General features: G+C 54.8%; 43 protein-coding genes and 1 riboswitch (1 of these 44 running past the window's edge). Of the genes, 14 read left to right on the forward strand and 29 right to left on the reverse strand.

Features of this window, described 5'->3' with window-relative positions:
* A partial coding sequence (locus C8R31_RS00005; protein WP_146164510.1) for a non-ribosomal peptide synthetase occupies positions 1-4,299 on the forward strand: 4,299 nt, incomplete at its 5' end.
* 121 nt (positions 4,300-4,420) lie between these two features.
* Here C8R31_RS00005 and C8R31_RS00010 read toward each other — a convergent pair.
* From C8R31_RS00010 to C8R31_RS00025, 4 genes are all read right to left on the reverse strand, one after another.
* The gene (locus tag C8R31_RS00010) at positions 4,421-5,380 is read right to left on the reverse strand and encodes an alpha/beta hydrolase (RefSeq protein WP_107692058.1); all 960 of its coding nucleotides are present in this window, start codon (positions 5,378-5,380) and stop codon (positions 4,421-4,423) included.
* A 33-nt stretch (positions 5,381-5,413) separates the two neighbouring features.
* Positions 5,414-7,684 carry a TonB-dependent siderophore receptor gene (locus C8R31_RS00015; protein ID WP_107692059.1) on the reverse strand — a complete coding sequence of 757 codons (2,271 nt, stop codon included), beginning with the start codon at positions 7,682-7,684 and terminating at the stop codon, positions 5,414-5,416.
* Positions 7,685-7,761: 77 nt separating this feature from the next.
* Positions 7,762-9,066 (reverse strand): lysine N(6)-hydroxylase/L-ornithine N(5)-oxygenase family protein, encoded by a 1,305-nt coding sequence (locus tag C8R31_RS00020; protein WP_107692060.1) that lies wholly within the window; start codon positions 9,064-9,066, stop codon positions 7,762-7,764.
* An 8-nt stretch (positions 9,067-9,074) separates the two neighbouring features.
* Positions 9,075-10,199 carry a GNAT family N-acetyltransferase gene (locus C8R31_RS00025; RefSeq protein ID WP_258192460.1) on the reverse strand — a complete coding sequence of 375 codons (1,125 nt, stop codon included), beginning with the start codon at positions 10,197-10,199 and terminating at the stop codon, positions 9,075-9,077.
* Between the two features lie 221 nt (positions 10,200-10,420).
* Between C8R31_RS00025 and C8R31_RS00030 the strand changes: the two genes are divergently transcribed.
* The 3 genes from C8R31_RS00030 (at position 10,421) to C8R31_RS00040 (ending at position 16,024) form a co-directional block, all read left to right on the forward strand.
* Complete coding sequence (locus tag C8R31_RS00030; RefSeq protein WP_107692758.1) at positions 10,421-12,127, forward strand: cyclic peptide export ABC transporter; 1,707 nt, start codon at positions 10,421-10,423, stop codon at positions 12,125-12,127.
* Between the two features lie 15 nt (positions 12,128-12,142).
* Entirely contained in the window at positions 12,143-13,393 is a 1,251-nt protein-coding gene (locus C8R31_RS00035) for a PepSY domain-containing protein (protein WP_107692062.1), read from the forward strand.
* A 1,536-nt stretch (positions 13,394-14,929) separates the two neighbouring features.
* Positions 14,930-16,024 (forward strand): ADP-ribosylglycohydrolase family protein, encoded by a 1,095-nt coding sequence (locus tag C8R31_RS00040; protein WP_107692063.1) that lies wholly within the window; start codon positions 14,930-14,932, stop codon positions 16,022-16,024.
* A gap of 96 nt (positions 16,025-16,120) precedes the next feature.
* On the opposite strand, the gene C8R31_RS00045 is transcribed toward C8R31_RS00040, so the two are convergent.
* The 11 genes from C8R31_RS00045 to C8R31_RS00100 form a co-directional block, all read right to left on the reverse strand.
* Complete coding sequence (locus tag C8R31_RS00045) at positions 16,121-16,462, reverse strand: DUF5335 domain-containing protein (protein ID WP_107692064.1); 342 nt, start codon at positions 16,460-16,462, stop codon at positions 16,121-16,123.
* Positions 16,463-17,254: 792 nt separating this feature from the next.
* A complete protein-coding gene (locus tag C8R31_RS00055) occupies positions 17,255-17,446 on the reverse strand; it encodes a hypothetical protein (RefSeq protein ID WP_107692066.1) in 192 nt (63 codons plus the stop codon).
* Positions 17,447-17,761: 315 nt separating this feature from the next.
* Positions 17,762-18,157, reverse strand: coding sequence for a hypothetical protein (locus tag C8R31_RS00060; protein ID WP_107692067.1), 396 nt, complete (start codon positions 18,155-18,157; stop codon positions 17,762-17,764).
* A gap of 372 nt (positions 18,158-18,529) precedes the next feature.
* Positions 18,530-18,832, reverse strand: coding sequence for a YchJ family protein (locus C8R31_RS00065; RefSeq protein WP_375136101.1), 303 nt, complete (start codon positions 18,830-18,832; stop codon positions 18,530-18,532).
* Between the two features lie 172 nt (positions 18,833-19,004).
* The gene (locus C8R31_RS00070) at positions 19,005-20,003 is read right to left on the reverse strand and encodes a serine/threonine protein kinase (RefSeq protein WP_107692068.1); all 999 of its coding nucleotides are present in this window, start codon (positions 20,001-20,003) and stop codon (positions 19,005-19,007) included.
* Positions 20,004-20,224: 221 nt separating this feature from the next.
* Positions 20,225-21,319, reverse strand: a complete 1,095-nt coding sequence (locus tag C8R31_RS00075) for a DNA topoisomerase IB (RefSeq protein WP_107692069.1) — start codon at positions 21,317-21,319, stop codon at positions 20,225-20,227.
* A 110-nt stretch (positions 21,320-21,429) separates the two neighbouring features.
* Entirely contained in the window at positions 21,430-21,954 is a 525-nt protein-coding gene (locus C8R31_RS00080; protein WP_107692070.1) for a hypothetical protein, read from the reverse strand.
* 173 nt (positions 21,955-22,127) lie between these two features.
* The gene (glpK, locus tag C8R31_RS00085) at positions 22,128-23,684 is read right to left on the reverse strand and encodes a glycerol kinase GlpK (protein WP_258192461.1); all 1,557 of its coding nucleotides are present in this window, start codon (positions 23,682-23,684) and stop codon (positions 22,128-22,130) included.
* A gap of 558 nt (positions 23,685-24,242) precedes the next feature.
* Complete coding sequence (locus C8R31_RS00090) at positions 24,243-24,830, reverse strand: diguanylate cyclase (RefSeq protein ID WP_107692072.1); 588 nt, start codon at positions 24,828-24,830, stop codon at positions 24,243-24,245.
* Between the two features lie 178 nt (positions 24,831-25,008).
* On the reverse strand, positions 25,009-26,763 hold the full coding sequence (locus tag C8R31_RS00095) for an ATP-dependent DNA helicase RecQ (protein WP_107692073.1): 1,755 nt from the start codon (positions 26,761-26,763) through the stop codon (positions 25,009-25,011).
* Between the two features lie 151 nt (positions 26,764-26,914).
* A complete protein-coding gene (locus tag C8R31_RS00100; RefSeq protein WP_181320305.1) occupies positions 26,915-27,367 on the reverse strand; it encodes a host attachment protein in 453 nt (150 codons plus the stop codon).
* 342 nt (positions 27,368-27,709) lie between these two features.
* Here C8R31_RS00100 and C8R31_RS00105 point away from each other — a divergent pair, with 342 nt between their 5' ends.
* Complete coding sequence (locus C8R31_RS00105; RefSeq protein ID WP_107692075.1) at positions 27,710-29,575, forward strand: S9 family peptidase; 1,866 nt, start codon at positions 27,710-27,712, stop codon at positions 29,573-29,575.
* 21 nt (positions 29,576-29,596) lie between these two features.
* Here the strand turns inward: C8R31_RS00105 and C8R31_RS00110 are convergent, their stop codons facing one another.
* The 3 genes from C8R31_RS00110 to C8R31_RS00120 are packed head-to-tail and all read right to left on the reverse strand — an operon-like array spanning position 29,597 to position 31,461.
* Entirely contained in the window at positions 29,597-30,418 is an 822-nt protein-coding gene (locus tag C8R31_RS00110) for a hypothetical protein (protein WP_107692076.1), read from the reverse strand.
* A gap of 10 nt (positions 30,419-30,428) precedes the next feature.
* Positions 30,429-30,830, reverse strand: a complete 402-nt coding sequence (locus tag C8R31_RS00115) for a biopolymer transporter ExbD (RefSeq protein ID WP_107692077.1) — start codon at positions 30,828-30,830, stop codon at positions 30,429-30,431.
* Entirely contained in the window at positions 30,817-31,461 is a 645-nt protein-coding gene (locus C8R31_RS00120) for a MotA/TolQ/ExbB proton channel family protein (protein ID WP_107692078.1), read from the reverse strand. Before C8R31_RS00120 ends, C8R31_RS00115 begins: the two co-directional genes overlap by 14 nt.
* Before the next feature lie 497 nt (positions 31,462-31,958).
* Between C8R31_RS00120 and C8R31_RS00125 the strand changes: the two genes are divergently transcribed.
* The 4 genes from C8R31_RS00125 (at position 31,959) to pbpG (ending at position 38,551) form a co-directional block, all read left to right on the forward strand.
* Entirely contained in the window at positions 31,959-33,962 is a 2,004-nt protein-coding gene (locus tag C8R31_RS00125) for a PAS domain-containing sensor histidine kinase (RefSeq protein ID WP_107692079.1), read from the forward strand.
* Between the two features lie 20 nt (positions 33,963-33,982).
* Positions 33,983-34,405: a response regulator gene (locus C8R31_RS00130; RefSeq protein ID WP_375136102.1), complete on the forward strand. Its 423-nt coding sequence runs from the start codon at positions 33,983-33,985 to the stop codon at positions 34,403-34,405.
* Positions 34,402-37,485: an EAL domain-containing protein gene (locus tag C8R31_RS00135; protein WP_107692081.1), complete on the forward strand. Its 3,084-nt coding sequence runs from the start codon at positions 34,402-34,404 to the stop codon at positions 37,483-37,485. Before C8R31_RS00130 ends, C8R31_RS00135 begins: the two co-directional genes overlap by 4 nt.
* A 235-nt stretch (positions 37,486-37,720) precedes the next feature.
* Complete coding sequence (pbpG, locus tag C8R31_RS00140; protein WP_107692759.1) at positions 37,721-38,551, forward strand: D-alanyl-D-alanine endopeptidase; 831 nt, start codon at positions 37,721-37,723, stop codon at positions 38,549-38,551.
* A gap of 193 nt (positions 38,552-38,744) precedes the next feature.
* On the opposite strand, the gene C8R31_RS00145 is transcribed toward pbpG, so the two are convergent.
* The 3 genes from C8R31_RS00145 to glnA form a co-directional block, all read right to left on the reverse strand.
* Complete coding sequence (locus C8R31_RS00145) at positions 38,745-40,001, reverse strand: putative Na+/H+ antiporter (RefSeq protein WP_107692082.1); 1,257 nt, start codon at positions 39,999-40,001, stop codon at positions 38,745-38,747.
* Positions 40,002-40,119: 118 nt separating this feature from the next.
* The gene (locus tag C8R31_RS00150) at positions 40,120-40,779 is read right to left on the reverse strand and encodes a tetratricopeptide repeat protein (RefSeq protein WP_107692083.1); all 660 of its coding nucleotides are present in this window, start codon (positions 40,777-40,779) and stop codon (positions 40,120-40,122) included.
* Between the two features lie 63 nt (positions 40,780-40,842).
* Entirely contained in the window at positions 40,843-42,252 is a 1,410-nt protein-coding gene (glnA, locus tag C8R31_RS00155; RefSeq protein WP_107692084.1) for a type I glutamate--ammonia ligase, read from the reverse strand.
* Positions 42,253-42,536: 284 nt separating this feature from the next.
* Between glnA and C8R31_RS00160 the strand changes: the two genes are divergently transcribed.
* Positions 42,537-42,989 carry a rhodanese-like domain-containing protein gene (locus tag C8R31_RS00160; protein WP_107692085.1) on the forward strand — a complete coding sequence of 151 codons (453 nt, stop codon included), beginning with the start codon at positions 42,537-42,539 and terminating at the stop codon, positions 42,987-42,989.
* Between the two features lie 43 nt (positions 42,990-43,032).
* On the opposite strand, the gene C8R31_RS00165 is transcribed toward C8R31_RS00160, so the two are convergent.
* Positions 43,033-43,857 (reverse strand): undecaprenyl-diphosphate phosphatase, encoded by an 825-nt coding sequence (locus C8R31_RS00165; RefSeq protein ID WP_107692086.1) that lies wholly within the window; start codon positions 43,855-43,857, stop codon positions 43,033-43,035.
* 381 nt (positions 43,858-44,238) lie between these two features.
* Positions 44,239-46,146 (reverse strand): phosphomethylpyrimidine synthase ThiC, encoded by a 1,908-nt coding sequence (gene thiC, locus C8R31_RS00170; RefSeq protein ID WP_107692087.1) that lies wholly within the window; start codon positions 46,144-46,146, stop codon positions 44,239-44,241.
* Positions 46,147-46,186: 40 nt separating this feature from the next.
* Positions 46,187-46,288, reverse strand: a riboswitch (TPP riboswitch).
* A gap of 61 nt (positions 46,289-46,349) precedes the next feature.
* On the opposite strand from thiC, the gene C8R31_RS00175 reads away from it, so the two are divergent.
* The 4 genes from C8R31_RS00175 to hpnA all read left to right on the forward strand — a co-directional run bounded on the left by C8R31_RS00175 (position 46,350) and on the right by hpnA (position 51,524).
* On the forward strand, positions 46,350-47,021 hold the full coding sequence (locus C8R31_RS00175; RefSeq protein WP_107692088.1) for a protein-L-isoaspartate O-methyltransferase: 672 nt from the start codon (positions 46,350-46,352) through the stop codon (positions 47,019-47,021).
* A gap of 112 nt (positions 47,022-47,133) precedes the next feature.
* Positions 47,134-48,489 carry a TolC family outer membrane protein gene (locus C8R31_RS00180; RefSeq protein WP_258192463.1) on the forward strand — a complete coding sequence of 452 codons (1,356 nt, stop codon included), beginning with the start codon at positions 47,134-47,136 and terminating at the stop codon, positions 48,487-48,489.
* A gap of 183 nt (positions 48,490-48,672) precedes the next feature.
* Positions 48,673-50,322 carry a DNA mismatch repair protein MutS gene (locus C8R31_RS00185; RefSeq protein WP_107692090.1) on the forward strand — a complete coding sequence of 550 codons (1,650 nt, stop codon included), beginning with the start codon at positions 48,673-48,675 and terminating at the stop codon, positions 50,320-50,322.
* Between the two features lie 212 nt (positions 50,323-50,534).
* A complete protein-coding gene (gene hpnA, locus C8R31_RS00190; protein ID WP_107692091.1) occupies positions 50,535-51,524 on the forward strand; it encodes a hopanoid-associated sugar epimerase in 990 nt (329 codons plus the stop codon).
* Between the two features lie 235 nt (positions 51,525-51,759).
* Here hpnA and C8R31_RS00195 read toward each other — a convergent pair whose 3' ends face one another.
* The 6 genes from C8R31_RS00195 to C8R31_RS00220 all read right to left on the reverse strand — a co-directional run.
* A complete protein-coding gene (locus tag C8R31_RS00195; RefSeq protein ID WP_107692092.1) occupies positions 51,760-53,055 on the reverse strand; it encodes a cytochrome c in 1,296 nt (431 codons plus the stop codon).
* A complete protein-coding gene (locus C8R31_RS00200; protein ID WP_258192464.1) occupies positions 53,052-53,783 on the reverse strand; it encodes a cytochrome c4 in 732 nt (243 codons plus the stop codon). The genes C8R31_RS00195 and C8R31_RS00200 overlap by 4 nt, the downstream gene beginning before the upstream one ends.
* Before the next feature lie 80 nt (positions 53,784-53,863).
* Positions 53,864-54,175 carry a metal-sensitive transcriptional regulator gene (locus C8R31_RS00205; RefSeq protein WP_308811255.1) on the reverse strand — a complete coding sequence of 104 codons (312 nt, stop codon included), beginning with the start codon at positions 54,173-54,175 and terminating at the stop codon, positions 53,864-53,866.
* On the reverse strand, positions 54,159-54,374 hold the full coding sequence (locus tag C8R31_RS00210; RefSeq protein WP_258192465.1) for a heavy-metal-associated domain-containing protein: 216 nt from the start codon (positions 54,372-54,374) through the stop codon (positions 54,159-54,161). Before C8R31_RS00210 ends, C8R31_RS00205 begins: the two co-directional genes overlap by 17 nt.
* Before the next feature lie 18 nt (positions 54,375-54,392).
* Positions 54,393-56,816, reverse strand: a complete 2,424-nt coding sequence (locus C8R31_RS00215; RefSeq protein WP_107692094.1) for a heavy metal translocating P-type ATPase — start codon at positions 56,814-56,816, stop codon at positions 54,393-54,395.
* 67 nt (positions 56,817-56,883) lie between these two features.
* Positions 56,884-57,671, reverse strand: partial view of a sulfite exporter TauE/SafE family protein gene (locus C8R31_RS00220; RefSeq protein WP_219907414.1) — the 3' portion only. The gene runs 331 nt beyond the window's last position; the window shows 788 of its 1,119 coding nt (coding positions 332-1,119); its start codon lies beyond the right edge, outside the window; it ends in the stop codon at positions 56,884-56,886.

The following is a 57,671-nucleotide window of genomic DNA, read 5'->3' on the forward strand; positions in this document are numbered from 1 at the left end:
CAAGTGCTGGGCATCGGGCAGGTGGGGCGAAACGCCAACTTCTTTGAACTGGGCGGCGATTCCATTCTCAGCCTTCAGATTGTGACTAAGGCGCGGCGGGCAGGCTGGAAGATAACGCCCCGTCAATTGTTCGAACGTCAAACTATCGCCGCACTGGCGGAGGTGGTGGAAATTGTGCGCGAGCCTGAGGTCAAGACCGAGAGGCACGGTCGCGGTTATTTGCGCGATTATCTCACCCCCGAGGCGGTTGCCACACTGAAGTTTGGCGACGACGCAATCGCGGATGTCTATCCAATGTCGCCGACGCAGGAAGGAATGTTATTTCATACGCTGGAGGCCCCAGGCACCGGCCTTTATGTGAACCAGTTCAGTGTTGAAGTAACCGGTCTTGTGCCTGTGCGCCTGGCGCATGCATGGCGGGCAATGGTGGCACGTCATCCTGTCCTGCGGACCGGTTTCCTGTGGCAGGGGGGATTGACACGTCCGCTGCAAGTAGTGTTCAGACAAATTGAAGTCCCCGTGGTACACCTTGATTGGCGGGACCTGGATCAGCAGCAATCCCGCATTTCCGCCTACCTCGAAGAAGATCTGAAACAGGAATTTGATTTTCTCGCGGCACCGCTTGTCCGGCTGAGCTTGGTGCGTTTGGACGAAGACCGCTATCAGCTGGTGTGGACGATGCACCATATATTGATGGACGGTTGGAGTGAGTCGATCCTGGTCAACGAATGGCTGCGTAGTTATGCTGGCGAAATGCTTGCAGCGCCAGGACCGGATTATGGGCACTACATCCGCTGGCTTGCCCAACAGGACCGCCAGGCGACCAAAGCGTTTTGGAAAGCTGAGCTTGGTGACGTCGACGGCGCCACCCTACTGTCGTCGCCCGTTTCCAACGTCGCCGTGGCAGAACAGCGTGCGGGCTATGCGCAGATTTATTCCCGCCTGGATCAAGAGGAAACCCGTCAGTTGCGGCTTTTTGCGCAGCAGCAGCGGGTAACGCTTAATACTTTTGTGCAGGCGGCTTGGGCGCTGCTTTTGCAACGGCACACGCGCAGGGATACGGTCGTATTTGGCGCGACCATAGCAGGACGGCCTCCTGGTGTGGAACGGGCGGATGAGATCGTCGGCCTGTTCATCAATACCATTCCCGTGCCTGTGAAGCAGCGGAGTGACCTGACGGTGGCAGAATATCTCAGCTCGCTGCAGGAAACCAATGCCAAGCTGCGCGAATACGAGCATGCATCTCTCGCGGACATTCAGCGCTGGGCGGGATCATCAGGCCGGCCGCTTTTCGACAGTATTGTCGTCTTTGAAAACTTTCCTATTGTCGAGACGCTGCGCAGCAACGAATTTTATGGACTTCGTTTCGGTGAAATGGAAGGCACGGGGCTCACCGGCTACGCCATGGATTTACAGGTCACTATCGGCGACAGGCTGGAAATCGAATATGCGTACGGCCGGAAGGATTTTACGGACGAATTCGTACTCGACCTCCGCAGGCAGATGGAATTCGTGATGCGGGAAATGATGGCAAATCCCCGCCTGCCGGTGGGGGAGTTGGGGTGGATGGATAGGAAAAATCTCGATGACCTGTTTTCGCTGGGGCGCCCTTCCTCAGTCGCGGCACAGCCGCGTCAATGCGTTCATTGCCTGATCGAGCGCAACGCGCGGATACAGCCCAACGCCATCGCGCTGCTGATGGGTGAACAGGAGCTTTCATATGCGGAGCTGAACCTTCGGGCAAATCGTCTTGCTCACTACCTCATCAGTATGGGCGTCGGGCTGGAAGCCCGCGTGGGCATTGCCATGGAGCGTTCGCTCGACCTGATAGTAGCGCTGCTTGCCGTGCTGAAAGCCGGAGCCGCCTATGTGCCGCTCGATCCGGAATATCCGGCTGACCGGCTTTCCTTCATGGCGGAAGACAGCGTACTGGCGCTCGTTATTACCCAACGGAAGTTGCTGCCCAAGCTTGCCGGTATTACCAGGGCGGCGCGAACGTTGGTGCTGGATTCGGTCGATCTCTCGGTTGAGCCTGGTTCGAACCCCGATGTTCCGCTCCATGAACATAGTCTTGCCTACATAATCTACACGTCGGGCTCCACAGGACTTCCGAAAGGAGTAGCGGTAACGCACGGTCCCCTCGCGATGCACTGCCGGGCTACCGCCGACATTTACGGGATGAATACCCAGTCATGCGAGCTGCTTTTCATGTCATTCTCATTTGACGGCGCACATGAGCGCTGGCTGACAGCGCTCACTGTCGGCGCCGGGTTGGCGGTTCGAGACCAGGAACTCTGGACGGCCGAACGGACGTACAAAGCTCTTCATAGCTACGGCATTACCAACGCTGCGTTCCCGCCTGCCTATCTTGGTCAAGTAGCGGAATGGGCGGCGCCACTCAGTGATCCGCCCCCCGTAGAACTTTACGTATTCGGCGGCGAAGCCATGCCCAAGGCCTCGTACGACCTGATCCGCCGCACGCTGCGGCCACGTATCCTCATCAATGGTTACGGGCCAACCGAGACTGTGGTGACGCCCCTGATATGGAAGACCGATGCAACAAACAGTTTCGATTGTACCTATGCCCCCATAGGACGACCGGTGGGTGAGCGCACCGCGTATGTGCTCGACACTAACATGCAGCCGGTTCCCAAGGGCGTCGTCGGTGAGCTGTACATCGGGGGATACGGATTGGCGCGGGGCTACCTTGGCCGGGCCGGCCTCACGGCGGAGCGTTTTGTGGCGGACCCCTTCGATGCCAACGGCGGCCGGCTCTACCGCACGGGCGACCTTGTGAGGTGGATGAATGACGGCAATATCGAGTATATCGGTCGCGTCGACCATCAGGTTAAAATTCGAGGTTTTCGTATAGAACTGGGTGAAATCGAGGCATCCGTACGTGCACTGCCGGAAATAGCTGACGCAGCAGTCGTGGTTTACGACGCTGTCGCAGGCCCGCAACTGGCGGCTTATGTGGTGTGTCATCCGCGAAAAGGGAGCATTGCGCCTGATGGGCTGGCGGCCCGCCTCAAACGGGAACTTGGCATGAAGCTTCCGGAATACATGCTGCCCACGCATGTCATGGAGCTTGAGATTTTGCCCCGCCTGCCAAGCGGCAAGCTGGACCGTGCCGCCTTGCCGGAGCCGGGTGCTCCCGAGGTGGACACCTTCCGATCGCCATCCACCCATGAAGCAAAATTGCTGGCAGACATCTGGCAAGAGGTGCTCGGCATAGAACGAGTAGGCGAAACTGATAATTTCTTTGCCCTTGGGGGAGATTCCCTATCTAGCCTGAAAGTAATGGCGCGTGCGCGTAATTTGCGGGAAGCCAATTTCGACTTCAAGCTCCGTGACCTGATGCAGCGACCAACTATTGCAGGTTTGCTTGGACTGGAGTTTCAGGCGTCCGAGGGACCGCAGGCACTGATCGCACTCAACCAGTCTTGTGAAGAACGGAACCCCCCGTTGTTCTGTATTCACGCTGGACTAGGCACGGTGTTCGATTACCAGCCCTTGGCCCGGCAACTGGAGGGCAAGCGGGCGGTGTATGGTTTGCCCTGCCGTATGCTTTCAGATCCGGCGCACTGCGATACCTCCCTTGATCAAATGGCTGCCGATTACTGCGCGATGATCCGAGATCTGCAGCAGGAAGGGCCATACTACCTGCTGGGCTGGTCGCTCGGAGGGACGTTGGCAGCCATGGTTGCTGCCTTACTGGAGGCCGATGGGCACGCCATCGCCTTCCTCGGCTTGATCGATCCCTTCGTTCCCGGCACCGAGCCGCCAGAGCCCGATAACTGGCGGCGGGACTTTGCCGATTTTGTTTCCGTGGTCATACCCGGTGTGCAACCTCCAGACGTGACTCAAAGCGAAGTTCATCATGCAGAACCGGGAGAATCGAAACAGGAAATTGCAGGCCTGCTGGAAGGGCTTATATCAACAGAGCGAATGAGGGTAAAAAAGGAAGGAGCGGGCGACGCCGAGAGCGGCAGTTATGCAGATTTGGGAGCAGAAGAACTTGCACAGATTTTTCTTGTGGCAAGGCGCCTGAAGGCACTGGCGCTGAAAACGCCCTTGCTGGGTAGTCTCAAGAACCAGGGAAATTGCTGGTGGGCGGTAGCGCGCCCTACCGAGGACAGATTGGCGCTATCTTTACAACTGAAGCAGGCGCCGCGGTCCGCCGATGTGGAGGCAGATCATTTTTGCATCGTGCGCACAAGGTCCCTACTTCTGGAAATCGAGGCTGTTCTCTCAACTAAATTACTGCCGCCTGCAGAGACTGTGACAAGTGTGCGGTAGCCCCCGCCAACTCATCCATTGTGGGACGCGTTTAAGCTTGGGCGCGTCCGTCGTTAGGGGTACAGTTCGTGTCTCGGCAAAGGCGCGGCGGCGCTCGCGGTGGAGAAGGCTGAATGTACCGTTAGCTCGACTGAAAGGCGCTGGCGAGCATGCTCGCGATGTCTCTACGTACCTGCGCCCCTTCCGCGACAATATTGCCGAGGCGGGCGAAGTCATGGGTCATCCCGGGATAAACCCGGAGCTGAGTGGTGACGCCCGCCGCTTTCAGCTTATCAGCATATTTCATGCCTTCATCCACCAGCGGATCATATTCCGCCAAGGCAATGAATGCAGGGGCGACCCCAGTTAGATCGGGCGCTTCGAGGGGGGCGAAACGCCAGTCTTTCCGGTCGGCTTCGTTCGCCAGGTAATTGCTGAACATCCATTGCAGCGTCGGAGCTTCCAGAAGATAGCCCCCCGCTAGACGTCGATGCGATTCCGTATCCTGCGAGGCGCTGGTGCAAGGGTAAAGCAGCACCTGCAGTTTCGGCTGCGGCCCGCCTGAATCACGGAGGGTGATCGTAATGACTGTTGCCAGCGTTCCACCTGCGCTGTCCCCTCCCACAGCGATATTTTGCGTATCGATTCCCGACGCAGGTCCGTTTGCGAGAAGCCATTGGTAGGCATCCTGGGCGTCATGGACGGCAGTCGGGAATGGATGCTCGGGCGCCAACCGGTAAGCTACACTTAGAACGCAGCAGGGGGTTAAAGCGGCCAGCGTCCTGCAGAGGGAGTCATGCGAGTCAAGGCTTCCAACGCAATAGCCGCCCCCGTGAAAGTACAGCAGCGCGGGTAACAGTCGCCCGGGTGAAGGTACAGCCGGCACATAAAGCCGAGCATCAATCTCCTTGCCATCCCGAGAGCGGATGCAGATTGAACTGACGCTTGCGACTTCCATCCCCTCAGAATCCAGGGCAAGTGTGGAAGCGTCATATTGCAGGCGAGCGTCGGAGACCGGCATCTCATGCAACGGCCGGGCACCGTTGCCGATGCCAGCATCGACCAACTCAAGAAATGCGGCGAGATCCGGGTCGAGCGGCATCGTGTATATCTCCGATAGAACGTTAGTGAGGAGTTAAAAATTAAGTTTCAACGTCCCGATAACCGAGCGTTCCGTGCCACGGAAGAAATTTCCTCCGGAGCTTGCGGAATAGTATTTTTCGTTGAATATGTTGTTAGCATTGAGGAAAAAGCGCCAGGGGCCGTGATCGTAGCGGACAACTGCGTCAAATAGGGTGAAGGACGGTGTGATACTCGTGTTTTCCTCGTCGTTGAACACTCTGCCCACGTAGCGCGTGCCGCCGCCGATGCCGAAGCCCTTCAACCAGCTTATATTCAGCGCAGCCAGATTGTAATCAAGCCAGCCAGATGTAGTCAGATTGGGTACGCGAACGGGCATGTTGCCGACCACGTCATTGACACTCTCGGTGACCTTGACGTCGTTATAGGTAAAAGCGCCAATAAAATTGAGGCCCCTGAATACCTCCGTCCTTGCTTCCACTTCCGCGCCCCGAGAGCGGACTTCGCCCGTTAATGTTAGCAACCCGCCTGCGCGAAGATCAGGGGTCAGAACATTTGTTTTAGTCAGATCAAACAGTGCTGCCGTGAACAGGCTTCTGCTGCCGGGAGGCTGATACTTGACCCCTACTTCATATTGAGATGCGCGGGTCGGGTCGAATGGCCTGTTTTCAAAAAAATTAACCCCGGATTGAGGCAGAAACGACTGCGAATAGCTCACATAAGGCGCAATTCCATTGGAGAAAAGATAGGTCAGGCCAGCCCTTCCGGTATATGCCGAATCCGTGCTCTTCAAATATGGTGGAGTGAAAACATTAATGTCATTAACGGTTGAAACCCTGTCGTGACGGCCGCTCAGGGTTAAAACCCAGTTCTGATATTTGAGCTGGTCCTGTACGTAGAACCCTACCTGATCGATTTTCTGCGTTCCATCTATGGCAAGAATATCCGGGGTGGGTATGGGTTGAAAATATACGGGGTTTAATACATCGATGCTTGGGGTGATTCCCGAGCTCGCCATGTATCTCAGAGAGGCGTTTGTGCGCGTCCAGTCGATTCCGACCAGCACGGTATGATTTACCGGGCCTGTGTTTACTCGGGCTTGCACGTGCGTATCCAGCGCCGTCTGGTCCAGCCTTTCGTTGGTCGAAAATGCTGAACGGTTCAAGGTGTGGTTATCCGCGTTAAACCCGGCCGGGTTAAGGTCACTGAAACGGCCGTCCTGCCGCATGAAACGGAAGTTCTGACGTGCAGTGAAGATCTCGTTGAAATGATGTTCAATTTTATAGCTGACCGAAGCCTGATCGGTGGCATACCTGGTAAAGGCGGGGTCGCCCAGTAGCGTATTGGTCGGCCTTCCGTCCGACGTTGCAACGTAAAATGCGCCCGCCCCACTGCGGTTGTTCAGGATATCGCCAAACAGAGTGATGGAAGTCCTGTCGCTGGGGCGCCACGTAAGCGATGGCGCGATGTAAAAGCGCCTGATTTCCGCGCGATCGCCGTTGGTGTTCGGAAACCTTACTTGCGTATCCGTATCAAGCGCGGTGGTGACAAGCCGGAACATCAACGTTCCATCCGCGTTTGCCAGGCCAAAATCCGCGGCAATCCGCTTGCGGTCGAAATTGCCATACTGGATCTCGACTTCGCGGATGGGCGTGGCGGTAGGAAGTTTGGTGATGCGGTTTACGATGCCCCCAGCGTCCCCGCGGCCGAACATGACAGAGGTGGGACCCCGCAACACGTCCACCCGCTCAAGCGCATAGGGGTCGGTTAGAAAGGCGCCGAAATAAAGCCCTGTCCCCTGTTGACTCAAGTTATCGCGGAAATTGCCTGTAGTCTGGACATTAAAGCCGCGCATACCGATATACTCGAAACCGGTTCCATTAAAACCGAACTGGTCGACCACAACCCCGGGTACATAGCGCAATGCCTCGGTGAAATTGAGGTGCACGCCGCGCATGTCGAGCTCCCTTCGATTGATGATAGAGATCGACTGGGGTATCTCTGTAAGCGGCGTATCCGTCTTTGTCCCGCTGACGGTGCGACTGGTGACATAACCTGCGGTTTGCGCCTTATCCTTGATCACTACCGCTGGCAGAACTGCCGGGCTATCTGCCGCCGCAGATTTCTGCTTGTCGTCCTGCCCATCAACCATACCCGGCACAGCTATTTTTTCTTTCTTATCCGGTTTGGCGGATCCTGGGTCCGCCTGTTGAGCATAAGCGTATCCGTTTACGGATATAGTCAGGAATAGATACTGCAGTGCAGCTGATAGTGCCACTTTTTTTGATTGTTTCAGCCACTTGTTGGTTTTTATGTAGGCTTTCATGGTTATAGTTGGTGGTAGTTAAGGTAGTTAAAAAACTTGTGGATGCCGTCCGCTGCGTTATCAGATTTAAAAAAACTTCAACGACTTGCAACCGCTCGTATCGGGTTATCCGTTTGCTTGCCTGTTTGCTGGTCTACTGCGCCCAGCAGTGCCTGACCTATCTCATAGGTGCGGACAGCGGTTACCGAAAGTAACGTATCGCTCAGGCCGTGGCTCGATTCGCACGCGCCCTGGAGGAAGATGGCTGGTCTGAAGTTGTCCGTGCTCTGCAAGCGGTATTGACGGTCCACGGTGAAGCCGTCCATATAAGGCGAAAGCTGTCCCAGTAGCGACTTATGATGATCCCGGCTATACCCGGTTGCTAGCACGACCGCATCGTAGGTGGCTAGATGCTCGCTACCATCGTTCAGGTTCCGCAGGAGCAGCCGGATGCCATCCGGCAACGCGTGAGCAGCGGCGACTTCATGACGACGGAGGAACCTATGGCGTGCGTTCCCGGCAACTCTCTGCTGATAGAAAACATTGAAGATCTGCTCGATCAGGACGAGGTCGGGCGCGGCATAGTTGGTGTGCCAGAATTCATCAAGCAGTGCAGCCCGGTCCTGATCCGGGTGGCTAAAAACGAAGTCGGTGAAATCCGGATTGAAAATTTCGTTGACGAATGGACTGTCGTCTGAAGGCTTGATCGCGCGGGCGCGCATGATGAGGTCGACGTGTGGCGCGTTGGGCCTGCCGTGCAGATCCATGAAAATCTCGGATGCACTTTGACCGGCGCCTATGACCGCTATCCTTTCGGCGGATGCGTGCTGTGCGATCTCTCGGAGATAGCTATTGGAATGAAATACCCGAACGTCGTCTTTTAGCGGTGTAAAACATGGTGGGATGCTCGGCACGCCTCCTACGCTGACGATGAGGTTGCGTGCCAAGCGCTCATGGATGGTGTTGTCGGCATCGCGCGAACGAATACGCAGCAGCGCGATTTCGTCATTACGCTTCTCGGGCAGCACTTCCAAAACTTCTTCACCGTATGCGCAGCGGTGGTTGAAATGCGCCGCTGCCCACCCCAAGTAGTCGTTGAACTCGTGACGACTCGGAAAAAACGTTTTCAGATTAATGAAGTCCTGTAGCCTTTGCTTCTGATGGAGGTAATTGATAAACGTGAAATGGCTCGACGGGTTGCGCATGGTCGCCAGATCCTTAAGGAAGGATATCTGCATATGCGTGTTGTCCAGCATCATGTTGGCATGCCAGGCGAAACTCGGCTGTTTTTCGATAAAGAAGGAGTCAACGTTGTAGCCCTCCTGTCTTTTTTCCTCCAAAGTGATGGCAAGGGCGATATTGGAGGGCCCGAAGCCGATACCGATCAGATCGTAAATATGCATGGATATCCTCAGGATAGAGATAGGGAATAGGGAGATGTCGTCGTCTCCCGCGGTACCCACAGCCGGTCCGCGAAAAAGCGTTCCCGTAACAACATGCCCAGCATCGCCCGTTTGTGAGGGAAATCGAACTCCTTGACATGCGCATAGCCGCATTTACCAAGATTACGAACCATCTTGTAGTTATCCGCGCGAGGCTCGATGACAATACGTTGAGTCCTGCAATCGTCTAGAAACAGATAATGCGAGATCGAGGGCAACCATGCAGTAACGAAAGGCTTGCCACGGAAGCGAGGTTCTCCAATGAGTACATGCCAGCCGCGGTCGAAGTCATCCACGTCGTAAAACGGGGCGATGCGGTCCTCCTTTGCCCAGTAGACCTCGAAGTAACCAAAAGCCTCATCATCCAGGCTTGCGATGAGCGCTGTCACATGGGCATCTGCCTCGATGTTCTGCAAATAGGCGCGATGTCTTCCGAGATCGCCTTCTTCGCGCCATGATGCCGCGACGACTGGGTCATTCATCCAGCGGCTGAATGATTCAAGGTCACGGTCAAGGTCCACCGTACTGAAAGACAGCGTTCGCTCAAGCCAGGGGATATAGCGCCGGTAGACCGAACCCATAGGCTTTAGGGGCCGTAGCGGATGCCTCCGACCGTGACAAAACGTGTAGGTAAGCGGGAATACCCCTGGTTGCGATTGAACGAGCCACGGACGAGGCTGCTGCCAGAAAAGCTCGGCTTTAACGCTCATTTGCCCGTTTTCGTCTCTGAGCAAAAAGCCCGAACAAATTAGTTCGTTGACAGCGATGACATGAGCTTTCACGTTGAGCGTCCCGCAATCGGGATAACTAAGGAAACAAGCTTCAATTGCCGCCAGTAGTTCTGCGTTCGCAACTCCGCGAGGTTTAGACGCTATCCTTTCCAGGTTCAGTTGATCTGCCTGTCGATACAAATGCCACTGCGATTTTTCCGCCCCGTCCGCCTTTTGCAAAAGCAAGGTGTCGCCATCAACTGTTGCTGTATAGGCGATCCCATCAGGGCGGCTAATAACTGTCGTGACACGAGCCAATAATTGTTGACCCTGCTCGTGCAGCTTGCCCATTCGTCGAACTCCGTAATCATGGTTGAGGCGCATGCCCTTATCCCGTATAAAGACGAATGAGAAACGTTATTTTTTAGTAATCAATCTCATTAACAAATTGTTCTGAAACCGTCGTTTCCCAGCCGATCCCCGTGTTTCCGCCATTTCGTACAAAAACGGCGTGACGTTCCAATCGTGAGATGTGGATATTTGCACTGCCCATTCGTCTTTTCCATATCCATTCATATCCATTCTCATTCTTATTGCGGGGCATCGTGCTTAAGTATCTCATCAGTCGATCAAAGGTCTTATTAGGTGGCGCTTCGTTAGTGACCGTGGTTCATGGCGCGTGCAGTGTATTTCTGGTGGCGCAGATCAGCTCCGCGCTTACCGCAGCAGAGTCGGAGCGTGGACAAATGGCGCTGATTTTCGGGGTTACTGCGCTCGGCGTAATGCTGACTTACGTGGTTGCCGCCATTCTCTTCGAGCGCCTGGGGCAGCGCGCCCATGCGGAGTTGCGAGGCTTGGTCGCGAGACGTGTGCTTGCGGCTGATTACCGGCACCTGGAATCAATTGGCGCGGCACGCATACAATCTGCGCTCGCCGAGCACTGCTCGCGCGTTGCAGAATTTTTCGAAAGCTTTCCGGTAATCCTGATGAACGCGGTCATCGTCGCCGGATGTCTTATATATATGGCTTTATTGTCCTGGCAGGTATTTCTGCTTGCAGTTGTCGTTGTTGGGTTGGGCTCCGTCGGTTATCACTTTGCGCATTTGCGTGCGATACGCCATCTCAGTGTCGCCGCGGAGGAGCAGGACCGACTATTTGCCTATTTTCGTTCCCTTACCGATGGGGCCAAGGAGCTTCGTCTGAATCGCGAAAAACAGACGGCGTTTTATGATGACGTACTGGCCAAATCGATCGAAACGGTGCGCCGCGAAAGAACCTTCGGGATGTCGGTCTTCGTCGCCTCGGGCGGCTGGGCCCAATTTTTGCTGTATGCGTTTATCGGGTTGGTATTATTCGCACTGGTGGGGAATGTTCCTGACAGGGCGCTCATCATGACCGGCTATGCGCTTGTGTTTGTGTATATGGTCGGGCCGCTGGAGGCACTCCTGCTGAACATTCCGCGAGCCAATCTAGCGCAGGTATCGGCCGCGCGGATCGATGAAATAATACGCGAGATGTCCAGTTCAGAGACGCGAGCGGAGGGTTCTTCTCCGCCCGCATTGCACTCTATTTCGCTGAAGGGGGTAATGCACCGTTATTATCACGAACAGAGCGACGACTTATTCACCCTGGGGCCCATAGACCTGGAGTTTCGGCCCGGGGAGATTACTTTTTTGGTAGGAGGCAATGGTAGCGGCAAGACTACTTTGGCGAAATTGCTGGTGGGCCTCTATCCGCCGGAAGAGGGAAAAATAGTTTTTAACGGCACAACAGTAGACGATATGAATCGCGACCACTATAGGCAGCTGTTTTCTACCATTTTTTCCGACTTTCACCTTTTTGATCGCCTGCTCGAGACAAGTAGCGCCCGTCTGGACAGCGAAGGCAATCGCCTCCTCGAAAAATTGCATTTGCACAACAAGGTTAAAGTGCAGAATGGAGCTTTCACTACCCTCGCGTTATCGCAAGGGCAGCGCAAGCGCCTAGCCCTGGTGGTAGCGTACCTGGAGGACCGCCCATTTTTTATGTTCGACGAATGGGCCGCGGACCAGGATCCGCTATTCAAGGAAGTGTTTTACCGGGAGATCCTTCCCGAACTACGAGCCATGGGCAAGGCCGTGCTAGTAATATCGCATGATGACCGGTACTTTCACCTTGCAGATCAACTTGTACGCATGGAGAGCGGGTGTCTGACTTTCAATAGCCGGGAACGGGTAAAGGACAGTACGGCCAGTGCGCCAAGGAAGGAAAGCAAACCGGCGAAAGACAGCCCGACGGTGCCAGCACCGATTGTATTCAACAGTGCAGTTTGAGGTCTAGAATGAATTATGGCATCTGAAATCTCTGACGTTACCGGAGGATTAGAAAGCCGGAGGACCAGCAAGCAGCGAATCGGGCGCAGCTTGCTGGCCCTGGTGCACCGCTGGGTTGGGCTTTTTCTCGCTGTTTTTCTGTTCATATCAGGGCTTACAGGCGCGATAATCTCTTGGGACCACGAGTTGGACGAGTGGCTCAACCCGCAGTTGTTCGAAGCACAGGGCGAGGGCGTACCTGTTTCCCCGTTGATTCTTGCCGAACAACTGGAAGCAGCCGATCCGCGGCTGCTAATAACCTGGGTTCCCCTAGCGGGGGAATCCGGGCATAACATTGGATTGGGCGTGAGTGCGCGTATCGATCCAGCTACAGGCAAAGCTTTCGAGCTGGATTTCAACCAGGTGACGCTTGATCCTGTGAACGGCGAGGTACGGGGGAAGCGGATGTGGGGGGAGATTTCGCTAAGCCGCGAGAATCTGCTGCCCTTCCTGTATAAGTTGCATTACAGCATGCATATCGCCGATGGGTTCGGGATAGAGCTTGGAATCTGGTTCATGGGCATCCTGGCCATTGTATGGGCACTTGACTGCTTTGTCGCTTTATCAATTTCGTTTCCAAGCGCGAGTGCGTGGTCCAAATCCTTCAGTTTTCGCTGGCATCAAGGGGCCGCCAAGCTCAATTTCGACTTGCATCGCTCCGGTGGCGTTTGGGTATGGGGGATTTTGCTGATTCTTGCGATTACGGCCGTATCGATGAATCTCAATCAGCAGGTGATGCGCCCGCTTGTGTCCCTGTTTTCACCACTAACTCCCAGTCCCTTCACCCGACCTCCCAATCCCCCTGAGCAGCCGATTGAACCTGTGGTGAACCGGCGCGCCATTCTCCAACTCGCCACCGAGGAAGCCAGACAGCTGGGTTGGAGCACGCCGCCCGGGGGCATATTCTATGTGCCAGAGATTGGCGTTTATGGTGTCACTTTTTTTGAGCCAGGGCACGAGCACGGGGACGGGGGGCTCGGTAATGCATCGTTGTATTTCGAGGGGAAAAATGCCGCTTCGGCTGGAGCCAGAATACCAGGGTCTGGAACCATGGGTGACATTTTTATGCAGGCACAATTTCCGTTGCATTCCGGGCGGATCCTCGGTCTTCCGGGCCGCATCATGGTCTCAATGATGGGGCTCCTCGTCGCGATGCTCTCCATTACAGGAGTGATTATCTGGCAAAAAAAACGGTGGGCGCGCAGACGAATGACTGCGCGAAATTAGAGGCGGTGATAACGGTACTGAACGGCAAGGTTCCGACGGCTGAAATTTCATAAACACAATATTGCTGTGCCGGTGTGATTCCTGCGTGATCAAGCAGAGAAAATTACACAATTCACGAGAATCAAAGAGAACTAATATCTACGTTTTAACAGCAAACTATTGAAAAAACAAAATGTTGGGAAAAATATAGAAGCCATCAGATAATCGCATTTGAATACTGTTAATCCACAGGCCGGATGGGAATGATTTAACGCCTCTCGGCGCAGTAGACGAAAATTACTGCGGCCTGATTTTCCCAATCGAGTCGAGAATCCCCCTTGCACTCTGTCCGTTGAAGTTGATGACGCCGAGTACTGGAGAGTCAACGAGAGCAAGTAGTGCAGCTAGCCCCGATAGTCAAAGCGGTGATGACCGGCAAGCGTCGCACCGACATAGGCGAGCATGGGCCAGATGCGAGGGGCTGATCAAGCCGCAGCTGCCGCTATAGCATGTCGGAAGTTATTTGACGGATGTCATTTGACCACTACAGATCTAGTCCAAGCTAAAAGCCCGCGGCCCATCTTCTTTCTCCATCTTTCTTCACCGCGCCACGAATTCAATCAAGGCCAGCCCTGCAGAAAGAGCGCAGAGATCTCCGGTTCCGGGATGATGCGATGGCGATGACCTGGCCTGCGTTATTAATAGAGGTGACTTCCGATAGAGCAACCCCAGGGGAAGATCAACCAGCGAATTGAGGCCCATCACGCCTGCGCCATTGGAGCCGGTGATGAAAGCATGGGGGGCGCCTCCAGCCGTGGGAAAACCAACCCATCACCTGCCCGGCGTCGTTGATGCCAGAACCGTCGCTGTCAATGCCGCCCAAAGTGCCAAGCTTAGTTTCTGTCTCGCTGTTAGCCTACCGCAAGGGGTTCAATGTTCTTGGTGACGTACTTTCACTATTCCAGCAGCCGCGGTGATCGCCATCGTCAGGGGAGAGGGAGCAATTCTTGGACAACAACATTGCGCTCGGCCCGTCAAAAAACCACTTCAGGGAGTCGGCGCTCCAGCATCGAAATCGATCGGAAGTTACTCTCCCGATGGTAGTTAAAGGAGCGTGTGTTAGCGTGATGCTGATGCACGCATATTCCGCGTGCAAGAAATGCAAGTTTGGAAGAGGGTGTCGGTGCATTACAACTTGAGCGACCTGAGCGATAGGATAGGTGGCCCGCTAAGTGTCGAATGGCCTGGAACATCTGCCTTGACAGCAGCAACCCTTTACGCGAATCTATCGCCAACGCCTGTGGGGCGGATGTGCTTCCGTGCGTGGGAAACCACGTCTTGTCGGTCTTTTTGATGCTGGCGGCACTGCTTCCATCGTGCCAAAGGCATGACTTCGACGCTGGCTAACCCCTTCGTTCCAGCGGACCGCCTTGACCGCTGCTGAACGCAAGCGTTTGAGGTCAAGCAAGTTGTCTTCCGGCGAAGCTTATGGAATTAACCGCTCGTACCAGGTTACCGTCGGGAGATAATGAGGTTAATCGAGAGGAGGATCAGAATATGTCCGACCCCGCCATACAGGATCGAGCCGCCGGCGCCATCATGGGCGCAATAATCGGGGATGCCTTAGGACTCGGCCCCCATTGGTACTACGACCTGTCGGCGCTCCGCCGCGACTACGGTGACTGGATCACGACCTACACCGATCCAAAACCCGGGCGCTACCATAGCAACCTCAAGGCGGGCCAGCTCTCCCAAACGGGCATCCTTCTCCGGCTCATGCTGCGCTCGCTGATCGAGCGCGACGGTTATGACGAAGCGGATTTCTGCCGGCGCATGGATGAGGAAATACTTCCATTGCTCAACGGCTTGCCCGTGAACGGACCGGGCGGGTACACCCAGCAGTCGATCCGGGATGCCTGGCGCAAGCGGGTGCAGCAGAACCTGCCATGGGGGCAAACGGGAGGCCAGGCGGACACTACCGAAGCAATAGGGCGCACGCTGGCCCTGGCGGTTCGTTACGCCCTCCAGCCGGAGGAACTCGCCAGCACCATCTCCAGCAATACCCGGCTCACCCAGATCGACGATACCGTGGTTACCCTGACTGTCGCGTACGGGGCAGTGTTGGGCCTGCTCGTGCAGGGGCACAAGCTCAACAGGAGCCTTTCCGGCAAGCTCATGCGATTGGCAAGGGCGGGAAAATTGCCTTTCCATTCGATGGCGCATACCGACCTGGAGCCGCCAAAGGAGGATCGCCCGCCGGAAAGCGGGCATTTCGTCTCTCCGGACGCCCTGCTCACGCCCTCGTATGTGGCCGCGGCCGCGCTGGACCCGGATATCCGGATCGAGCCCGCATGGAAAGTCTCCATCGTTTATGGCATGACCTGTGCCATTTATCACCAGCTGCCGGCAGCCTACTATCTCACTGCCCGCTTTCCGAACGATTTTGAGTCGGCTGTGCTCCACGCTGTAAATAGCGGCGGCGAAAACCAGGCTCGGGCCACTTTGACGGGCGCGCTGGTCGGAGCCCAAGTCGGACTATCGGGAATACCCCCGCGCTTCCTCGATGGTCTGGAAGAAGGCGAAACGCTCCAGCGCTTTGCGATGGAATTGGCCTCGAAAGTCGGCGCTTTAACCGCCGGTAGGGACAGTTGAAAAACCCGCACGAAACTTGGGAACGGCGAACCCAGGGAAAACGGATTACCGGTATACAGGCATTCCAGGTTAGCGGGATGCCGAGCCGATTCCTTTTTACGGTGCGGGTGGCGGCAGTCTGAGGGGGTCCTTCAGGAGCAAAATATGATGTTCTCCCGAAGCATCTTCGACGTCAATGCTGTGGAGGGTCTCGACATCCTGTTCCACGTATATTTGCTGCGGATGCTGGATGTTGTGCTCAATTCCCTCAAGCATCACCGCCAGAACGTCGCTCTTTGGATCATAGGTCAGACCAATCAGCGGTACCCACTCGACCTCAACCTGGTCGCCCAGTCCCAGGCTGGCGACTTCCAACTCCACCAGCTTCGTGCCCAACATCTTCGAGAGGCGCTCGAAATAGTCTTTCCAACGGGATTTAGCGAGTTGTGTAAGTGCCATGCCTGAACTCCTTTTGAATAATGCGAAGGAACCCACCTCATCCTCATATCGCCCAGCTTACTGCGAGCGGGGCGTAGATGATGCTAGCGCATGCGATCGAAGCGGGGGTTACGAATTTTCTAGCGTTTTTTTAATATAGACCAAGCGTGGCGGGAGCGCACGGTGCGATACGGTTATTTGTCGGAACAGAGCGGTATAGAAAGATTTACGCATGCCGCATGCCTTGAATCTGCGCAGGCTTCTGTTCGAGAACTCATCGCTTAAAAAACCGCAGGGGTTTAAATGTAATGAATGATAAAGGACGCTATCATCTGGTTTTACGCTAGGGACAAGCGGAGGGAGAGCGCACTTCTGGCCTCGCTGTTAAATATTCCTTTTAGCATGAGTTCCGTTACTTCCGAAACAGAGTGGCGCCGGGGACGAGCATGGAAGACATTTCAAGCTGAATCTCAATGTGGGGCGATTAAGTCCTCTACAAACTGCCTGCATATAAATGCGGCTGTGCTAGCATATATCGATATGCCGACGATTCCTGCCCTGCAATCTTCTTTCATTCACCGGAATGCCGGAGTTGAATGTGCGATAGCCCAAAAAATGGATTTGGATTATTAAAGTAACCCCTTCGCAATCGTTCAGGGGCTTATTACCGGTCGCCGGCCAATAACTCGACCGTTTTGGAAACCAAGAGCCGCGATTGCTTTTTGCCGCCGATTAGCCGGGTGAATTGAGCGCGCTGGTTCTTTTTTTGAAGTCAGTGCCTCGTAGCCCGCTCATTGATCAAAAATTCCTGGCCTAGCCGGATCGTTCAACATCGCGGTGCTGGCCTACCTTTGGCCCTATCTTCTCGCTGTGCTTCCAACCTTCGCAGTCTACTGCTTCGGCGCGAACCTGCGCCCTCTGGTTCATTTCCTCGATTTTTTTTGTGGCCTCAAGTTCAGCGGCAATTACGAGACACCCCATTACTGCGAGCATTAAGTTTCTCATGTCATATTCTCCTGACGCTTCGGCATCGTTAAAGTTCAGGACATGAATTACGAATGGAAAGAATAACATACTGGCCGTGAAGGAATTATGGGGGGTAGGTGATCAATTTGTGAATGTTAAAAGTATTGGAAGTTCAGAAAGTTTGCCCGGAACTAATTGCCATTTCTCACTTTATCGTTCGGTGGCTTTGGTCGTCCCCTAGAGTCACACCCTTCGAAGACAGCTTCACAAACACAGTAAGCCGGTATACGCAAAATGAAAGGAAGACGCAGCTTCCCGAATCGACAGGTTAAGTATAGAAAACCAGCATGGTCTTTACCGGGAATTGATACGGGCTAATGTCGAGTTCGCAATACCCACCGAAAGCCTGCCAAACGAGAACCCGGAGATAGCGTCGAGGGAAATGCGACAAAAAACGCCGGTATTGCTGGGAATAGGATTCTGCCCGGGGGTATAGTACCGCGCGTCTTTCAAGTGAATAAAATTCCTTTTTATAGGTTCAGCCTGATTATTTTCTTGCCGCGCAGCTTCGCTCTTGATCTGCTCAATCATTCCAGCCATGGTAACAATGGCGTTATGTGTAAAATATTTTTTTGCGCTGACGACCGAGCCGGAAATCAGGAAACCCCCGGCCACAAGCGTTACATCGGTCTCGACAGGGACGTCGGCCTCAGCAAGATTGATAACAACTAGAAGTAAAGTGTCGTTCATGTGTTTCCTTAATCCCGTGTGTTATTGTCCAAGCGGGCTCGGGCAGGGCAATAAAACCTCCGTCAGTAGCCGCTTTTTGCTTTGCGTGTGTCAGCAAAGTTTCCTTCGGACACGACGTCATTTTTCTTTTTTTTCGTGAAACAAACAATTGGACTGAAGTACATCCTTGTTAGCTTCAGTTCATCCGGACACTGGAACGCGCCTAAGCATTGTCCTGCGCGAATCAACGACAATTCCGGTAAGAGGGGGAAGAGGGGGAAGAGGCCGAAACGTACCGCGCTTTATGTATTTAAGCCAGCAGATGCTGAGCAAAGCTAGTGGTTGTACGGACCGAATAGCGATTACTCCGCGCCAGAGCTAGGAGACAAGCATTTAGCCCCTTGCAGTTGGGTCATGGATAATATCGCCACCGACATAAAACCATCGCCCGGTCTCATGTACGAAGCGGCTGATTTCGTGCAGGCGATGGGCGCGGCCACCAATCTTGTAACGTGCTACGAACTCCACCAACGCGTTACTCGGTCCTCGCTGTTCATGGCGCTTCACTTCCAGTCCCAGCCATTTGTTGTGTAGCTCACTTACTACGTCGCGCGAGGCTGGACGTGTGCTGGGATGCCATGTTTCCAGCAGATAGCCTTCGCGGCCGAGGGTGTATGCAGCATATCGCGAGCGCATCAATGCTTCCGCGGTGGGAGCAGTTTCGCCCGCGTCAAGGTAGCGACCCGCAACAGTCTGTGAAGCTTTTATCGCCAGCACCGCATGGGCAAGGGGGAAAAGGAGGGCAGGGAGGCCGAGGCATTGTTCTTGAATTCACTGGTTCCAAAAGATTATGTTGGATGTTTTTGAATTATGCCTGCCATAGCGGCGGCTCATCCATCAACGCAATCTGCTCGCGCAATTCGAGGATACGATCCTGCCAATAGCGCTGGGTATTGAACCATGGGAATGCCTTCTGGAACGCGGGATCATCCCAGCGCGCCGCGAGCCACGCGGCGTAGTGGATAAGGCGCAGGGTGCGTAGTGCCTCGATCAGATGCAATTCGCGTTCGTCGAAATCGGCAAAATCTTCGTACCCGGTGAGGATATCGGTTAACTGCCGCGCCATGTCGGCGCGTTCGCCCGACAATAGCATCCACAAGTCCTGTATTGCCGGACCCATGCGGCTATCGTCAAAATCAACAAAGTGGGGCCCTTGCTCTGTCCACAGCACGTTGCCCGGGTGGCAGTCGCCATGCAGGCGTAGCGCTCGCACGTCACCGGCACGTTCAAAGCAGTGTTGAACGCCGTCCAGGGCCTGATTTGCCGCGCTGCGGTAGGCCGCCTCAAGATCGGCGGGAATAAATCCGTGCCCCAGCAGGTAGTCCCGCGGTTGTGCGCCGAAAGTGGCGCTATTAAGAGTAGGGCGTTCGCTAAACGGCCTCAACGAGCCGAGTGCGTGTATGCGCCCGAGGAAACGTCCGATTCGTTCAAGTGTGTTGCGATCTTCCAGTTCCGGCGCGCGCCCGCCGTGTTTTAGAAAAATAGCGAAGCGATAGCCGTCGAAACGGTGCAGCGTCAGCCCGTTCGGCGCCAACGCGCACACCACCGGAATTTCGTGTTCGGCCAGTTCCTGTACAAACGCGTGTTCTTCGAGTATCGCCGCATCGGTCCAGCGCCCCGGACGATAGAATTTCGCTACCAGCGGCGGGCCTTCATCCATGCCCACTTCATAGACACGATTCTCGTAGCTGTTAAGTGCCAGCAACCTGCCATCGCTGCGGAAGCCCACGCTTTCCAGTGCGTTCAGCACGCAATCGGGGTTAAGGGCGGAAAAATTCGTTGGATTTGAATGACTGGTCTGTATCATCTCGGAGCATGAGGACCCGCGGTTCCCGGGTTAGTTTCATACTACCAGTTTTATCCTTCCGGCGTTGTGCCAGTCCAAAAGAAGCACATACTATGACTTCTATCGGGCGTATTACCGAGTAGACATGCGAGTGCGGTGTCCTGGTTAATACTGCGATTTAGTAACGCCCCGCCGTGCGCATTAGGATCCTTTTTATCTGCCCCCGTAAGGCCCAAAAGAAGCTAGCGCACGAGTATACCGTTGGACGTTTGTTCCTGATGAAGGAAACGAAGCACGACGCATTCCAGCTCTTCCTGCATCCCCTCTGCGACGTCTCGCATGCACCTATGAAGAACTCCATTTTGCCAGGCAAGAAACACTGCTGGATTAATGTAGGATTTACGGCAGACCGCCGGGGTATTGCGTAACTCTTCAGCAACTTTTCTCGTCGCAGACAGGATACAGGCATTAAGCGCCCTCTTGCTTGAGGATTCAGGCAATGGCGTGTCCAGCATTAGTTCAAATGCTCTTAGCGTCGCACCCCACGTGCGGAAATCCTTGGCGGTAAACTCGGCATCCATGGTTTCATGCAGGTAGGCGTTCACCTGCTCCGCTCCGATGGGGTGACGTTTACCACTGCCATCCAGGTATTGGAAAAGATGCTGACCGCGCAACTGCTGGCAGTCACGGATGATGTTGACGATGCGCCGATCATCTATCCGGACCTCATGCTCGACACCGCTCTTGCCACGGAATCTCAGCAGTACGTGCCGCCCATTGATGAAGGCCAGATGACGCTTACGCAGCGTGGTCAGCCCAAAACTATTGTTATCGCGGGCATAAGAGAGGTTGCCGATACGGACGCGTGTGCTGTCCAGCAAGCTTACAATGGCGGCAACGACCTTTTTTCGCGGCAAACCTCGTTGCCTCAGGTCCTTCTGCAGGCACTGGCGAAGCCGTGGTAGCGCTTCGCCGAACTCCGCCATTCGACCGAATTTGATATCGTCTCGCGCTTCGCGCCACTCAGGATGATAACGGTACTGCTTACGCTTTCGCGCGTCCAGTCCGGTTGCCTGTAAATGGCCTTGAGGGTCAAGGCAAATCCACACATCGGTATAAGCCGGAGGGATCGCCAACCGAGCAATGCGTTCAAGTTCGGTCTTATCTTTAATTGTTGTTTTATTGGGGTCGATATACCGAAAGCCGCGACCGCAACGTATTCTACGAATCCCAGCATCGCTGTCCGATACATAGATCAGTCCCGCAGCCTCGGCCTGGGCCGCCAGCGCCTCTACCCTGAGCGCGCCCGATTCTGTTCCCTCAGGCCACAAACTCACGGATTATTCCGCTCCATTATTCTCGGCTTGATTGCTTTAGCACCGGATGGACCCCCTAACAAATCGCATGAAAAGGTATGACGAGTAAACCGAGGCTACGGACATAGCGGTCAATGTACCAGTCGCGGGGGGGTTGCAGGATCGAAATCTATCCAGTCCCCATTTTCCCATTTGCCCTGCGCCCGTTCGATGTCCGCGGCGCCGTAACCCCTCAGGCGTTCAATTATCTGTTTTGAATTATCGGTATTCACAACGCGTATCGCAAGCATCATGCCGGCAGACCTCGGACGTGGACCCTTGTTGGTCGCCTCGCCCTGGTCCGGCAGTCCGCCCGCTGTGCCTGCCAGGGAGCCGGTATAGGCGCCCACCGCAGCCGCTACCGCGCCAACGGCCGGGCCGCCAGCCAGCGTCCCAATCGTCCCTGCGACAACGCTTCCGGACGCTGCTCCGGTTGTTGCGCCTTTTGCAGCGCCCTGATCGCCAGTGCTATTGGCATCCCTGGCAGAATCGTGGGCGCCGGGCTGATTGTTAAAAAAAATGCAGATATCGTTCTTGTCCACCAAATCAGCCAGCGACGCGGCAGCTGCCTTTGCCTCGTCGTCCGTTTGAAACCGTGCTGCGATGATGTTATCCATAAAAACCTCCTTATTACGTGGTTATTGACCGTGTTAAGGACCGGTGTCACTTGGCGTTCCAACATGCTTATCCGCGGAATGTAACGCCTCTTTGTGTCCGCACATGGATGATGACTGCATACGAGCGATATTTCTGTACGGCATTTCACAATCGTCGTGGTTGACAGAAGTAATCAGCGGTATTCACTTCGCGGCTTTTCCCCTTTATTCTCCCAATTTTTCGCGCGGCTCAGCGCTTCTTTCCAGCGCCCTCGGAGTTCGGCCACGCGGTCGAGCGGCATATGCGGATGGAAGACTTCCTCGATCTGCCAATGTGTCGCGATCGAATCGGTGTTTTGCCAAAAACCGACCGCGAGCCCGGCGAGATAAGCAGCCCCGAGCGCGGTCGTTTCGACCACGGCCGGTCGCACCACGGGCACGCCGAGAAGATCCGCCTGGAACTGCAATAATGGATCGCTACGGGACGCAGCCCCATCTACCCGCAGCTCCTTTAGCTGCGTGCCGGTGTCAGCGCGCATCGCATCCACCAGATCGGCCACCTGGAATGCAATACCTTCCAGCGCGGCCCGGGCCACATGCGCGGCGCTCGTGTCACGCGTGAGGCCGATCAACATACCGCGCGCATAAGGGTCCCAATGAGGCGCCCCTAATCCGGTGAACGCCGGCACCAGGACGACGCCGCCACTATCCGTCACTGATGCTGCAAGCACATCCATCTCCTGTGCGGAGCGGACGAGGCGGAGCCCGTCGCGCAGCCACTGCACGACGGCGCCGCCGACGAAGACGCTGCCCTCCAGCGCGAATTCCTGCTTTTCTCCGATTTTGCAAGCTGCCGTGGTGAGGAGGCGTTGCGTGGATGCAACCGCTTGCGTGCCGATATTCTGTAGCAGGAAACAGCCAGTGCCGTAAGTATTTTTCGCCAGTCCGGGCCGCACGCACATTTGCCCAAAAAGAGCCGCTTGCTGATCACCCGCCGCGCCAGCCACGGTCATATGCGAGAGGCCCGCGATAGCGTCGATTTCGCCATACACTTCGCTCGAAGAGCGCACCGTCGGCAGCATACTTTGCGGGATGCGGAAAAGTTCAAGCAGGCCCGGGTCCCATTTGCCACTATGGATGTTGAACAGCATCGTCCGGGATGCGTTGCTTGGGTCGGTCACATGTATTTTTTTGTTCCCCGTCAGCTTCCAGATGAGCCACGTGTCCACCGTCCCGCATATGAGCCTGCCTGCGTCCGCTTGCGCGCGCGCGCCTGCCACATTATCGAGAATCCAGGCGATCTTCGTCGCGGAAAAATATGGATCGAGGATCAGCCCGGTGAGTTGCTGAATGGCGCCCTCGTGTCCTGCATCGCGCAGCTTGTCGCACATCTGGGCAGTGCGCCGATCCTGCCAAACGATGGCGTTGTATACCGGATCGCCCGTCGCGCGATCCCACACGATGCTGGTCTCGCGCTGATTTGCGATGCCGACCCCAGCGACATCATGGGGCCGAATACCGGCATGATCGAGGGCTTTCTCCGCCACCGCTACCTGCGCCTGCAAGATTTCCTGGGGGTCGTGTTCAACCCAGCCCGGATGGGGAAAAATCTGCTGTATCTCCTTTTGAGCCAGACCGCAGATACGACCATCATAATCGAAGATAATGGCGCGCACGCTGGTGGTGCCCGCATCGAGAGCGAGGATATAAGACATGTGTCGAGCTAAGCTGCCAAATTCGGGTTCGGACATGCTAACACGCGGGTGCTGTCGGGTTAACAAAACAGGTCTTTCGCAGGAGTTGGCAGCGTTCCGCGCTTTTGCCGCTCTGGAATTAAACAGTACCGGTTAACGAAGAATTTCCGGCATAATTCACGGCCTGAATAGAAAAGCGCCGTTTCATGGCGAAGAGTATTTATGAAATTTCCCGTAATAGTTTCATTGATGATCTTATCGCTAACCGGTTGTGCGGGGTCGCGCGTGCAAGACCCGCCTTCAACGACATTAGCGGATGGAACAAGGCATTATTTCATTAAAACTAACTTCAAGCCTTGTCAATCGAGTCGAGACTGGGCGACGACAACATTGACCAGGCGCGCCAATGAGATCTGCAAATCAGGATATGTTCTCGTTAATGAGCAAACCCCTATTAATCTACTACCGCGCGGAACAGGGTTGGCAGAGCAGGAGCTCCAGTGGGAAATCAAATGTAAGAATCCTCCGCGTCCGAAATAGCTAATGGCTTAAGACAAATCAGCGATTTTGCTCGGCATCTGTGTTGGTCGCTCATCCGCGTTCGCGTCGCTCAGTTCACGGGTTTTTATTCGTTCGAGCTTTCGGTGGTACAAGCGCGCCGCGGTTCGCCCGTAGCCCGCGTAAGAACTCCTCGACGAAGGGAACGATTTCGAACAGGAAACCAGCGCCCAAAATGGAAAGCACATAGGTTGCGGGCAATGGCTCTTCCTTCCAGCGGAGTTCGAAGCGCGCAGTTTCCGGACCGAAGCCAAACAGTGCCTGAAACTGGCCCCAATGCAGTGAAATAACAAACAGGATCGCCATCAGCGGGAGCATCTCGAGGAAGCTGTGCACCTGCTGCTCGACCGGCGTCACCTCTCGCACTGTCACGGCATAACTGACGTCCCAAAGGGACGTGGCCTGATGGAGAACCAAGGCAACAATCATGAAGGCAATGATGCCCGCGTTTATCTGAAGGAAAATCGCGGCGAGCAGCGGCAGGCCAATTTCCGCAAACAGAAGCAGGTGGAGCATCGATTCCTTGGCACCACTTGTGGTCTCGATATGCGTGGCCCGGTGACAAAGCCAATCGGCGCAGCCGGCTAGCAGCCAAACCGGCAGGATGAAGTACATCAGTATGAGAACGGCCGGATCGTCGAGCATAATAATCTCCTTAATTCTTTGAGTGCAGCCGGGCCGCTCCGACACGGTGTGCGGCTGGCTGTATGTAGCCTCCCGACCGCCATGTCCTCTTCCTTTCAGACCGGGACGGGTTTAATGCGGGTAGCCGGCCGCAATCAGCGAGGATTCGCCAGGCGGAATGCACCTTTGATGAATCGACCTATGCTGATGTAGACCTTGGCGCAGGTGGACCATCATTCTCACCCTTGGCTCGGACCGGCTTCACGTAGCTTTCTAGAAATGTGCGCGTTCGGCTATCGGGAAAAACAATTGTTACCATGTCATCGGTGGTGCTGACGACCTGACCTTTTCCCACTCCCGGAACCTGAACCGCGGCCCCTGAGGGAAACAGGGGCCGCGGCGGCGCTTTTTTAACCGCCCGACTCTCGCGGCGGTTTTTAATAAGCGTGGGCGTAGGGCGGAGTCTTGTTTGTGGGGGGCTTAAACAGTTATCGCAATGTCCGCAGTGGTCCCATTCCATTTCCTCATGAAAATACTCCAACAGAACCTTCCATCGGCAAAATCCGCTTTGTGCATAAAATACCATCCGCTCAAGCGCGTGCCGGTCATGGGCGTGCTTCCTGCCTGAACTTTCCGCGAGTAGGATAAGTTCATTCGACTTCACATCTTTTTTTAGCAGGCGGTAACCGAGGCGATTGTCGCGCGCAAGGATGCCGCCGTCCTCGAGCAGCTTCAGTATCACCTGAAGGCCGGGAACAGAAAACCGCCCCACCGCTTTATGCAATTGCTTGAACTCCGCCACGACATTGTTCGTTAGAAGGCTTTGTATTTCCTTATAAACTTCATGCAGGTTCTCATAGCCTGGGTAATGGCGAGCCAGAAAGAATTGCTGGATACGCTTATCCTGCACGTCATAAAGCAGAGTGCATGCGGCAGCTTGGCCGTCGCGGCCGGCGCGCCCGGCTTCCTGATAATAGGACTCAAGACTTCCCGGTATCTGAAAGTGCACCACAAATCGGATATCGGGCTTGTCGATGCCCATGCCGAACGCGTTGGTTGCCACCATGATCCTGCTGCGTCCACCCATGAATTCTTCCTGATTGTTGCTGCGCACCTTTTTTGCCAGCCGTCCGTGGTAAAGCGTGACGCTGTGCCCTCCAGCCCGAAGCGCGACCATCAATTCTTCCACTGCTTTGACAGTGGCCGCATAAATTATCCCGCTGCCTTGGCTTTGCTGAACCAGATTATTCAGCTTGCTAAATTTTTCTTCCGCGTTGGTGACATGCAGCACACGGTAGCGCAGGTTCTGGCGATAGATGCCGGTATTGATGATGTGCATGGGGCCTCGTCCAAGCTGTCGCACAATATCGTCAATGACCTCTCGTGTAGCAGTGGCCGTCAAAGCGAGCACGGGCGGGTAACCAAGTGCGCTGATCGCGCCCCCCAGCCCGAGATAAGCCGGACGAAAGTCGTGCCCCCATTGGGAAATACAATGCGCCTCATCCACGACAAACAGGTTGATATTGATGCGCTGCAGATCGGCGATGAAGTCGGGGTCCGACAGGCGCTCGGGGGTGACGAATACGACATCGCTGCCAGCCCGGCGGATATGTCGCAACGTTTCCGACTCTTCCTGCGAATTTAGCGTACTGTTAACTAGTGCCGCATCAATCCCGACCTCCTCCAGTTTCTCAGCCTGATCCTTCATCAGCGAAATCAACGGAGATACGACAATGGCGGTGCCCGGCAGGTTTAGAGCAGGCAGCTGATAACAGAGCGATTTGCCGCTGCCAGTCGGCATCACTGCCAGCGTGTCGCGTCCCTTCAATACGCTCTGAATAACTTCTTTCTGGCCCGGCCTCAAGTGAGACAGCCCGAACACTTCCTGCAGGCTTTCTTCCAGGGTATCCTCGTCCGATGCGGAAGTGGCGGTATTTAAGGTTTCGGTTGTCATGATCCTGCCTATCGTTACGTTCAATCAAAGACACTGAGCCAGAGGGATGGCACCACAGGTGAGCTTTAGGGGGCGAGCATTAGCCCCGAGCTCAATCGTGCGAGATCATGGATGAGCGGAGCGTACCGGGATGCCGGTTAGGTTATTATGGTTATAAGATCCATATAGTTTCTTCTTTGACGTAACCCTCTACCTCCTGGGCAGAAAGAGTAGAGATGTCTTTCTGAAGTTCTCCGTGGACCATTTTTTTTACTTCATCCGCCAGGCTGGCGCGTATCAGCCCTAAAAATTTGGGCGGCGCAATAAGGTACAAGCGGTTGTAACTGTTTGCTTTGCGGGCGTCGTCGAGATATCGACCCAGGGTATGCGCGAACAAGTCGTTTTCATGCTCAACTGGGGACACCGCCGGCTCTGCGGTATGGCCCTGGTCTCGCTCGCCTTTTCCATAAAAGCGCCCGCGTCCGTCCGTGCGAAGCTCCTTACTGGTTGCCCGGCCTTCGGCATCCACCAAGTCTTCGACTTCCGTCAAGTGTTTCTCGCGCTCTTTTTTCTCGAAAATTCGGGCTCGGCTGCTGTCTGCAATCAAAATCCAGGTGATACGCATCGCTATTCCTCCAAGAAAAGACATCATAAAGCCCAATTTACACATATCAGGGGTAAGTTGACCGACTACCTCGCTGAAACCCCGATCCATGTTCCACGACCCAGTCAAAATCATTTCTTCACTGGGAAAATCCCGACGAGGCGTCTTGCTTCTGGCGGCCGGGACAATTCGTATGTCTCCCCGCCTCACACGTCGGTACACCTCCACTTATAACTGTCCGTTCCAGCGCATATCGAACGAAGCATATCGGCCCACTCTGGTTGCGACTGTGCGGAAACATACAGTTATGCGCAAGTTGATTAATTGTTATGATGCAGCTTACCTAACCTTGCCAAACATGAAATGAAGCGCTACACCATTGAACAATTCATGGCGACGACTTCCATGCTGGGGGCCTCGTTCAGCGCCGACGAGAAGCGTATTCTTTTCAGCAGCAATGCGACGGGCATTTTCAATGCCTATACACTGCTGGTAGATGGAAGCGCGCAGCAGCCTCTGACCCACTCTGCAGTTGATAGCCTTTTTTCGGTCAGCTTCTTTCCGCATGACGATCGAGTTCTTTTTACCAAGGATCGGGGTGGCAATGAAAACTTTCACCTTTTCGTGCTTGATCTGGACGGCACGGAGAGGGACTTGAGTCCGGGAGATGGGCTCAAGGCCCAATTCATGGGCTGGCGCCCGGATGGAAGCGCTTTTTACGTTTCAAGCAATGAGCGCGATCAACGATTTTTCGATTTGTACCGTTATGACGCTGAGAGCTACACCCGTACTTTACTTTATAAGAATGAGCAAGGGCTTGATCTGGGGCCCATCAGCCGGGACGAACGGTGGCTGGGGCTAAACAGGGCAAACACAACGTCGGACAGCGACATTTATCTATACGATATTTTAAAACAGGAGATCAAGCACCTGACCCCGCATGAGGGTGCGATTGCTTTTCGGGCGGAGACATTCGACCCTGCATCGCAAAAACTGTTTTTCCTGACCAACGAGGGAACCGAATTCAAGCAATTGTGCACCTATGACTTGTTCACCGGGGCGATGGCCGAACATGAATGCGCAGATTGGGACGTACTCAATACCTATTTCTCCTCGAATGGGAAGTTCCGCATAACCGGGGTCAATCAAGACGGAAGCGTCGTGATCCGGGTGGTGCAAATTGAGGACAAAGAGGAAGGGGTGCGAGAAACGCCGGTGCCGCTACCAGCGTTACCCGAGGGCGAAATACGGGGTGTCGTCTTTTCCCGGACTGGAGCCCGGATGGCTTTTTATGTGAATGGGGACCGTTCTCCCGATAACCTGTTTGTTCACGATTTCAACACCGGCTTCTACAAGCAGCTCACCCAGAGCATGAATAAGGAAATCGATCCCGCGGATCTGGTGGAGGCGAAAGTGGTGCGCTTCCGGTCGTTCGACGGGTTGGTGGTACCCTCCATCTATCACAAGCCCCAGGAGGCCTCGGCAAGCAACAAGGTGCCGGCGATTATTTATGTGCATGGCGGACCTGGCGGTCAAACCATGCGTGGATATAACGCCCAGATTCAATACCTGGCGAATCATGGCTATGCCGTATTGGGCATTAATAACCGCGGCAGTTCCGGCTATGGGAAAACTTTCTTTACAGCGGCTAACCGTAAACATGGGCGCGAGCCGTTGTGGGATTGCATAGAGGCCAAGACCTATCTCGCCAGCCTCGGTTACATCGATCACGAGCGCATCGGCATTATGGGCGCGAGCTACGGCGGGTATATGACGCTGTCAGCTCTGGCTTTTCGGCCCGAAGCGTTCAAGGTGGGTGTGGATATTTTCGGTGTCAGCAACTGGCTTCGAACGCTCGAAAGCATACCGCCCTACTGGGAATCGGTTCGCAAAGCGATTTACGATGAGATCGGGGATCCGGTCAACGATATCGATATCCTGGTTGCCACATCGCCGCTTTTTCATGCAAAGGAGATACGAAAGCCGTTGATGGTCATCCAGGGCGCCAACGACCCGCGGGTAGTCAAGGCCGAAAGCGATGAGATTGTCGAAGCCGTCCGGAAACATAATGTGCCAGTGGAATATATCGTCTTTCCCGATGAAGGCCACAGCTTCACCAAGAAAAAGAATCAGATCGAAGCCAATCGCCGAATACTTGAGTTTCTGGATAAGTATCTGAAAGGCGAAGAAATGAAGCTCGGAATGGGAGAAATAGGCAGAGTGCCCTGAAGATGTTGAACGGCGATTTGCTTATCTCGGCGGAGGAATGGAGGGATCATAGAAAAATTCCCGTATCAGAAAATCCTCCAAACCCTTGCTGTCTTCCGGGCGGGAGGAAAGGGTGACGACCCGGCCGAGACGGTAAGATTCCCAGTTAAAGTCGCCTTTATGGTATTCGCGGATCAGTTCGATCATCCTTCGCGCGACGGCGCGCTGAATGTCGACATCCGGTCCTGCGGTGACTTCAACCACTTCCCGCCTGGTATTGCTGCTATCCATTCTCCAGGCGCGAAATAAAAACTGGGCGCTGCGGGCTCCCATCCGCGTAATTTGAAAAATACCGCTTGCCCCCGGTTCACGCAGGTTGCGTTTGACATTAGCCATTCTGAGTTCTTCTTCAGACGGTTCGCGCTCCACATTTCTTGGTTCGGTAGGCTCATCTTCAAATATCCCCCCTGCGCGACGGCGCTCGCGCGCTTCGTTCATGTAAGCCGTCATATCCTTCGGCGCTTCCGGTTGTGCTCGCGCGGTTGTGGCCGGCGCTTCATCCTTGCGCGCGCCTTTTTTTTCCGGGAGGGGCTGCGCTGGTTTTGATTTTTGAGCACCCAGACGCGGCTGAGGCCTAGGGGGAGGCGGTGTTTTTGGGGCCTTCTGAGGGATAGTCACCGATTTTTGCTGCGGCTTTTCTTCAGGCAGTTCCACAAAGCTGGCTTCAATAGGCGCGGGGGGCGTCATCTCCACCTTCGGCGATGTGAGTAAAAAACCGAATGCCCAGATGATGACCAGCCAAATAATGGCCGCCAGTGGCATGGGCCACCAGACTCGAATTTCCTTCGATCTGGAATTGAGCATGCTCAGGAAATTATTTGTGTTTAACCGCGATCAAAAAGTGTTGCGCGCCGGCAGAGCGGGCACGCAACATGGCTTGAACCACCACGCCCTGCGGCGCATCGTTATCAGCCGAGACGATCAGTTTATGTTCCGAATCCTGAAGTAGCGGTTTGAGCGTTTCAGCGAGCGTCTCGAGTGTAACCGGTGTGCGATTAATGAAGATCTGGCTGTCGCTTGTCAGCGTCAACGTCACAGGGGTTTTGGCCGACAGCTTTTCGGCTTGCCCCTGAGGCAGATTCACTTGCAGGGAATCTAGGTTCTGCATGGATAACGAAGACAGCATGAAGGTCGCAAGCAGAAAGAACATGACGTCGATCATGGGGATGATTTCTATTCGCCCCTTGCGAAATTCCCGGGATCTACGAAGCTTCATGGTTACCCTCCTGGTCCAGGCGAATGTGGTCGATCAGGCGTGTGCCGAGGCGCTCCATCTCATCCATGGTCTGGGATTGCAAACGGGAGAAATAGTTGAAGCCGAACAGCGCAATTAGCGCGATCACCAGGCCGACGACTGTTGCAATAAGTGCTTCTGCCACTCCCCCGGTCACGGCGGTGGGATTGACGATACCCTCACCCCCGATTATTTTGAAAGCCTGCATCATGCCGACAACCGTACCCACGAGGCCGAGCAAGGGTGCAGCGGTAACGATCGTCTCCAGGACCCACAGCCTGCTCGCAAGCGACTTCTCGATCAGCTGAGCCTCATCGGCCGCTCGCGATTCGGTCCACCAGGACGGGCGGTGCCTATTGCTGATCACCACCTCGAAGAAGCGCTTGTAATAGTGACGCTCGTCGAGTCCGGACAGTATTTTTTCGAGGTCGTGCCATGCGAAGCCATAGGTCTCCACCAGGTTCAGCAGGTCGTGCGAGAGGCGGGCATAACGCCAATAGACAAATGCCTTCTCGATCATAATCGCCAACGCAATCACTGCCAGCAAAGACAACGGCAAAATGATAAAACCGCCGAGCTTCAAGGCGGTCCAGGTTGCTTGTAGTTCTTGCATGTTTATCTCCGAATGGGGCGGTATTAACCCCTTTGTTGTTTAAATCTCAGTAATAAGTCATCCCGGCAGCGGCTGTGCCGAAGCACAACGATCGTTCGGCAACGATGGTGTAGCTGAGCATTGCGGGCGCACTCTGCCGGAGCTACTTCAACCGTATCTCGGGGGAATTCATCCATCCTATCAAACCCCTGATCTCTTCCGCTGGGGTCTCAAAAGAATGTCCACGTAATGGACGACCGCAGGTCACTTTCCCTGTTTCAAGTGTGGAGGCGAGACACATGCCATCCTATTCTGTCGTCACCTGTAAAATCTTACAGCTATGCACATCGCTCATTTTAAGGTTTCATAGCTCCGTTATGCCGATAGCGAGCAATTGTTTTTCAACGGCAATGCAGAGCGCGGGCACGTTCCATGCCTGATCAATTTGAGACTCGGAATAATAGCAGTGATACGCATGATAAATTTGGGGCGCGAAGGGTAAAGCCCTCCGTTTTGTTATGAATTCTCGAGTCGAAAACCATACCGGAGGCGCATCTGACGCAAAAAAGGTAAAGGATGACGCCCAGCTTTTACAAAGCGGGGATACGGACGGCAGAGCTCACAGCATTCTTGAGCAGAGTTTGAATGAAATCTACCTTTTGGATGCCCAGACTCTGCGTTTTGAGTATGTAAATCGTGGTGCCCAGTGCAATCTTGGCTATGACATGGCCGCGCTGCGGATGATGACGCCGTTGGACCTCAAGCCCGAATTTGACGAAACATCATTCCGGGCGATGGTTAAACCGCTTCTGTGTGGTGAAAAGGAAGTCATTATTTTCGAAGCTTCGCACTTACGCGCAGACGGCACGCGTTATCCGGTCGAGGTTCACCTGCAGTTATCTACGCAACCGGGCCGCGCGGCATTTCTGGCAATCAGTCTGGATATCACCGCCCGCCGACGCGCCGAGTTGGCGTTGCAGGAGCGTGAGGAATGGTTTCACACCATGGTCAACACCATTCCGCAACTGGCATGGATCGCGAATCCTGATGGGTCACGATCCTGGTACAACCAGCGTTGGTACGATTACACCGGGGCAACACCGGAGGAAATGGAAGGCTGGGGTTGGCAAAAACTGCATGACCCCGAACTGCTGCCCGAGGTAATGGAACGCTGGAATAACGCGATTGCGTCGGAGCAGGTATTCGACATGGAATTTCCACTGCGAGGGGCCGATGGACAATTCCGTATCTTTTTAACGCGGGCGGAGCCGTTGAGAAACAGTGAAGGCCGTATAGTCAATTGGCTTGGAACCAACACGGACGTGCACGACCAGAGGCTCGCGGAACAGGCTAAACGCGAGACCGAGAGGCAACTTCAGGTTGTGATGGAGAACATGAGCGAGGGTCTCGTCGTGTCCGATTTCTCTCGCAGGCTGCTGCACTGGAATCGGGCAGCGCTCAAAATGCACGACATAACCAACGCGGACGAAGCGCTACGCGATATTGACAGTTTTGCGAAGATGTACGAGCTGTCGACACTCGATGGCTCCGTTCTGCCTGGCAAGTTATGGCCATTGATAAGAATTCTTCGGGGCGAGCAGCTTCAAGATCTGGAACTGAGGCTTCGACGCATAGGTACGGGTTGGGTGCGCGTCGTAAGCTATTCCGGCGCCATTTCGCACTACGGCGACGGCAAGGGGTTGGCGTTTCTAACCATTAAAGATATTACCGAGCGTAAGCAGGCAGAAGAAGCGCTGCGAGATGCGAAGATAAATCTTGAGTATAAGGTAAATGAACGTACTGCCCAGCTTGTTGCGAAGAGCAAGGAGCTGGAGAATTTTTGTTATTCCGTCTCTCATGATCTCCGGGCGCCGCTTCGAGGGATCGATGGGTACAGTCGCCTTTTGCTTGAAAGCTACCACGAACGTCTTGATGAGGAAGGGCGGAGTTTTTTAAAGAATATTCGCGCCGCGACGAAACACATGACAGACTTGATAGAAGATCTGCTCGCATATTCGAAGCTCGAACGGCGTATGGCATCTTCCACCCCTGTCAGACTCTCCACGTTTGTATCCAATCTCTTGGGCCAGTTCCAGAATGTTGTCGGTGACGCCCGTTTGACGGTCAAAGTCGACGATTTTCGTGTCAATGCTGACCCGGATGCGCTAGCGATCGCTTTGCGCAATCTGATCGATAACGCGCTCAAGTTCTCCAGACATGCCCCGCAACCAGTCATCGAAATTCTTGCTCAGGCCGGGGATGGCAATTGCACGATCTCTGTACGTGATAATGGAATCGGATTCGATATGCGTTTTTACGACAAGATTTTCGAAATTTTCCAACGCCTTCATCGCGTGGAGGACTACCCGGGTACCGGAATTGGCCTGGCTATGGTCCAGAAGGCCATGGAACGGATGGGTGGGCGAGTATGGGCGGAAAGTCAGCTTGGTGCCGGCGCGGTTTTTTTCCTCCAGCTGCCTTTATCCAGCCGGTCCCAGGAAACAGTTTCCCCGACCGATTAAAGTCTAGTGTGAGTCATACCGTGCCAATTCTACTCATCGAAGACAATCCGATGGATGTGGACCTTACCCGACGTGCCTTTATCCGCCACAACCTGGCCAATCCGCTTAAGGTGGCGCGCGACGGGCAGGAAGCGCTCGATCTCATCGACACATGGCGGGTGGGAGACATCGTGCCGTCGGTCATTCTCCTTGATCTGAAGCTACCCAAAATCAGTGGGCTGGATGTCTTGCGTGTTATTCGGGAGCATCCGGTTTTCGGCACTGTTCCCGTCGTAGTGCTGACTTCTTCCGCAGAAGACGGCGATATCAACGAAGCGTATTCGCTTGGGGCCAACTCGTATATCGTGAAACCGGTCGATTTCGATAAGTTTATAGAAGTAGCCAGGCAAATCGAGTTGTACTGGACTGTCCTCAACATGCACAGCTTTCCGAAGCACGCATGAAGGTTCTCTATCTGGAGGACAATGCACTGGACGCCGATCTGGTGCGGATCGAGCTCGGGAAACGCGCACCTGAAATTCAGCTTGATATCGTAAGCACTCTGACCGAAGCACTGGCGAGACTGGAGCTGTTTTATACGGTTTACGGGAGCAGTCAGAAAAGGACGCCGGCGTCGGCACCCGTTCCCGACGCCGATGCAGAAGTTGATCGTTATGAGTTGGTTCTTACCGACCTCAATCTTCCCGATGGAAGCGGTAAAACGTTGCTTGCTCAGGTTCGCTCCTGGCGTCTGCCCCTCCCCGTAGTTGTTCTAACCGGCTCGGGCAGCGAGGAATTGTTACTGGCTTTACTCCGAGCGGGTGCTGATGATTACGTCATCAAGCGAGGCGGTTACCTTGAGACTCTTCCTCTCGTACTGCTGGCAGCGCTTGAAAAATTCCACACCGAAACGTTTTGGCGGGCGGCCGCGCTCAAGGTCGTGTTCGTTGACCCGAATACCCATGATACCGACCTGACGAAACGGGAGCTGGTTGCCTTGGCGCCGCATCTGAATATTGAATCCCTTCAGACAGCTGAACAGGTCTTCCACCGATTTGCCGGTAGCGGCTCACGTACCGATATTGATGTTCTTCTACTTGATTATCGCTTGCCCGGCGCTTCTGCCACCGACATTTTAAAGGAGCTCTGCCAGGTGCGCGGGCTCGATGTGCCTATTGTTCTGGTTATCGGACAAGGGGACGAAGAAATTGCGCGGCAATCGCTCAAGCTGGGAGCCGCCGATTACGTGGTTAAAAGCCCTGGCTATATTCAGCGGTTACCGACGGTCATAGAAAACGTGTGGCTGCGAGCGGAATCGACTCGCAGAGAACGTGTTTTGCTCGAGGAGAGAGCGCGTCTTTCTCTTGCCACCGAGGCTGCGGCAATAGGAATTTGGGAATGGAATATTGCAACCAACGAAATTATCTGGGACGACCGGATGTATGACATCCACGGTGTTCCCCGCGGGACCGCGATCACGTATGAAATCTGGAGTTCGTATGTTCATCCCGACGACCTTACCGCGAAGGAAGCCCAGCTGAACAAGATCAGGGAGGAGAACGGAAGCAGGCAGTTTGATTTCCGCATACTGCAACGGCACGAACAGGTGCGGCATGTTCATATCGCCAAGACGGTGAAATTCGGAAAAAAAAATGAGCTGATTATTGTAGGTACCGCCATCGATATAACCGAGCGCAAGCAGACGGAGCTTGCCATTCAGCAACATGCGATGCAGCAGGAGCTTATCGCGGATTTCGGACAGAAGGCGCTCGCTAGCGCGAATCTTGACGAGTTGTGGCATGAGGCGGCTGTAATCGCATCGGAAGGACTTAACGTTGGTTTCTCCAAGGCTCTCCTGCTTGCTCCGGATATGCGCTCGTTCAACCTTAAGGCGGGTTTTGGGTGGCAGGAGGGTTGGGTTGGCCGTTGCATCTCTTATACATATGAAAACAGCCAGAACCGGTTTATTCTTGCCAGCCATCAAGCCGTAGTGGTGGACGATTTTTGCACTGAAACGCGTTTCAAGCCCTCGAAAATTCTGAAAAGCCACCATATACGCAGCGCTGCGGGTGTGGTGATCTCAGGTGCTGGCGGGGGGCCCTACGGTGTGCTTGGAGCCTATGCCCGTGATGCACATTATTTCAGTGCCAGCAGTACCAATTTTCTGCAGAGTCTGGCAAATATTCTTGCGACTGCAATAGATCGCAAGAGAACCGAAGAACACCTCACCTATTTGGCTCAGTTCGATCCCTTGACAGAATTACCCAACCGCAATCTGTTCCTCGATCGACTAAAGAAGGCCATGGAGCATGCACAGCGTAACCAGGAGCGGCTCGCTGTTGTGTTCGCTGATCTTGACCGGTTCAAAATCGTCAACGACACGATGGGCCATAGCACAGGCGACAGGTTGCTCGTTCAAGTCGCGCGACGCTTGCAACAATGCGTGCGTTCCTGCGATACGGTAGCGCGTCTGAGCGGCGACGAGTTCGGGTTTATCCTATGTAACCTCACCCATGCCGATGATGCAACCGTGGTTGCAGAAAAGGTGATTGGCGCGCTCTCGCTATCGTTTGAGCTGGAAGGACAGGAAGTTTACATTTCCGCAAGTCTTGGCATCAGCATTTTCCCTGGCGACGGAGATGACGCGGACAGTCTGCTCAGGAGCGCGGATACCGCGATGTTTCAGGCGAAAGAGCAAGGTCCCGCGATCTATCAGTTTTACCTGCCCCAGATGAATGAGCGCGCAGTGGCCCGGCTAAAGATGGAAACGCAATTGCGCGGGGCGCTGGCAAGGCATGAATTCGTGCTCCATTATCAGCCGAAGGCGAGCCTGGTCAATGGCGGGATAACAGGTTTCGAGGCTCTGTTGCGCTGGCAGCATCCAACGCATGGGCTCGTGCCGCCTTTTCAATTCATTTCTGTGCTTGAGGATACCGGCCTCATTGTGCCAGTGGGAGAATGGGTCGTCCAAACAGTATGTGAGCAGATCAGAAAATGGGAGGATCAGGGCCTGCTTCTGCACCCGATTTCGGTAAATCTCTCGGCACGACAGTTTCAGCAGCAAGACCTTGACGATGTTATTGGAAATACGCTCAAAACGACGGGAATCGATCCACGGTTGCTCGAATTCGAGTTGACGGAATCAGTGTTGATGGAAGAGGCGGAAGTCGCTGCGAATGCACTGCGGAATCTGAAAGCTTTTGGCGTGCAGATATCAATGGATGATTTCGGAACCGGCTATTCAAGCCTGGCCTACCTGAAACGATTTCCACTCGACGTACTCAAGATCGACCGCGCGTTTATCCGCGATGTCACCACGGATCCGGACGATGCAACCATCGCAGTGGCAATGATCAACCTCGCGCACAGTTTGGGGTTGAAGGTAATCGCCGAGGGAGTCGAAACGAGACCGCAACTGGACTTTCTAATTAACCACGGCTGTGACGAGATGCAGGGTTACTATTTTTCGCGGCCCCTTCGGCTTGAGGCTGCAGCCACAGCCCTTATTGAACGCCATAGGCTGCCATTGAGCATCAGAAATTGAACCTGTAAGGTATGTCTCCGACCCCCGTTGCGCGCCCCCCGATGCCCGTTCCGGAACCCCTGTCGTTGCCCGGTACGGCCCCAGCCTGAACTTTCCATCCCGAAAACGTTAATTCGTTTCGCCGGAATGCAAAAAAGCTCTTTCCCGATCTCGTGATATTTGTTAAGTTATCGTCCGCAACTTCCCAGTCCGCGGGGGGCGGATATGGTTTCCAAATATGGAAAGAAGCAAAAAAATGAAAAAGCTTATCGTGGGGGTTTGTATTACGTTTGCATTTACCGGCAGTGCCTTTGCGCAACAGGTCGGGCTAAAGCTAAAATCGCAAGCTGCGCTAATCATGGACGCGCGACAGGAGCGCATTCTTTTTGACAAGAATCCGGACAAGGTAATGCCGATCGCTTCCATTACCAAGCTCATGACGGCGATGGTTGTGCTTGACGCACAATTACCATTGAACGAGGAGATCTTTATAGAAGAGGCCGACGTTGACATTCTCAAGAATACACGTTCGCGCCTGCGTGTCGGAACCAGCCTTAGTCGTGAAGAAATGCTGAGGCTTGCCCTGATGTCATCCGAAAACCGCGCCGCCGCAGCGCTGGGACGGAGTTATCCCGGCGGTACGCGCGGATTCGTGGATGCAATGAATCGCAAGGCATTCGAGCTCGGCATGGGCAACAGTTATTTTGTCGATTCCACCGGTCTGAACCGCGCCAACGTTTCCACGGCGCGCGATCTGGCGAAGCTCGTGAGTGCTGCGTATGACTACGAGCTCATCCGTGAATTCTCCACAACCGCGGCGCACGCGGTCGAATTCGGCGACGATGATCATAGCGTGCAATTTGTCAACTCGAACAATCTGGTCCGTAGCAGCAGTTGGGAGATTGGCGTATCAAAAACCGGCTTTCTCAGCGAAGCCGGCCGCTGCCTCGTGATGCAGGCTAAAATAACCGGCAAGCCAGTTATTATCGTATTGCTGGACTCCTCGGGGAAGAATACGCGCCTAGGTGATGCAAATAGGGTCAGGAAATGGATGGAGATCGGTTTTGCGCGTAAAGTTCGCGGCTAATACGAACTGTAAATCGTAAGCGAGCGGAAAGGCTCGGTGGTCGGACCGGTTGCGCACAGGCCAGGACTTCCCCCTGAAGAATGCTTCTTCGGCACTCAACAGAAGGATGAATCATAATCGTGTAGGAAGCCGGGGGCGTCGGGTGGCAGAGATCGAAGGAAGAGGGAGCCGAATGCCAGCTTTGATCCCCACTCTACAGCAACTGGAATGCAAGAACCGCTACGATCGTTGGCGGAAGGGCGGCGGCCAGAAGTCCTAAGGGATGGATCGCTTCGTCCTTGAATGAACCCTTGAGTATGGAGAAGCCCGCCGGGTTAGGAGCATTGGCGATTACCGTCAGGCCGCCGCCTGCGACAGCCCCGGCAACGAGCGAGTAGCGAAAATCTGCAGTCGTTCCTTCCATCAGGGAACCGAGATAGGTAAGGGCCGCATTATCCGTGATAGCCGTAAGCAGGGTAGCGCCGAAAAACAGTACTGTGCTGTCCATTCCTGCCAACATTGGTTGCAACCACCACTTCTGGTGTCCTCCCAAAACAATCAGGCCGGCAAGGAAAAAAGCGACCATTAATCCTTCGCGCAGGATGAGCCGATCCTGGTAACGTTCATATGCATGGGCAAAGCCCACGAAGAAGAGCAGTAAGCCGATGAAGATGGCCGGGTGGTGGGCAAACGCTACCACGCCTGTCAAAAAGGACAGATGTACCGCCACGACCCAGGCTGGGGTTTCGGCATGCTGGCCGCGCATGTCATTATTTACTGCTGATAGCTCGCGTTGGAACAGCAAAGTCGCCGCCGTTGCGTTCACCAGGACTGCGAGCGCGGCCTTCCAGCCAAACGTGGTCAGCATGAAAGTGGAGTCCCATCCCCACTTCGCGGCCACCATGAGAACCGGAGGGGCTGCAAACGATGTCAATGTTCCGCCGATCGAGATATTGACGAAAAGCACACCGAGAGTCACGTATTTCAAGCGCACGGAAATTTCCCGTGAATAGTAACGCTCAAGGAGGATCAGGCCGGCCAGCGTCATTGCTGCTGGTTCGGTGATCAACGAGCCGAGCAGAGGCACAAAGGATAATGTGACAAAGTAAAACGCCTTGCCCTCCGGCCAGGGAATGAGGCGGGCCAGCATGTTGACGCAGGCCATGGCAAACCGCAGGATGGGGCGGCTGCCCGAAATCACCATGATGGCGAATACGAACATGGGCTCGGTGAAGCTTTGCCCATCAATGTAGCTGGTTGCAGCTTCCTTTCCGTCCATAATCAGCATCGCGGCCACAAGCACCATGGCCCAGAAGCCGAACACCACCTCGACCTCGCCGAGAAAATGCCATATGCCCGCATGCGCCGGGTGAGTATGGGCCAGGCGCTCGAACACCTTGGTCGAGAAAGTGTGTATAAGCGCGACGCCGAATAGCGCTGCGCCGATTAGTTCAATAGAGGCTGGAGCCATCGTGTGCCGCCGACTGGCTGGTAGGATTGGGCATGGGTTTTATGTTGGGTCTACAGATTGCCGAGCCGCAGACCTTGTCCTTGATGGCGCCGTGCTTGATTAGCGGGACAAACGTCACCTATTTCATTGCGTCCAGATTAGCCTGCGCATCCGCATTCCCCTGCGCCGCTGCTTTCTTGAACCATTCCTTGGCTTTGGTCTCGTCTCTCGGCACACCTTCACCTGCGTAATACATCACTCCAAGATTGTTCTGGGCATCGACATTACCCTGCTCGGCCGATTTCTGGAACAACTCGACAGCTTTTGCCGAATCCTTGGAGACGCCTTCCCCGTTCGCATACATCAGCCCGAGGTTAAATTGGGCAGGCGCGTACCCCTGTCCAGCGGCGCGATGAAACCATGCCGCGGCTGTAGCTGGATCATTGCTTAGAATGTTACCTGAAGCGTCCTTGGAAATCGCTTCACCCGTGTAGTACATCACGCCGAGGCCGGTTTGTGCCTTGGGCTCCCCAGCTTCCGCATCTTTCTTTAATTGAAGAAATTTTTCCTCGGGGGTTGAATCACCTGCTTGGGCTGGCATGATCTGCTTCATTATGTCCGACTTTTCCTCGGGCGTTAGCGCCTCCTCCAGCACCGATGGAATCTGTTTTTCAGAAGTGAATTCATCTGGAAGCTTTGTTTCGGTTTGTGGTTTGGGGGGGCTTACGGGAGGTTTTTCGCCGCATCCGGTAAGTATGAGCAACGGCACGGAGAGCAAGGCAGCAATAAGAATATTCATGAAGTATGATGTCCTATTATGTCCTGCCGCGCCCGTAGGGAGGCAGGAGCACTTCCAGAAGAATCATAAACTATAATACATATCAAATTCGACCGGATGGGTCGTCATCCGAAAGCGCGTAACTTCCTCCATCTTGAGTTCGATGTAAGCATCAATCATATCGTTCGAAAAAACCCCCCCGCGAGTAAGAAAATTACGGTCCTTATCCAGGCTATCGAGCGCTTCGTCCAATGAAGCGCAAGGATTGGGTATCTTCGCAGCTTCCTCCGGCGGGAGGTCATAGAGATTCTTATCCATCGGGTCGCCCGGGTGGGTCTTGTTCTGGATGCCATCCAGCCCAGCCATCATCAACGCGGTGAATGCAAGATAAGGGTTGGCGGTTGGATCCGGAAAACGCACTTCAATGCGCCGCCCCTTCGGACTATTGGCATAAGGGATGCGGACCGCGGCGGAACGGTTGCTGACCGAATAAGCGAGGTTAATCGGTGCCTCGTAGCCGGGAACGAGGCGTTTATACGAATTTGTGCCAGGATTGGTGATCGCATTGAGGGCCTTGGCGTGTTTGATGATGCCTCCAATGTAATACAGGGCCATTTCGGATAGTCCCGCATACCCGTTTCCGGAGAACAGGTTCTGACCTCCTTTCCAGATTGACTGGTGCACGTGCATTCCTGATCCGTTATCGCCGACAATGGGTTTTGGCATGAACGTCGCCGTTTTCCCATAGGAGTGTGCCACGTTGTGCACCACGTATTTGAATACCTGTGTCCAGTCCGCCCGTTTTACAAGGCTGCTGTATTTTGTTCCGATTTCGCACTGTCCAGCGGTAGCTACCTCGTGGTGGTGCACTTCAACTTCGATTCCCAATTCTTCGAGTGCAAGACACATGGCGGAGCGGATGTCGTGCAGCGAATCAATCGGCGGGACAGGAAAATAACCGCCCTTTATACCAGGACGGTGGCCGGTATTACCTCCCTCGTATTTTTCGCCCGAACTCCAGGCCGCTTCCTCCGATTCAATTTTTACCGAGCAACCGGACATGTCAGCGTGCCAGGTCACGGAATCAAAAATGAAGAACTCGGGTTCAGGGCCAAAATATGCGGTATCGCCGATGGCCGTCGACTTCAGGTAAGCCTCGCCACGTTTTGCCAGCGAGCGTGGATCCCGGTCGTAGCCCTTGCCATCGGAAGGTTCCACCACATCACAGGTCATGAAAAGCGTAGCCTCGTCCATGAAAGGATCCATCTTGGCAGTTTCCGGATCAGGAATCAGCAACATGTCAGACGCCTGAACACCCTTCCAGCCGGCAATGGAAGAACCATCGAACGCGTGGCCATCCTCAAGCTTGTCGGCGTCAACCGCGTGAGCCGGGAGGGTCACATGCTGTTCTTTACCTCGAGTATCAGTAAATCGAAGGTCAACAAATTTGACCTCGTTATCCTGGATCATTTTCAGAACATCGGCTAACGCCATTTTTTTCTCCGAACTACGTTTGCAGTTGTACAAAAGATTCGGGAAACCTCCGATGAATCAACGCAGACGCGACGGTAGCGCTGCGCCGAGGTTTGCCGACTGTAAGGGCAACATTATATCAGCAGCAGCGTTCTTCGTTTCTTGAACAGTTCGAGCGCGCTGCGGTCAACGACTGATTTATACCCGGCGCCGATGAAATGCAGGCGTACGCGAATGCATGAAGCCCAACACCTGCATAAAAATCGACTACCATTGCATTTTCTATCACGACATTGGACGGCGACATGGAATCCATCACTGCGATATTGGAAAGGGCGCGGCAACGCGCCAAAGAAATGAATTTACCATATGAGGGTGCACTTTTTCCCAATGAAGCACTCACCCTTTTGCAGGAAGCCCCGGCCGCCAAGCTGGTTGATGTCCGTTCCAGAGCGGAATGGGACTGGGTAGGGAGAATTCCCGGCGCGGTTGAAATCGAGTGGCAGTCCTACCCTGGTATGCGGCATAGCCCCGATTTCCCTAACTATCTTTCCAGTCAAGTGGATAAGGAATCCCTAGTGATGTTCATCTGCCGCAGCGGAGGCCGATCGCATCAGGCCGCCGCTACCGCCACTGAAATGGGATACACGAGTTGCTATAACATTCTTGAAGGATTTGAGGGCGAGAAGGACGCGAGCGGTCATCGCGGCACGAAAGGCGGGTGGAAGGCCGCGGGGCTTCCCTGGGTGCAGGGTTAAACAGTGCGAACCCGGGCGCATTATCCAAGCGTGATAATCCGGGCTAGGCGGCCGACCATTCTACCGCCCCGGAGTAGGCGGTGAACAGGACCACAATTCCGAATGCGATTCGATACCATGCAAAAACCGTGAAATCGTGGTGACTGATAAAACGCAGTAGTCCCCGCACAGCCAGTAACGCGCTGACAAACGAGGCGACAAACCCGAGCATAAATACGCCGGCATCATTAAACTGCAGAATGTCGCGACTTCTGTAGACATCGTAGAAGGTGGCCGCGAACATGATCGGGATGGCGAGAAAGAAGGAAAATTCGGTGGCGGCCTTGCGCGACAGGCCGAAAAATAGCCCGCCGATAATGGTTGCGCCGGAGCGTGAAGTGCCCGGTATCAGCGCCAGGCACTGCATTAATCCCACCTTGAGCGCATGTTTCCAATCCATGTCTTCCACTCGCTCGACTTCCACAACGTGCTTCCTGCGCTCCGCCCAAAGGATCAAGAAGCCTCCGACGATGAACGCGGTGGCAACGGGCACCGGATGAAACAGATACTGTTTGATGGTCTTGATTAACAACAATCCCAGGATCGCCGCCGGCAGAAATGCGATCAGAATATTTAAAACAAAGCGATTGGCATCCTGTCGGGAGCCAACGTCCGCAAGAACGCTTCCGATCTTCGCGCGATATTCCCAGCATACCGCCAGTATTGCGCCGAGCTGAATCACAATAGTGAATACTTTGCCCTTCTCGTCATTAAAGTTGAGCAGGTCGCTCACCAGGATGAGGTGGCCTGTCGAGGAAATCGGGAGAAATTCGGTCAGACCTTCGACAACACCGAGGATCAAGGCCTTGAAAAGCAATAGCCAGTCCATTCGCAGCTATCGCGCCGACGCGAGTTGATGCCGGATCGCGGACGAACAGGCCTTGTTAAATATATTCCCAGGCAATGGACTTTTCCAATTCAAAAGAAATAGGATGTAGAAAATCGAGGTCGCGACAACTTTAGTCATTATCGCATCGAACCCTGCTTCAGGCTCAAGAATACCTGTTAGCGACGCTTCTTACGCCCAACTGCCAACCGGATACTCTATCAAGCGATGGCGATGAAATGCCGCGAATAGCCGGGTACAACCAACGAGGTGCAGGGGACTTCCATCACGATCACGGTGTGCGGGCGTTCACGGGTACGTAGCACCCGCGAACGATGCATTTACATTAGGGGACGCCTGCTGTTGTTTCGGGCCAATTGCTGGTTAAGCCTTGCCGTAAATTTCACCGCCTTTAGCCGCAAATTCCATTGATTTCTCTTCCATGCCTTTTTTCAGCGCTTCCTGCTCGCTTACTCCCTGGCTCGCGGCGAAGTCGCGCACATCCTGAGTTATCTTCATCGAGCAGAAGTGGGGGCCGCACATGGAACAGAAATGTGCGAGCTTTGCGCCCTCCTGCGGCAAGGTCTCGTCATGGAATTGCTTTGCTTTATCCGGGTCGAGGCTAAGGTTGAATTGGTCAGCCCAGCGAAACTCAAACCGGGCCTTGGAGAGCGCATTATCGCGAATTTGCGCGCCGGGGTGCCCTTTGGCCAGATCCGCCGCATGTGCTGCAATTTTATAAGTGATAATGCCGTCCTTCACATCATCTTTATCGGGCAGGCCCAGGTGTTCCTTAGGTGTAACATAACAGAGCATGGCCGTGCCGTACCAGCCGATCATGGCCGCGCCAATAGCGGATGTGATGTGGTCGTAGCCTGGCGCGATGTCCGTGGTCAGCGGGCCCAATGTATAGAAGGGCGCTTCCGCGCAGTGTTTCAACTGCAGATCCATGTTTTCCTTGATAAGGTGCATGGGCACATGGCCGGGCCCTTCGATCATCACTTGCACGTCATGCTTCCACGCGATCTGGGTCAATTCACCGAGCGTCTTCAGTTCCGCGAATTGGGCCTCATCGTTGGCGTCATAAATTGAACCTGGACGAAGTCCGTCACCTAGAGAAAAGCTGACGTCATAGGCTTTCATGAGTTCGCAAATTTCGTCGAAGCGGGTGTAGAGAAAGCTTTCCCGGTGGTGAGCGAGACACCACTTTGCCATGATCGAGCCGCCGCGCGAAACAATTCCGGTCAAGCGCTTTGCCGTCATCGGAACGTAAGCGAGCCGAACCCCCGCATGGATCGTGAAGTAGTCCACTCCCTGTTCAGCTTGTTCAATCAGTGTGTCTCGGAAAATTTCCCAGGTAAGGTCTTCCGCCTTTCCATTTACCTTCTCCAACGCCTGGTAGATTGGAACGGTGCCAATGGGCACGGGACTGTTGCGAATGATCCACTCACGGGTTTCGTGAATATTCTTGCCGGTTGAAAGGTCCATCACGGTATCTCCGCCCCAGCGGATGGCCCAGGTCATCTTTTCCACTTCTTCCTGAATGCTTGAACCTAACGCGGAGTTGCCAATGTTGGCATTGATTTTCACCAGAAAGTTGCGCCCGATGATCATCGGCTCGGATTCAGGGTGGTTGATGTTCGCAGGAATAATCGCGCGGCCACGGGCCACCTCGTCGCGCACAAATTCCGGGGTGATATGCTGGGGTAGAAAGGCGCCAAAATCATGGCCCGGGTGCTGGCGCGTCAGTAATTCGCGCCGTTCAGCAATGAATTGTTCGCTGCGTTGGTTCTCGCGTATGGCCACAAACTCCATTTCGGGGGTAATGATGCCGCGACGAGCATAGTGCATCTGCGTGACGTTTGCCCCTGCCTTACCACAACGGGCGAGGCGTCTTAAATCAAAACGCATTTCGGCGAGCTTGGGATCCGCAAGGCGTTGTCTGCCATAGGCCGAAGCCGGACCGGAGAGTCTTTCGGTATCCTGGCGCTCATCTATCCATCTTTCGCGCAACGGCGCCAAGCCCGACCGTATATCGATATTTATTGCCGGGTCCGTGTAAGGGCCGGAAGTGTCGTAAACATAAATAGGCGGATTTTCTTCCGCCCCCATGCTGGCGGGCGTTTCGGACTGGCTGATTTCCCGCATTGGAACACGGATATCAGGACGGGAGCCCTCCACATAAACTTTGCGCGAATTGGGTAACGGTTTGACCGCTCCTTCGTCCACGCGGGCGGTCTTGCTTGAAAACGCCGAAGGGAGGTGCGAGGCGTCTAAAACTGTTGCATTCATGTTACGCTCCTTTGAGTGCCATGTGCCATGAAGGAGCGGGACGACAAAATCCCAGCTTCCCTACGGCGGCATTATCCGTGTCAGGTATTGAGGGACTGTCTCACCAGCTCCCGCATTCGGGAGTGGACCCCTAGCTGCTGCTGTGAAGCTAATGGAAATATGGAATAATTGCAAGTCTATGATGACATTTTATAGGGCTGGACATGGATCTCGAACAAACCCGGTTTAACATGGTGGAGCAGCAGATTCGTCCATGGGACGTGCTGGATCAGGAAGTTCTCAAATTACTGTTCGAACTGCGGCGAGAGGAGTTTGTTCCTCCAGCCTACCGTTCTCTCGCATTTGTAGATATGGAAATCCCGCTCGGATACGGTGAGGTGATGCTCGCCCCCAAGCTCGAAGCACGCATCCTGCAGGAATTGCAGGTGAAAAAAACGGACAAGATTTTAGAGGTGGGTAGCGGTAGTGGTTATCTGGCCGCGCTGCTGGCCAAAAAAGGGGAGTATGTTCATAGCGTGGAAATTGTGCCGGAACTGAAGGCCATGGCAGAAAAAAACCTTCAGGCTCATGGTATTGCCAATGTCCTGGTTGAAAATGGAGACGGTGCGCTGGGCTGGCCCCGGCACGGACCTTATGACGTCATTGTGCTCACAGGCTCCACCCCGGTTTTGCCCGAGGCATTTCAGAAGAGTCTCAGGGCCGGCGGGCGCATGTTTGCGGTAGTAGGTGATGCCCCGGTAATGCAGGCTGCGCTTGTCAATTGCCTGGTACAGGAAAAAGAAGGCGCACCCGGCGCTTACAACACAGTTGGTTTGTTTGAGACTTGTATTACTCCTCTAAGAAACGCACAACAGCCGACGAGATTTACTTTTTGACGTTCCCGGCTGGCTTTACGAATAGCGCGTCTGTACGGCTGCCCGCTGCCCAGACGCGACCTAAACCTCCGATGCTCGCATCTTCCCATAGCTCAAGATATCTGGTATTACCGTGAAAGCTCCGCAATATATCTGTGCACTGCTAATTGGAGCCGCTTTGCATGCTCCGGTACGTGCTTCCGATCTCATGGAAATCTATCGTGAGGCACAGGAACAGGACGCGCTGTTCAGTGCTGCACGCCACGCGCACGCGGCTGCGCAGGAGAGATTACCGCAGGGCAGGGCGGGCTTGCTTCCCACCGTCTCGCTCGCGTTCGTGCGTCGCCGGCAATGGATCGAGATCGGAGGGGGGAGCGCCGTAGGAATCGGTGTGGGCGCTACGATAAGGCCGTCAGACGTGGTCATCGATAACCAGAGCCTGACGATCACCGCAACCCAGCCAATTTTTCGGATGGAAAATTTCGCGGTCTATGAACAATCCAAGCTTCAGGTTGCACAGGCGGATTCTCAGTTCATCATTGCCGCCCAAGACTTGATTCTGCGCGTGGCGCAGGCGTATTTCGATATCCTGGTGGCAGAAGTAAATCTGGAGGCGGCGCAAGCTCAGCTGAAGGCAATTGGCGAGCAGTTGGAGCAGGCCAAGCGCAACTTCCAGGTCGGCACAGCTACTATCGTGGATACGCATGAAGCCCAGGCGCGTTTCGATTTCATACACTCCCAGGAAATTGCTGCCAGGAATGACCTGGAAATACGCAAGCGCGGGTTGCAACAGATTATCGGCCGCATGCCGGATTATTTGCGACGCCCCACTGAAGATACTTCTGACCTGTTGACGCTGAAGTACCAAACTATGCAGGAATGGATCACGGTGGCGGAGCAGAATAACCTTGCATTCAAAGTTCAACAGGCAGTGTACGAAATTGCCAAACAGGACGTGGAGCGAGCCAAGGCTGGGCACTATCCAACCGTGGATCTGGTAGCAATATATAGTGATCAGAAAGGTGTCGGGGGCACGATAACCGGCTTGCCGCGCGACTTGACATCAAAAGAGATCGGCGTGCAGGTCAGCTTTCCCATATTTCAAGGTTTTGCAGCGCAATCACGGGTACGCGAAGCGTTGGCAACGCAGGAAAAGGTGTTCCAGGATCTGAGCAATACCCGGCGTAACAACGTCCTGCAGGTAAGCCAGCAGTATTTGAATGTCACCAACGGAATGGCTCAGGTAAAAGCGCTGAAACAGGCGTTGATATCTACCCAGAGCCAGGTGGACTCCACCAAGCTCGGACAGGAAGTGGGCGTTAGAACGGAGGTGGATGTACTGAATGCACAGCAATTGTTTTATACCGCAAGACGCGACCTGGCCCAGGCGCGCTACAATTTTGTCATGTCAAGATTGAGGTTGAAGGCGGAGGCGGGGGAATTGGACGAGGAAGATGTGAGAGAGATCAATAACGTATTGTTGCGATAGTTTCCCAGGCCCAGAAGGAAATAACGTCGTGCAAGTGCCTTGCCGAAGCTTATCCAGACCGGACCTCGCTGTCGTTGACGCGTAATGGGTTGAGTGTTAGATTTTCAAACAAGAGATTGCGTGTCGCCGCTGCGCCATTTCAGTTTCACCGGGATGGCGGCATGACACCAGGAAGGGCCGATCATGAAAGAGGCAGCCTTACCCGATTCATACTGGAATCAGCCATTTCTCCTGTCGCGCGGCGACCGGTTGGCCGGTGTCCGCGACACCCGTCCGGCGGGATCTGACGAGGGTATACTCGACGCCAAGACATTCGACGCGATAGAGACCGATCAATTGTTCGACTCGCTCAATCACGCGGTTACCCATGCGGGGCAGTCGGTTCTTTACCGCTCGCTGGCCCGGCCAGGGACGGAGGTGGCAGTGGCCCGAAAAAAACAGGAGGCGCTACGGGAGCTCGAGTCCGACCCCGCCTTTCGGGACGCGCTACGGAATTTTATCGACGAAATGGCGCGGGGTGAGCAGTCCTTGTACCAATTGCTCTACGGGACGTTTACCGGCGGTCTTGCTATCGATAGTTCCGGAGCTGGTAAAAAAGATGAAATGGAATTCAGTGGCTACGGCTATCACCAGTTCATCGATGGAACGGGCTTCGTTGTTGATCTGGTCGAGATGGCGCAGGCCTTGCCACAGCCGCGGAGCGAATATTTGCGCGACTTGTTCAAAGCGATTCGCGACTTCGGCACGTCGCGTATTTATTCACTGATACGCGGTCCCGTTTATGTAGTAGAGGGAAAATTCAAGACGGGCGAAGAGAAACCCCGCTATTTGCCGATTCCACGCTTCCGGCCGTCGATGTTCAAGCCTCTGCCGATCTTTTTGATCCTGGCAGCGGTGGTCGCAGGCCTTTATTTTTTCCAGGGTTTACTGGCGGGTTTTGGCATCGCATATCTGGGTTATGGGATACTTGTGCTGGCAGTACCCATTCTTCCGGTCATCTTGATTGCAATCGCCTCCTCAGACCGCGACTCTGTCATCTATCCGTTGCGAAAGCTGTTCAGGCATAGTCCCGAGTTGGCGCGTTTGCTTGAAACAATGGGCATGATCGATGAAATCCTGTCTTTTCATCGTTATTCCCATGCCTTCAGCGGGAAGATGACACTTCCGGAAATAATGGAAAGCGAGCGCCATTCGCTTAGTGCCACCGAAGCCAGAAACCCTCTGCTTGCCCGGGCCAATCCCAACTATGTGCCTAACGATATCGAACTTGATGATGCGGGACGGCTGCTAGTCATCACCGGACCCAATAGCGGCGGCAAGACAGCCTACTGCAAGACCGTGGCCCAGATTCAGCTGCTTGGCCAGATCGGCTGCTATATTCCCGCCTCGACCGCGCGTATGGTATTGGCGGAACATATTTTCTACCAGGTGCCCGATCCCGGGCACCTGGACGAGGGGATGGGACGTTTTGCCCACGAACTGAAACGCACGCGCGAAATTTTCTTCAGCTCAACAGCGCGCAGCCTCGTCGTGCTGGATGAGCTTTCGGAGGGAACGACGTTTGAGGAGAAAATGGAACTGTCGGAGTATGTCCTTGCAGGCTTCTACCAGCTGGGGGCAAGCACATTGCTGGTGACACATAACCACGAGCTGTGTGAGCGCTTGCAGGACAAGGGCATCGGGCGGTACCTGCAGGGCGAGTTTCTGCCCCAGGGCCCAACCTATCGTCTGATCCCTGGAGTTTCGCGGGTGAGCCACGCGGATCGCGTGGCCGCTGCGCTGGGTTTCAGCAAAGAGGATGTAGAGAAGCACCTTGCAGCGCGGGGCACGTAAGCGCCGGGCCGGCATCAGTTTGGCGCGCAGAACGTGGCGACATATCGTCTCTTCCAATGGTCCGACTGACCTATTGCTGAGCTCTGCTCTGTCTCTGGTTCTATAATCCAGGATGTGAAAACTGTGTACCACTACCACAATGCGAAGTTCAATCGTCGCTTCGCGTCACAGATTCTTTCACACGAAGCCGGAGCTGAAAAAGGATCAAGTTGATGAAAGCACTGGTTACGGGCGCAAATGGATTTGTCGGTTCGGCCGTTGCAAGGTGTTTACTAAACGCCGGACATGAAGTGCGGTGCCTGGTAAGACCGGGCAGCGACCGGCGCAATCTCCACAAGTTGCCTGTCGAACTCTCCGAAGGAGATTTGCGATCCGCTCCATCTTTGAAGCGGGCGGTGACGGGCTGTGATAGCTTGTTCCACGTTGCCGCCGATTATCGCCTCTGGGTTCCAAACCCGGAAACGATGTACGAGATCAACGTAAAGGGAACTCAGGCATTGATACTCGCGGCGGCCGAAGCCGGAGTAAAAAGGATGATATACACCAGCAGCGTGGCAACGCTAGGAATAAATCAGGATGGCATCCCGGCCACCGAGGAGACGCCCTCGAGTCTTTTATCCATGACTGGACACTACAAGCGTTCCAAATTCATGGCCGAGCAAGTTGTTCAGCAGATGACTGATGAGCATAGACTGCCGCTGGTTATCGTGAACCCTTCTACGCCCATCGGGCCTCGAGATATCAGACCTACGCCAACAGGCCGTATCGTGGTGGATACGTTATGTGACCGGATGCCGGCATATGTAAATACAGGTTTGAATATAGCCCATGCTGATGACGTTGCGCATGGCCATCTGCTGGCTCATGCGCATGGAAAACCCGGGCAACGCTATATACTCGGCGGCGAAAACATGACGTTATTGGAAATACTCCAGATGATCGATCAGATTCGCGGCAAGCAGACGAAACGGTTCAGCCTTCCCGTGAAGCTGATCCTTCCAGCCGCGTGGCTGATGGAAAAAATGGCTATGGTTACGCAGATCGAGCCGCGCGCGACGATGGATAGCCTGCGCATGGCGCGAAAAAAAATGTTTTACTCCAGTGACAAGGCCGTACGTGAACTGGGGTATCGATATCGGCCTGCGGCGGAGGCGCTTGAGGACGCGATGACCTGGTTTCAGGATAATGGATATTGCGGGTAGCTTTTCTTCACGCTTAAGGACTCTCTCGATAGACAGTCGATCAAGTCAACCCAACATGAGTCCCATCTCTCCGGCAGGACAAACCCCAGGCCTCTTCTACTGTCCTAGCCCCGTTTTGCCTGGGACCCCCGCTGCCATTAACGGTCCCCAAGTCATCAAAACAGCTTGTATCACTTTCCCGGGCTAAATGCTCGGTTTGACGTTATTCCCTTGCCCGGCATCTTGGGCACGGTATTTATTGCGCACCCTTCCGGCTTCGGTCTACTTCAATTGCTGTAACCAGGCTGCCGCGGTTTCCCCATGCGTTCCGGATGTACGACAAAACAAGAGCGATCTCTTCGTCATGCAAGATCTGCGCGAATGGCGGCATGCCATAAGGACGTGGATTGCTTGCCGTGACGGGCGCATATCCACCATAGAGAATGCTGCGAATCGCGTTGGTCGGCGACGCCAGCGTGACTCCGCGGTTTCCCGCCAACGCCGGATAAGCGTTCGGCCTGCCTTGCCCCAGGTTGCCATGGCAATCTTCGCAAAGTGTTTTGTAGATCTCCCCGCCTCGCGCAAGAAGCTTATCGACCTCCTCGGTGAGGGGAGGTGCCACCCCGCGTGATCGTGGATCGCCCGGGGGCAACGATTTCAGATACGCCGCCATGGCACGGGCGTCATCCTCCTTCAAATGCTGAAGACTTTGGGTGACAACATCGGCCATCGGGCCGGCAGTGGCAGCGCGGGGTGACAACCCTGTTTTAAGCAACTGAACAATGTCCTGGATCGGCCAGTCTGAGGTGCTGCCTTCCTGGAGCGAGGTCAGGGACGGCGCGTACCAGTTGGTACCCATGAGTTGCCCCCCTCCCAATAGCCCACCCTGGCTCCCACCCAACGGATTGCGGGTTGTGTGACAAGCATTGCAATGTCCAAGCCCTTGCACCAGATATGCTCCCCGGTTCCATTCATCATTTTTCTTCAAATCGGGCTGATAAGCGCCGGGGTCAAAGTAAAGGGCGCGCCAGATATAAATGAGCGGGCGGAGACTGAACGGAAAGCGGATCTGGCTCGGCGGATTTTTCCGCTGAACGGGGGTGAGGGACTGGAGGTAGGCGAAAATAGCATTGGAGTCTTCGCGGGTTACTTTGGTGTACTCCGTGTAGGGGAAAGCCGGATACAACGGGGTGCCGTGGCGTCCTTTACCATCGTGCAGCGCCCGCCATAAGTCATTTTCATTCCACTGCCCAATCCCGGTTTCCGAATCGGGTGTAATGTTTGGCGTGATGAACGTGCCGATGGAGGTGACGAGGCGATGTCCTCCCGCGTACGGGCGCCCACCCTGCGTCGTGTGGCATCCCATGCAGTTACCGACGTGCGCGAGATAGGCGCCCCGTGCTTGCAGGGACTGTCTTGCCGCCGTGTCATCCGCCTTCGCTATCGGCGATTTTTCGCTCTCTTCGATCCTGGACGACGTATCAGCGGATGCCAGGAACAGGCCGATACCCAAGAGTCCGGCAAGCGCAGCGGCGATGGCAATATGTTTCATTGTGGAAGCCCGGATTGCAGGACGATGCTCGCGCAACGCCTTGCCAGTTCATCGGGAAGCGTTGGCGCGGGTTCCTCGCGCTTAAACCGGGCTTCGGACACGGGTTGCGCCGCCAGCCACTCCGCAATAATGCTCGCCTCGTTAGTAGTGAGCTGTTTCGCAATTTCCGACATACAGTCGGGAGTCTGCCCCCGCATCAGACCGCCATGCTGCCAGTTGCCGAATTGGGCAATTAGGTAGACGCGGGGCAGTCCGAGTAAGCCAGGAATAAAAGGCGGTGTCCCCATCAGGTCCTTACCGTGGCACTCAACGCACGCAGGGATTTTGCGGGTGGGATCACCCCGGGTCACAAGCTTTCGAGCGAGCTCGATTTCCGCGGACGAGGCCCTCATCGGCTCGGGTGGAGGAAAGGCCTGTTTCAGGGAAGCGAAGTACGCCGCCATTTCCCGCAGATATGGGTCGGGCAAGCCTTCCAGCAGCAGGGCCATGGGTTGATAGTGTCGCTTGCCATCGCGGAAATTACGCAACTGGTTGAAAAGATAACCTTCAGGCTTGCCCGCGATACGCGGGTAGTACGCATCTCTTCCCTTTTTATCTTCCGGACCATGGCAGACGATACAGGGCTTCACCCGTTCCTCCACGGTGTCGGGAGCGCTGGCCGTGAGTGTTTCCGCTGCGCCAGCGGGATGCGCGATAAACAAAAGAGCGGTCAGAAAGAGTCGTTTCATGAGACCTTCGTTCGTGCTGTTCTTTTCAGGGGCATAGAAATGTACTTGTATTGGTGGAAATGTATATGGAATACCCGGCGCTAACGGGCGAATTTCCGCACCACCATCATCAATTCATCGATCGCTTCGTCTCCCTTGCCCGACTTGATTGCCCCCTGCATGCAGCCATGAGTATGGTTTTCGAGCAACCGCATCGCCACGGCGTCAAGCGCGGACTGAAGCGCAGATACCTGGTTCAGGATATCCACGCAATAACGATCCTCGGTAATCATCTTTGCCACCCCACGCACCTGACCCTCGATCCGATTGAGGCGTTTTATCAACGCTTCCTTGTCCGGTTGCACCACCATATCGGGTGCATGGCAGGGCTTCTTGTCAGCCGACGACTTCAAAACCGGCCTCCTTGATCGCATTCTTTAACTGATCGGTATGGGTTATTGCACCGTCGTAGGCGATTTTTGCCTGTTTCTGTTCGAGAGAAACATCCGCGCTGCTGACACCGGGTATCTTCTCCAGCACGTTCTTCACGCTGTTGACACAACCCATGCAGGTCATTCCGTTGACTTTTATGATTTCTGTTTGCATTTTCATGACTCCTTTCCGGTTAAGTTAAATCGATTGCTCAACAGCGGGCTCAGGCGCCGTCCGCCACCGTTTCAGCAGCAACGAGTTGCTAACTACCGATACTGAACTCATTGCCATCGCCGCGCCGGCGATCACGGGGCTGAGTAAGCCTGCCGCCGCCAGCGGTATGCCCAGCACGTTGTAGATAAAAGCAAAAAAAAGGTTCTGCCGGATTTTCCCAAGCGTGGCGCGAGAGAGGGAGATGGCGTCAGCCACACTCATCAGGTCGTCGCGCATGAGGGTAATATCGGCGGCTTGAATTGCCACATCTGAACCTGCCCCTATGGCAAAGCTCACATCGGCGGCGGCCAGGGCGGGCGCATCGTTGATTCCGTCGCCAACCATGCCCGTAAATTTTCCGTTTTCCTTCATCTTGCGTACTTCTGCGGCCTTATCCCTGGGCAGCACCTCGGCACGATATTCCGTGATGCCGGTTTGCCGGGCGATAGCTGCTGCGGTGGCGCGATTGTCTCCGGTCAGCATGATGACTTCAATGCCCATTGCCTGCAGTCGCGCTACCGCTTGCGCGGAAGTGCTCCTCACCCGGTCGGCAATGGCGAGATAGCCGAGAATTTCAGTTGTGGGCGCATTTGCAGTGTTTACCTCGGAAAGGCACACGACCGTTTTACCCTCGGCCTGAAGAACAGCTATTAGTTCTTCATCAACGTGCGCGCCATGTTCTCTCGCAAAGCGGGGCGAGCCGAGCATGTATTCGACGTCATCAATACCCGCCGTAATACCGCTGCCAGCAATTGCTCTGAAATTGCTCACTGCCCGCGGCCGTATCCCTGCGCTGCCGGCCCGCTCCATTACCGCTTTCGCCAGGGGATGTTCCGATCCCTGTTCGAGACTAACCGCAACCTCCATCAGCTCGCGCTCCGTAATTGATCCCGCCGGCACGATATTCGTTACTGCGGGCCTCCCTTCCGTTAGCGTGCCGGTCTTATCCAGGATCAGAACCCGAATTTTTTCAGCCTGCTCCAGCGCCGCGGCGTTTTTCACCAGCACTCCGGCCTGCGCGCCACGCCCCACTCCGACCATGATTGCAGTTGGCGTCGCCAGTCCTAATGCGCAGGGGCAGGCAATGACCAGTACCGCCACGGCGTTGATGAGGGCGGGAACGAAATCACCTGCCAGCCCCCATGTGAGGAGCAGGGTCAGCACGCTCAGGGAAACCACCACCGGCACGAATACTCCGGAAACAGTATCGGCGAGCCGCTGGATCGGGGCCTTGGAGCCTTGAGCTTCCTCAATCAGGCGAATAATCGCAGCAAGCTGGGTATGAGCGCCGACGCCGGTGGCGCGGCACTTGAGCAACCCCTGCTGATTTACCGTGGCTGCATAGACTTTCGCATCTGCTCGCTTCGCAATGGGCATGCTTTCGCCGGTCAACATTGCCTCATCTACACTGGAGGCGCCTTCAATGACGATGCCGTCCACCGGCAAGCTCTCGCCCGGGCGAACGATAAAAACGTCCCCGACCTTGAGCGTGATTACCTCCACTTCGATTATCTCGCCGTTACGCTCTACCCGAGCAGTCTTGGGTTGCAGTTTGACGAGTTCCTCGATCGCTGCGGAAGTCTTGCTTTTAGCGCGGGCTTCCATCAATTTGCCCAGCAGCACCAGTGTGATGATGGCCGTGCTTGCTTCGAAATAGACATGTTGATCCAGCCCCAGCAACGTCACTGCCGAGCTGAACAAATATGCCATGCTGGTACCCAGCGCCACCAGGACATCCATGTTGGCGCCGCCCCCGCGCAACGCATTCCACGCGCCGATATAGAAGCGTCTTCCCACCCAGAACTGGACCGGCGTCGCCAGCAGCAACTGCAGGCCCCGCGGCAGTTCCATATGGTCGCCCCAGAACATGGGGATCATCTGAAGCATTAAGGGGAGGCTCAGCGCAGCCGAAATCCAGAACATGCGGAGCTCCACCTGGTAATTGGCACGCCTGCGCGCTTTCTCTTCGGCATGGCTGGCTTCGCTGATTTCGGTCGCGCCAAAACCGGTTCGGGTAACCGCCGCGATCAGATCTTCCACTGATGCGGCGCCAGGGTTGAAACGCGCGTGGGCAATCTCAGTGGCGAGGTTGACGGTCGCAGTGACTCCCGGCAGTGCGTTCAGCGCCTTTTCGATACGGCCACTGCAGGCGATACACGTCATCCCGGTGATTTGCAGCTGTACGGATTGAGGCACAACCTGGAATCCCGCTTTTTCGATCGAACGCACCAAGTCTTCGGGGAGAGTTGCGGTAGCGTCAAACTCAATCCGTGCTTTCTCATTGGCAAAATTGACAGCCGCGCGCACGCCAGGGAGTTTATTCAGGTTTCTTTCGATACGTGCTGCGCATGCGGCACAAGTCATGCCCTCGATCGGCAGCTCTATTTGTTTTAACGCGAATGAGTTCATGCGTGATCAATCTCTTGAAAGAAAATGAATAACCGGCAAGTTAGTCTTGTTGGGGTTTCGCTCGTCGCTACCGCATCGTGTTGCCTGATGCAGATGATTCAAGGTAATTATTCGCGGGCTTGTCACGGGGTCCATGTGCGGGCCCATTCACTGGCCTGAGCTGCTGCGAGGGGGATGTCAGCGAGTTGAAGTCGTAACCGGAGCCAGTCAATTTTAATCCACGATCCGCCATCATCAAGCCCATGGCAATAACGAGGACCGCTGACGCGAGCACCAGTTGGCGCAGGATACGGCGAGGGACGCTACTGGCGATCAAGCCGAAGCTCATGAGTGGTATAAGCGTACCGAGGCCAAAGAAGAACAGCATCGTCGCTCCCTCCTGGGGGCTGCCCGTGCCGGCGGCGGTGATATACATGGCCTGTAAGGGACCGCAGCCCAGCATGAAACCGTTCAACAACCCGATTACCAGCGGGTTGCGCTGGTCCCGAAGCTCATTCGCCACCCCTTTCGTCACGAAGTGAGGCAAGCGCAGGGTGAAACCCCGTAGGGCCGAAAATACATCCAGCATTTTCAGGCCATAAATTATTACAAAAATGCTGGCTGCAATACTGATGACACCTCGCATGTACGGGGTAAAGGTCACGACTGAGCCGAGTAAACCCAAAGTGCCTCCAATAGCGGCGTAAGAGGCCGTCTTGCCCGTGGCATACATCAGATGGCGCGTCGCGGTGGAAGCAACAGATTGCGGCCCACCCACGGATGCATAGCCGACGACAAACCCGCCGCACATGCCGATGCAATGAAAACCGGTAAAAAATCCGATGGAAAACAACATGGCGTGGCCGAGATTGGGGC

Source organism: Nitrosospira sp. Nsp2, assembly GCF_003050965.1.
Classification (GTDB): domain Bacteria; phylum Pseudomonadota; class Gammaproteobacteria; order Burkholderiales; family Nitrosomonadaceae; genus Nitrosospira.

Excerpts from the sequence above, each read along its gene's own strand:
- C8R31_RS00120 (WP_107692078.1), bottom strand. The coding sequence starts at position 31,461 with ATGCAAGAACTACAAGCAACCTGGACCGCCTTGAAGCTCGGCGGTTTT.
- C8R31_RS00210 (WP_258192465.1), bottom strand. The coding sequence starts at position 54,374 with ATGAAAATGCAAACAGAAATCATAAAAGTCAACGGAATGACCTGCATG.
- C8R31_RS00080 (WP_107692070.1), bottom strand. The coding sequence starts at position 21,954 with ATGGATAACATCATCGCAGCACGGTTTCAAACGGACGACGAGGCAAAG.
- C8R31_RS00175 (WP_107692088.1), top strand. The coding sequence starts at position 46,350 with ATGGATCTCGAACAAACCCGGTTTAACATGGTGGAGCAGCAGATTCGT.
- C8R31_RS00150 (WP_107692083.1), bottom strand. The coding sequence starts at position 40,779 with ATGAATATTCTTATTGCTGCCTTGCTCTCCGTGCCGTTGCTCATACTT.
- C8R31_RS00165 (WP_107692086.1), bottom strand. The coding sequence starts at position 43,857 with ATGGACTGGCTATTGCTTTTCAAGGCCTTGATCCTCGGTGTTGTCGAA.
- C8R31_RS00015 (WP_107692059.1), bottom strand. The coding sequence starts at position 7,684 with ATGAAAGCCTACATAAAAACCAACAAGTGGCTGAAACAATCAAAAAAA.
- C8R31_RS00090 (WP_107692072.1), bottom strand. The coding sequence starts at position 24,830 with ATGCTCGACGATCCGGCCGTTCTCATACTGATGTACTTCATCCTGCCG.
- C8R31_RS00010 (WP_107692058.1), bottom strand. The coding sequence starts at position 5,380 with ATGCCGCTCGACCCGGATCTCGCCGCATTTCTTGAGTTGGTCGATGCT.
- thiC (WP_107692087.1), bottom strand. The coding sequence starts at position 46,146 with ATGAATGCAACAGTTTTAGACGCCTCGCACCTCCCTTCGGCGTTTTCA.
- C8R31_RS00125 (WP_107692079.1), top strand. The coding sequence starts at position 31,959 with ATGAATTCTCGAGTCGAAAACCATACCGGAGGCGCATCTGACGCAAAA.
- glnA (WP_107692084.1), bottom strand. The coding sequence starts at position 42,252 with ATGGCGTTAGCCGATGTTCTGAAAATGATCCAGGATAACGAGGTCAAA.
- C8R31_RS00060 (WP_107692067.1), bottom strand. The coding sequence starts at position 18,157 with ATGAACGACACTTTACTTCTAGTTGTTATCAATCTTGCTGAGGCCGAC.
- C8R31_RS00095 (WP_107692073.1), bottom strand. The coding sequence starts at position 26,763 with ATGACAACCGAAACCTTAAATACCGCCACTTCCGCATCGGACGAGGAT.
- C8R31_RS00055 (WP_107692066.1), bottom strand. The coding sequence starts at position 17,446 with ATGAGAAACTTAATGCTCGCAGTAATGGGGTGTCTCGTAATTGCCGCT.
- C8R31_RS00040 (WP_107692063.1), top strand. The coding sequence starts at position 14,930 with ATGTCCGACCCCGCCATACAGGATCGAGCCGCCGGCGCCATCATGGGC.
- C8R31_RS00145 (WP_107692082.1), bottom strand. The coding sequence starts at position 40,001 with ATGGCTCCAGCCTCTATTGAACTAATCGGCGCAGCGCTATTCGGCGTC.
- C8R31_RS00020 (WP_107692060.1), bottom strand. The coding sequence starts at position 9,066 with ATGCATATTTACGATCTGATCGGTATCGGCTTCGGGCCCTCCAATATC.
- C8R31_RS00070 (WP_107692068.1), bottom strand. The coding sequence starts at position 20,003 with ATGATACAGACCAGTCATTCAAATCCAACGAATTTTTCCGCCCTTAAC.
- C8R31_RS00025 (WP_258192460.1), bottom strand. The coding sequence starts at position 10,199 with ATGCGCCTCAACCATGATTACGGAGTTCGACGAATGGGCAAGCTGCAC.
- C8R31_RS00110 (WP_107692076.1), bottom strand. The coding sequence starts at position 30,418 with ATGCTCAATTCCAGATCGAAGGAAATTCGAGTCTGGTGGCCCATGCCA.
- C8R31_RS00035 (WP_107692062.1), top strand. The coding sequence starts at position 12,143 with ATGGCATCTGAAATCTCTGACGTTACCGGAGGATTAGAAAGCCGGAGG.
- C8R31_RS00045 (WP_107692064.1), bottom strand. The coding sequence starts at position 16,462 with ATGGCACTTACACAACTCGCTAAATCCCGTTGGAAAGACTATTTCGAG.
- C8R31_RS00065 (WP_375136101.1), bottom strand. The coding sequence starts at position 18,832 with ATGCGCTCGCGATATGCTGCATACACCCTCGGCCGCGAAGGCTATCTG.
- C8R31_RS00135 (WP_107692081.1), top strand. The coding sequence starts at position 34,402 with ATGAAGGTTCTCTATCTGGAGGACAATGCACTGGACGCCGATCTGGTG.
- hpnA (WP_107692091.1), top strand. The coding sequence starts at position 50,535 with ATGAAAGCACTGGTTACGGGCGCAAATGGATTTGTCGGTTCGGCCGTT.
- C8R31_RS00195 (WP_107692092.1), bottom strand. The coding sequence starts at position 53,055 with ATGAAACATATTGCCATCGCCGCTGCGCTTGCCGGACTCTTGGGTATC.
- C8R31_RS00100 (WP_181320305.1), bottom strand. The coding sequence starts at position 27,367 with ATGCGTATCACCTGGATTTTGATTGCAGACAGCAGCCGAGCCCGAATT.
- C8R31_RS00185 (WP_107692090.1), top strand. The coding sequence starts at position 48,673 with ATGAAAGAGGCAGCCTTACCCGATTCATACTGGAATCAGCCATTTCTC.
- C8R31_RS00215 (WP_107692094.1), bottom strand. The coding sequence starts at position 56,816 with ATGAACTCATTCGCGTTAAAACAAATAGAGCTGCCGATCGAGGGCATG.
- glpK (WP_258192461.1), bottom strand. The coding sequence starts at position 23,684 with ATGTCCGAACCCGAATTTGGCAGCTTAGCTCGACACATGTCTTATATC.
- C8R31_RS00160 (WP_107692085.1), top strand. The coding sequence starts at position 42,537 with ATGGAATCCATCACTGCGATATTGGAAAGGGCGCGGCAACGCGCCAAA.
- C8R31_RS00200 (WP_258192464.1), bottom strand. The coding sequence starts at position 53,783 with ATGAAACGACTCTTTCTGACCGCTCTTTTGTTTATCGCGCATCCCGCT.
- C8R31_RS00115 (WP_107692077.1), bottom strand. The coding sequence starts at position 30,830 with ATGAAGCTTCGTAGATCCCGGGAATTTCGCAAGGGGCGAATAGAAATC.
- pbpG (WP_107692759.1), top strand. The coding sequence starts at position 37,721 with ATGAAAAAGCTTATCGTGGGGGTTTGTATTACGTTTGCATTTACCGGC.
- C8R31_RS00105 (WP_107692075.1), top strand. The coding sequence starts at position 27,710 with ATGAAGCGCTACACCATTGAACAATTCATGGCGACGACTTCCATGCTG.